Raw genomic sequence first — 54,957 nt, 5'->3', positions numbered from 1 at the left:
CGACCGGCCATGATAGACGGATCCGGGTGCTGCTCGTCGACGACCATCCGGTGGTCCGGGCGGGCCTGCGCGGCATGCTGGAGGCGGAGCCCGACCTGAGCGTGGTCGGCGAGGCGTCCTCCGGCGACGAGGCGGTCCGGCTCGTCGCCGAGCTGACCCCGGACATCGTCCTGATGGACCTGCGCATGCCCGGCATGGACGGCGTCGCCGCCACGTCGGCCATCGCGTCCGGCCCGGCGCCGTCCCGGGTGGTGGTGCTGACCACGTACGAGTCGGACGCCGACATCCTCCGCGCGGTCGCCGCCGGGGCGACCGGCTACCTGCTGAAGGACGCGTCCCGCGCGGAGCTGGCCGGTGCGGTCCGGGCCGCCGCCCGCGGTGAGACGGTGCTCGCCCCGACCGTGGCGACCAAGCTGGTCCGGCAGGTCCGCTCCCCCGCGCCGCCACGCCTGTCGACGCGCGAGGTCGAGGTGCTCCGGCTGGTCGGCCGGGGCCTGACGAACGCGGAGATCGGCCGGGCGCTGTTCATCTCCGAGGCCACCGTGAAGACCCACCTGTACCGCGTCTTCAGCAAGCTCGACGTGGCCGACCGCACGGCCGCCGTGACCACCGCGATGGCTCAGGGCCTGCTCCCCTGACCGACCCGCCGCCGGGTACGGGTCCGACCGGTCGGCCCGTCGTCCCGGCCCCTCCAGAACCGGCTGGATCGACAGCGTCCGGCCCTCCGGGTTGTAGGGCGAGGTGCGGTGCCTCCACGGGTCGGGGTCGGCGTGGATCAGGATCACGTACGTCATCCGGTCGGTCTTCTTCGTGCTTCGCGCCGGGACGGCGCCGCCACCCGCGGCGTCGGGGCCGGCCGGACGTTCTCGACATCCCCGCCGCTGACGATTTCGCCGCCGACGCCCGCCGGGTCACCGCCGCCGGTGGCGAGCCCGCTCGTGACGTCGTCGGCGCCGGCCAGGGTGCCGAGGTGCCGGCGCACGGCGGCGGTGATTCGGCGGTGGTCGCCGGTGGCGAGCAGGTCCAGCAGGGCGCCGCGCAGCACCGCCAGGGTCAGCGTGCGGTCGGCCCGGCCGGCCGCCGACCGGCGTACGGCGGGCGGCTGGGCGGCGGCCAGGACGTCCAGCCAGTCGTCGACGGTGGCGCGGGCGAACCCGGCCCACGGGCCGTCCGGGTCCACCAGCGACCGGGCGTACGCCTCCGCCCAGAGCACCAACAGCGGGCGGTGCTCGTCGTCGGCCAACCATCGCCAGACCCGGTCGGCGGCGGTCCCGAGTCCGGCCGGCGCGCCGCCGAGTTCGTCGCGCAGCGCGGCGAGCATGGCCAACTCCTCCTGCCGGCCCCGCTCCAGCAGCGCCCGGACCAGGCCGTCCTTGCTGCCGAACAGGAACAGCAGCACGCGCGGGCTGGAGCCGACGGCGGTGGCGAGCGGGCGCAGCGACAGGTCGCCCAGGCCGTGGGTCAGGACGTACCGGTAGGCGAGGTCGAGCAGCTCCCGCCGGCGCGGCGAGGGGGCTGGTCCGGTGGCGGTCATGAGGATATTGTCTCCACTGACACAGTCGTTTCAGTATGCCGGTCCGACCCTACCGGCACGACTGCCCCGACGGGAGGAACGATGACCACCCGCACCACCGCCACCCGCAACACCGCCATCCGGACCCTCGGCCGGCCCGGTGACCTCGGCTGGGTCGTCCAGGCACACGGCGAGGTGTATGCCGCCGAGTACGGCTGGGACACCACCTTCGAGGCGCTGGTCGCCCGGATCGTCGCCGACTACACGGACGACCGCGACCCGGCCCGCGAGGCGGCCTGGATCGCCGAGCTCGACGGCGTCCGGGCCGGCTGCGTCTTCGTCGTCGTCGATCCGGACGACAAGGAGACCGCCAGGCTGCGCATCCTGCTCGTCACGCCGGAGGCCCGCGGGCACGGGCTCGGCGGGCGGCTGGTCGACACCTGCCTCGACTTCGCCCGCGCCGCCGGTTACGCGCGGATGCGACTGTGGACCAACCATCCGCTGGTCGCGGCCCGTCGGATCTACCTCGACCGCGGGTTCACCCTGACCGCCGAGGAACCGCATCACAGCTTCGGCGTCGACCTGGTCGGCCAGACCTACGAACTCACGCTCTGACAAGGAAGGGCCGACCCCGGCGGTCCGGTCAACAGATCTGCGAGACCTTCCTCCGCGGCGCCGAGGGGCTCATCCGGACCCACGCCGCACGCCAGCCGTCCTGAGCCGCCTTGAGTCCGCGTCGGGCGCGCCGAACCATGGGCCCGACCCACCGGTACGGGCACCCGCGCCCGCCGGACGACTCCGACTCCGGTTCCGGCGCCGGCGCAGCAGCAGCACGCCCGCGAGCACGGCGAGGCTGGCCAGGGACAGGCCGACCGGGCGGAGGGTACGCGCCCACGGCCAGCCGGGACCGGTGAGCGTGAGGTCGCCGGCCGGGTACTCCAGCAGCTTCGCCCGCCACGCGGCCGACGGGACGTCGACGGTGGCCGCCATGTCCCGCAGCGGGCCGTCGAAGGCGAAGCCGGGCGTGGCGTGCGGGTACGTGGGGGCCAGTCCCTGGGTGGTCGGCGCGTCCGCCCGCTCGGCGGCCGCCCGGCCGGGCACCAGCAGCCGGGCCAGCGGGGGTGCCGTCGCCAGGGTGGCCCGGGGCACGAAGGTCAGGCCGTGCCGGGTCCGGATCGTCGCCGCCCCGGCCGACAGCGCGAGCGGGCGGGCGGCGTAGGTCGCCTCGGTGTAGGTGCCGAACACCGAGGCGAGTTCGGTCTCGCCGACCCCGTCGGTCAGCAGCACGCCCACGGTCGGCGCGTCCCACCGGTACGACACGTTCAGCGCGGCGATCGCGTCGCCGAGGCCGAACCGCCGCACCGAAATGGTCGACGGGACGTCGGGCGAGTAGTGCCGCCAGCCCACCGCCCGCGCGGCCGACCGGGCCGCGGCCGTACCGGCGAACCGCTCCACCACGCGCAGGGTGCCGTCGATGCCGGAGACCACGCCGGCGGTGCTGATCACTGGACCGTCGTCGACGTACCGGACGCCGCGCCGCCACCGCACGTCCGGGAACCGGTCTTCCAGCACGTCCAGCCGGTACCAGTGCGAGGTGGCCGCGTGCCCGTCGAGGACGCCGGCGGACGCGAGCACCTCGCCCCCGTAGCAGACGCTCACCATCAGCGCGCCGCCGGCGGCCTGCCGCCGGAGGAAGTCGAGCACCGCCGGTTCGTCGGTGCGCGGCAGGGCGGGCACGATCACCACGTCGGCGGCCCGGCCGCCGAGCCGGTCCGGCAGCGCGCCGAAGGTGACGTCGGGCACCAGGTCGAGCCCGCCCGTCAACGGTACGGGCGCCGCGGTGAGGACGTTGAACCGCCCCGTGTCGGCCAACACCTCGTACGGCGGTAACGCGTCGGCGACGTTCGCGCCGTCGGTCCCGACCACGACCACGGCGGTCGGCAGCGCCGGGTCGAACGGACGCGCCGCCGGACCGGGTGCGGCGCCGCGCGAGGACGGCACCGCCGGGTAGACGCTGCGCAGGTTGCCGGCGGCGACCACGGCGCCGACCAGTACCGGTGGCCCGAGCGCCGCGAGCAGCACCACGGCGGCCCGGACCACCGGCCGGGGCAGCGGGTGGACCGGATGGGTGTACTCCGCCCGGCGGCGCAGCATCGCCGCCACCATGGCGGCGACCATCCCGACGTGCCCGCCGACCGTGACCACGCCCGGCCCGACCAGCCCGAACCAGTACGGCACCAGCAGCACCAGGAACGGCAGGTACATCGCGGCGGACATCTCCCCGATGCCGGCCCACCCGTGCCGCCGCAGCCGCATCCACAGCGCCATGCCGACCACCATGTCGGTGGCCATGGTGAGCGCGTGGACATCGGTGCGCCGGCTCAGCTGCGGCAACACGACACTCCAGAGTGGACTCAGCGCCAGCATGCCGGCCGTCATCGCGAGCGACATCTCGGCCAGGTGCCGCAGGAACCGGATCGTGTCTCTCATCGCGGCCTCTCCCAGGACGGTCGTCGGCGGCCGGGTGCTCCGCGGGCGCCTGCGTCGATCCTGGTCGAGCCGGGGCGCGGGACGGGACGGTGGAACGACCGAACGCCGGTGTCAGTCGATCGACCGACATCCGGCCGACCCGGCGAAACTGCGGCCCGGCAAAACGGCCGCCCGACGAAACGCCGACCCGGCGAAACTGCGGCCCGACGAAACGGCGGCCCGGCCCGCGGCTCAGCCCTCGGCGAGGACGGCAGCGGCGGAGTCGCCCATCACCTGGCGCAGCCCGTCGCCGGCCCGTTCCATGGCCGCGACCATCCGCGCCACCTCCTGCGGTGGGAGCGAACCGGTGGTGGCCTCGGCGAGATCGGTCCAGATCTGTTCGATCTCGCCGATCAGCGCGCGGCCGTGCGCCGTGAGGACGATCAGCACCTGCCGCCGGTCGGCCGGCACCGGCTCACGGCGGAACAGTCCGGCCTTGTCCATCCGGGACAGGCTGCGGGTCACGGTGGGTTGTTCCACCCCGAGCCGGGCCGCCAACGCGGAGACGGTCATCCCGTCCCGCTCCTGGGCCAGCACCCAGAGCAGGACGTCCTGCCCCGGGTGCAGGCCCAGTTCGGCCAGCCGGTGCGCCTTCGCGGCCCGGTACAGCTTGGCCAGCTTGTTCAGCGCGCGGTTGATCCGGGTGACGTCGGCGGGTTCCACGCCTCATCCTAACCGGTATATAGTCGGCTACCAGATAGCCGGCTAACCTTTGGAGAGAGCATGGATCTTCGTCTTCGCGACCGGGTCGTCCTGGTCACCGGCGCCTCCGGCGACATCGGCGCCACCATCGCCACCACCTTCGCCCGCGAGGGCGCCCGGGTGGCGGTCGGCTGGCACAGCCGTCCCGAGCGGGCCGAACGGGTCCTCGGAGAGATCACCGGACTCGGCGCCAAGGGCTGCACGGTGCGCCTCGACCAGGGCGACCCGGGCTCGATCGAGCGCGCAGTCGGCACCGTCCGGGACGTCCTCGGCCCGGTCGACGTCCTGGTGGCGAACGCGGTCGTCTGGCCGTACGTCCAGGACTGGGACGCGGTCGTGCGCGGCCTCACCGCCAACGTCGCCGGCACCCTGGCCCTGGCCGACCGGGTCGCCGCCGACATGCGGACCACCGGCTGGGGCCGCATCGTCCTCGTCTCGTCGGACGTCGTCGACCAGCCGATCCCGTTCGCCGCCGGCTATCCCGCGGCCAAGGCCGCACTCGAGGCGGCCGCCCGGGTGCTCGCCGTGCGGGAGGCCCCGCACGGCGTCCTCACCACCGTCGTCCGGCCCGGGTTCACGCTGACCGAGCGGGCGTTGACCGCCCCCGGACTCGGCCAGGAGGCGGTCGACGCCGAGGCGGCGAAGACCCCGACCGGACGCATCTGCACCCCGCAGGACGTGGCGAACGCCGTCGTGTACCTGGGTTCGGACGCCAACGGACACATCAACGGGGAGGTGGTCTCGGTCTCCGGCGGGCGGCACCTCACCCGCTGAGCGACCGACCCGACCGGCCGGCGGCCCGGGTCGCCCCGCCGCGCAGGTCCTCCTCGATCCGCCCGGCGGCGGCGAGCAGCGGCGGCAGCAGTTCCTTGCGGATCACCTCGGACGAGCCGCGGCTGGCGTGCGCGGAGACGTTCACCGCGGCGACCACGGTGCCGTCCGCCCCGTGGATCGGCGCGGCCAGCGAGCGCAGGCCCTCCTCCAACTCCTGGTCGACGATCGCGTACCCCTGGCCGGCGATCCTGCGCAGGACCGCGCGCAGCTTCGCCGGCTCGGTGACGGTACGCCGGGTCAGCGGCCGCAGCACCGTGCTGGCCAGGTAGTCGTCCAGCCAGTCGGAGGGCTGGGCGGCGAGCAGCACCCGGCCCATCGAGGTGGCGTACGCGGGAAACCTGGTGCCGACGCTGATCCCCACCGTCATGATCCGTTTGGTCGGCACCCGGGCCACGTACACCACGTCCCCGCCGTCCAGCACGGAGACCGAGCTGGACTCGCGCACCTGGGCGACCAGCTCCTCGAGGTGCGGCTGCGCCACCTCGGGCAGGGTCAGACCGGACAGGTAGGCGTAGCCGAGGTCGAGGATCCGCGGCCGCAGCGCGAACAACCGCCCGTCGGTGCGCACGTAGCCCAGCTCGACCAGGGTGAGCAGGAACCGGCGGGCGGCGGCCCGGGTCAGCCCGGTCGCCCGGGCCACCTCACTCAGGGTGAGCTGCGGATGGTCGGCGTCGAAGGCCCGGATGACCGCGAGTCCACGTTCCAGCGACTGGACGAACTCCGGCGTCCGCGCCGCCTCCTGGGTCATCCCGTCTCCTGCCGCAGAATCTCCCGCGCGACCGCGAACGCCCGGTTGGCCGCCGGCACGCCAGCGTAGACGGCGACCTGGAGCAGCACCTCACCGACCTGCGCCGGGGTCAGTCCGTTGCGCAGCGCGGCCCGCACGTGCATGCCCAACTCCTCGTGATGGCCCAACGCGGCCAGCACGGCCAGGGTGACGCAGCTACGGGTCGGCCGGTCCAGGCCGGGCCGGGTCCAGATCTCACCCCAGGCGTACCGGGTGATGAGGTCCTGGAAGTCGGCGGTGAGGTCGTCGGTGTCGGCGACCGCCCGGTCCACGTGCGCGTCGCCGAGCACCTGCCGGCGTACCGTCATCCCGGCCTCGTGCCGGTCCCGCTCGTCCATCCCGCCCTCACTCCCGGTCGACGTGTTCCCGCACCAGCTCGGCCACCGCTTCCGGCTGCTCCACGTTGGCCAGGTGAGCCGCCTGGTCGACCACCACGAGCCGGGCGCCGGGGATCCCGGCGGTGATCCGCTCGGCGTGGTCCACCGGGATGGCCGGATCGTCGGCCCCGGCGACAACCAGCGTGGGCGCGGCGATCAGGGCCAGGTCGGCACGCAGGTCCAGCGCGGCGATCGCCTCGCAACAGCCGGCGTACCCGGCGGCCGGCGTCGCGGTCAGCATGTCCCGGTAGTGGCCGACCAGCTCCGGCCGGGCCGCGGCGAACCCGGGGGTGAACCAGCGGGCCAGCACCGCGTCGGCGACCGCGCCCGTGCCGCCCGCCCGGACCGTCGCCGCCCGGTCGCGCCACACCGTCGCCGGTCCCAGCAGCGCCGAGGTGCACAGCAACGCCAGCCGGTCGATCCGGTCCGGCGCGTGCGCGGCCAACCACATGCCGACCATGCCGCCGAGGGACAGTCCCGCGTAGTGCGCGCGCCGCACGCCGAGATCGTCGAGCAGCGCCAGCACCTCCCGACCGAGCCGTTCCACCGTGTACGGACCGGGCGGCACGGCCGACCGGCCGTGACCCAGGTGGTCGTACCGGATCACCCGGTGGCCCGCGGTGAGCGCGGCGAGCTGCGGTTGCCACATCTCGCCGGTGGTGCCGAGCGAGCTGCCGAGCAGCACGGCCGGCGCGCCGGCCGGCCCGTCGACCCGGGCGTGCAACCGGGACGTCACGGCCGCTCCCCGGCGGACCGGTACGCGGCCAGCGCCGCGTCGACGAAGCGGCCGGCCGAACCGAGCCAGCCGGCCGGGTCGAGCGCCTGGTCGAGATCCGCGTCGGACAGCTGTGCCCGGATCGTAGGGTCGGCGCGCAGGGCGTCCCGGAAGGACGGCTGCCGGGCGGCCCGGGCCACGGTCTCGTGCGCCGCGGTCCGGCCCAGGGTCGGGGCCAGCCGGGCGGCGACCGCCTCGGCGAGCACCAGTCCCCGGCCGGTGTCCAGGTTGGCCCGCATCCGGTCCGGTCGGACAGCCAGGCCGGACAGCATCCGGGCGGTTCGGGCGGCGGCGCCACCGGCCAGGTGCAGCAGGTCGAGCAGCGGTTCCCACTCGGCGTGCCAGGAACCGGCCGCCCGCTCGTGTTCCTGGACGGCGGCGGTGAACAGGGTGCCGACCAGCCCCGGTGCCCGCCGGGCGGCGGCGGTGACGAGGACCGAGTCGACCGGGTTGCGCTTGTGCGGCATGGCCGACGAGCCGCCCCGGCCCGGGCCGCCCTCGGCGACCTCGCCGACCTCGGTCCGGGCCAGCAGTCCGACGTCGACGGCGACCTTGCCGGCGCCGGCGAGCACTCCGCCGAGCGTGCCGGCCAGGTCGAGCACGGGTTGCCGGCGGGTGTGCCAGGGCAGCGCGGGCGTGGCCAGGTCGAGCCGCCGGGCGTACCGGTCGAGCACCGCGGGGCCGGCCGGGCCCAGCGCGGCGAGGGTGCCGACCGCGCCGCCGAGTTGGGCGGGCAGCGCCGCCCGCAGTCCGCGCAGCCGGGTGCCGGCGTCGACCAGCCCGGCCAGCCAGCCGGCGGCCGTGAGCCCGAAGGTGGTGGGTGCCGCCTGCTGGCCCAGCGTGCGACCGACCAGGAGGGTGTCCCGGTGCGCGGCGGCCAGCCCGGCCGCCGCGTCGGCCGCCGCGCCGAGGTGTCCGGCCAGCGGCCCGGTGGCCCGGACCGCGACCAGCATCAGGGCCGTGTCGAGGATGTCCTGGCTGGTGGCGCCGAGGTGCACCCAGGGCCGGGCGGACTCGGGCACCGCCTCGGTGAGCGCGCGGACCAGCGGGACGACGGGGTTGCCGCTCTCCTCGGCGGCGGCGCCGAGCGCGGCCGGGTCGTACCGGTCGGGATGGCACCGCTCGGCGATCGCCTCGGCCGCCGCCCGGGGCGCCAGGCCGCAGTCGGCGGCGGCACCGGCGAGCGCCGCCTCCGCGTCGAGCATCGCCCGCAGCAGCGCCCGATCGGTGAGTTCGGCGTCCACCGCCGCGTCGCCGGACAGGCCGGCGAGCAGCCGGTCAGACCGCGAAGAAGACGGTCTCATGGTCCCCCTGCAGGTGGATGTCGAAGAGCAGTCCGTCCGGGCCCGCCGTCGCGACCAGGGTGTGCCGGCGGTCCGGTTCGACGGTACGCAGCACCGGGTCGGCCGCGTTGGCCGCCGCCTCGTCCGGGAAATAGAGCCGGGTGACCACCCGGTGCAGCATGCCCCGGGCGAAGACCGACAGGTTCACGTGCGGCGCCTCGGTGCCGCCGTCCGGGTCGGGCAGCGGACCCGGCTTGACGGTCAGCAGCGCGTACCGGCCGGTCGCGTCGGTGGCGCTGCGACCGAAGCCGCGGAAGCCGGGCACCGCCGGTGGTCGGGCGCCGCGCGGATCGTCCGGGTGGTCGAAGCGGCCGTCCGGGTCGGCCTGCCAGCTCTCCACCAGGCCGTCGACCACCGGCGCGCCGACGCCGTCGAGAACCCGCCCGTGGACCCAGAACGCGCCGTCGGTGCCCTCCGGTACGACGTACGGCCCGTCCGGCCAGGGCAGGGCGAGGTGCAGGAACGGGCCGACGGTCTGCGCCGGGGTGACCCCGAGCCGGTCAGTCGTCATCGTCGGCACCGTCCTCGAACGGGGTGGCCTCCCGGCCGCGCAGCACGATGTCGAACCGGTAGCCCAGCGCCCACTCGGGTCGGGTGGCGGTGTGGTCGTACCGGGCCACCATGCGCTCCCGGGCCCGCGGGTCACGGACCGAGTTGAAGATCGGGTCCTGGGAGAAGAGCGGGTCGCCGGGGAAGTACATCTGGGTGACCAGCCGCTGGGTGAAGGCCCGGCCGAAGAGCGAGAAGTGGATGTGCGCGGGTCGCCAGGCGTTGTCGTGGTTGCGCCACGGGTAGGCGCCGGGCGCCACGGTGACGAACTCGTAGCGGCCGGCCCCGTCGGTGAGCACCCGCCCCACCCCGTCGAAGTTCGGGTCGAGCGGCGCCGGCCAGGTGTCCCCCGCGTGCCGGTACCGGCCGGCGGCGTTGGCCTGCCAGATCTCCACCAGCGTCGCCGGCACCGGCCGGCCGTCCCCGTCGAGCACCCGACCGTGTACGACGATCCGCTGGCCGAGCGGTTCGGCGTCGTGCTGTCGGGTCAGATCGTGGTCCAGCGGCCCGAGCCGACCCTCGCCCAGCAGCGGACCGGTGACCTCGGTGAGCCGGTGCGGCAGGTGCACCGGTGGCAGCCGCGGCGCGCGCAGCACCGTCGACCGGTACTCCGGACTGAGCAGCGGCGGGTGCGCGTCGACGTCGTCCCGCCGGTAGCGGGGCAGCAGCAGACGGTCGCTCATCGTTCCCTCTCCTCTCCCGCGGGGCGGACCGGATCGCCGCCGGTCTCGGTCGCCCGCAGGGCGCGCAGCACGGTCAGCTCGTGCCCGGTGGGCTCGTCCACCGTGGTCGGTTCCGCGGCGACGGCCAGCGGCCACCCGGTGGCCGCCCGGACCCGCTCGACGGTCACCCCGGGGTGCAGCCGGGTCAGGGTCAGCTCGCGGGTGTGCGGGTCGGGCTCCAGCACGCCGAGGTCGGTGATCACCACGCGGGGACCGCCGCCGCGCAGCCCGAACCGTTTCCGGTCGCCGGGGTCCCGGCCGTAACCGACGGAGGTGACGAAGTCGACCCGGTCGACGAAGGTCCGCGGGGTCTGCCGGACGATCACCACCACCTCGCCGCAGGAGGCCGCGATCTCCGGGGCGCCGCCCGCGCCGGGCAGCCGGACCACCGGATCGGCGTAGTCGCCGCCGATCACGGTGGTGTTGATGTTGCCGTACCGGTCGATCTGGGCGGCGCCGAGGAAACCGACGTCGATCCGGCCCGGCTGGAGCCAGTAGTTGAACACCTCGGGTACGGAGACCACCGCGTCGGCCGTGTCGGCGAGGATCCCGTCGCCGATGGACAGCGGCAGCCGGTCGGGCTTCGCGCCGAGGCAACCGGACTCGTAGATGAGCACCAGGTTCGGCGCGTGGGTGACCCGGGCCAGGTTCGCGGCCGTGCTGGGCAGGCCGATGCCGACGAAGCACGCGGTGCCGTCGCGCAGCTGGCGGGCCGCGGCGACGGTCATCATCTCGTCGGCGGTCCACTCACCGCCGGTCATGCCCGGGCTCCCGCGTCCCGCACGTGCCGGTCCAACCAGGTCAGGAAGGTGTCCCGGTCCCGGCTGACGGCGTCCCAGGCCCGGTAGAAGTCGTTGTCGCGGTGCGAGAAGCCCTGCGCGTACGACGGGTGCGCGCCCCCGGGCACCACCGCCACCGCGGTCACCGCCCAGCCGGGCAGCACCACCTGGCCGGGCACCGGCGGCAGTTCGTCGACCACCTCCTCCACGGTCACCAGCGACCGGTGCGCGGCCAGCACCGCCTCCTTCTGCACGCCGGTGATGCCCCACATCTGCACGTTGCCGGCCCGGTCGGCGCGCTGGGCGTGCACGACGGTGACGTCCGGGCGCAACGCGGGCAGGGCGGTGAGTTCCTCGCCGGTGAATGGGCAGGTGATGGTCCGGATGTCCGGCGAGTGCCGGGCCAGGTCCGTGCCGGTGTAGCCGCGCAGCACCGCGAACGGCAGGCCGGAGGCGCCGGCGACGTACCGGTTGGCCATCCCGGCGTGGCTGTGCTCCGCCAGCTCCAGCGGTCGCGGCCAGCCGTTCTGCACGGCGTCCCGGAACCGGTGCAGCGAGCCGACGCCCGGGTTGCCGCCCCAGGAGAAGACCAGCCGACGGGCGCAGCCGGCGCCGATGAGCTGGTCGTAGACGAGGTCGGGGGTCATCCGGACCAGGGTCAGGTCGCGCCGGCCCTGGCGGATGATCTCGTGGCCGGCGGCGAACGGGATCAGGTGGGTGAAGCCCTCCAGGGCCACCGTGTCCCCGTCGTGGACGAGTTCCGCCACGCCGTCGGCCAGCGCCACGAGCTTCGCCATCGGCCTCCCCGTCCGCTGCGGGCGCCGCCGCCCCGGCAAGTGTTCGCTATCCGGACCGACGTCCTCATCTCGAACGTAAGCCCCGGCCCGGCGATCCGTCAACGCGTCCGGCCCGGGACGGGAATGTCGCGACACCCGTTGACGCGGACCGAGTCGCGTGCCAACGTTCTAAATGAGAACGATCGTTCGGCTGGCGAACACCTTCCGGCACACCTCGCCACGGTCCGGCCAATTCGGCCCGACGCACCCCCTGGAAGGACCCGCGATGGCTCTGCTCGACACGACGACGTGGCACGGCACCGTCTTCAGCGACGGCTGGGTGGAGGCGTCCGGCGGCACCGCACCGGTCCGCTCCCCCGCCACCCGGGAGGAGATCGCCCGGGTGGGCGTGGCCGACGCCGCCGACGTGGCCCGGGCCTGCGCGTCGGCCGGACGCGCGCAACGGGCCTGGGCCGCCACCAGCTACCCGGAGCGGGCCGCCGTGCTGCGCCGGGCCGGCCAGCTGTGGGAACGGTACGCCGAGGAGGTCGGCGACTGGCTGGTCCGCGAGGCCGGTTCGATCCCGCCCAAGGCCGGGGTGGAGACGCAGACCGCGGCGCAGGAGTGCTACGAGGCCGCCGGGCTCGCCTCGCACCCGCTCGGCGAGATCATCCCGAGCGCCAAGCCGCGCCTCAGCCTGGCCCGCCGGCTGCCGGTGGGCGTGGTGGGGGTGATCGCGCCGTTCAACTTCCCGCTGGTCCTGGCCATCCGCTCGGTGGCGCCGGCGCTGGCGCTGGGCAACGCCGTGGTGCTCAAGCCGGACCCCCGGACGGCGGTCAGCGGAGGGCTGGCCATCGCCCGGGTGTTCGAGGAGGCCGGCCTGCCGCCGGGCCTGCTGCACGTACTGCCCGGTGGGGTGGACACCGGCGAGGCGCTGGTGGCTGACCCGCACGTCCGGGTGGTCAGCTTCACCGGTTCCACGGCGGCCGGCCGCAAGGTCGGCGAGGCGGCCGCCCGCCACCTCAAGCGGGCGCACCTGGAGTTGGGCGGCAACTCGGCGCTGATCGTGCTGGCCGACGCCGACCTGGATCTGGCCGCCTCGGCCGGCGCCTGGGGGTCGTTCCTGCACCAGGGCCAGATCTGCATGACCACCGGTCGGCACCTGGTGCACGAGAGCCGGGCCGACGAGTACGTGGCGCGGCTGGCCGAGAAGGCCGACCACCTGCCGGTCGGCGACCCGGCCAAGGAGCAGGTGGCGCTGGGACCGGTCATCGACGAGGGACAGCGCGACAAGATCCACTCCCTGGTGACGGCCAGTGTGGACGCGGGCGCCCGGCTGGCCGCCGGCGGCACGTACCAGGGGCTGTTCTACCGCCCGACGGTGCTGGCCGACGTCACCCCGGGCACCCCGGCGTACCGGCAGGAGATCTTCGGTCCGGTCGCCCCGGTGACCACCTTCACCGACCTGGACGAGGCGGTGGAACTCGCCCGGGACACCGAGTACGGGCTGTCGCTGGGCATCCTCGGTCGGGACGTGCTGGCGGCGCTGGCGCTGGCCGACCGCATTCCGAGCGGCAAGGTGCACATCAACGACCAGACCGTCGACGACGAGGCGGTGGCGCCGTTCGGCGGGGTCGGCGCCTCCGGCACCGGTTCCCGGTTCGGCGGTCCGACCGCCAACCTCGAGGCGTTCACCGAGACGCAGTGGCTGACCATGCAGGGCACCATCGCCCGCTACCCCTTCTGAACCGGCCGGCGCGCGGCCGTCCGGTCTGCCCGAGGAGGCTCTGATGCGTACCCAGGTCGGCATCGTCGGGGCGGGACCGGCCGGGCTGATGCTCGCGCACCTGCTGCACCGGCACGGCATCTCCTCGGTGGTGCTGGAACGGCAGAGCCGGGAGTACGTCGAGCACCGGCTCCGGGCCGGGGTGCTCGAACAGGGCTCGGTGGACCTGCTGCGGCGGGCCGGGCTGGCCGACCGGCTGGACCGCGAGGGACTGCGCCACGAGGGGATCGAGCTGCGCTTCGACGGACGGTCGCACCGGGTGCCGATGACCGAGCTGACCGGCCGGGCGATCACCGTCTACGGACAGCAGGAGGTGGTCAAGGACCTGATCGCCGCCCGGCTCGCGGTCGGCGGGCCGATCCTGTTCGAGGCGGAGGCGACGGGCCTGGCCGGGTTGGACTCCGACTCGCCGGTGGTCCGGTTCCGCCAGGGCGGGCGGGACGCCGAACTGCGCTGCGACTTCGTGGCCGGCTGCGACGGCTTCCACGGGGTGAGCCGCGCCGCCGTGCCGGAGGGCGTGCTGACCACGTACGAGCGGACGTACCCGTTCGCCTGGCTGGGTGTGCTGGCCGCCGCGCCGCCCGCGGTGGACGAGCTGATCTACGCCAACCACGAGCGCGGGTTCGCCCTCTACAGCATGCGGTCCCCGCAGATCTCCCGGCTCTACCTCCAGGTGGCCCCGGACGAGGACATCGCGAACTGGCCGGACGAGCGGATCTGGGCCGAGTTGCGGACCCGGCTGGAGACGGTGCCGGACTGGTCACTCACCGAGGGTCCGGTCCTGGAGAAGAGCATCACCCCGATGCGCAGCTTCGTGGTCGAGCCGATGCGCTGGGAACGGCTCTACCTCGCCGGCGACGCGGTGCACATCGTCCCGCCGACCGGCGCCAAGGGGATGAACCTGGCGCTGGCCGACGTGGCGCTGCTCGGTGACGCCCTCGCCGCCTGGTACGACTCGGGCCGCACCGACCTGCTGGACGCCTACTCGGACACCGCCCTGCGCCGGGTCTGGCGGGCCCAGCACTTCTCCTGGTGGATGACCTCGATGCTGCACCGGCTGGACGACCAGGACCCGTACGAGGCGAAGTTGCAGACCTCGACCCTGCACTACGTGGCGACCTCCCGGGCGTACGCGACCAGCCTGGCCGAGAACTACGTCGGGCTGCCCGAGGTGTGACGCCGGATTTCGACCTCGCGTCCGGCCCGTCCGCCTCGCCCGGCCGGCGCGCGGTTATCCGCCGGCCATCGCGCCGAGGATGATGAACGGCTCCTCGCCGGCCACCACCCGCTCGGGCAGCGGCGCCTCGGGCGGGGCGTTGGAGAGGTCCTCCTCGCAGGCGTAGAACCGGACGAACGCCCGGCGTCGACCGCTGCGCCGGTCCCGGATCGTGCCGAGCAGCATCGGGTAACGCGCCTCCAGGGCGTCCAGCACCTCGCCCTGCGTCACCCGCCCGGCCCTCTGCGGGCCGGGCAGGTCGAGGCGTACCTCGCCGGTGACGTGCGCCAGGTTTCGCAGGTGGGCCGGGAGGACCACCCGGATCACGGCAACACCTGGACTTCCACCGACAGCACGGCGGGCAGGTCGCGGACGATCGGCGCCCAACTGTCGCCGTTGTCGGCCGAGCGGTAGACCTGTCCGCCGGTGGTGCCGAAGTAGATCCCGCACTCGTCCAGCGTGTCGACGGCCATCGCGTCCCGCAGCACGTTGACGTAGCAGTGCGACTGCGGCAACCCCACGGTCAGCGGCTCCCACTCGCCGCCGCCGGTACGGCTGCGGTAGACCCGCAGCCTCCCCTCCGGCGGGAAGTGCTCGGAGTCGCTCTTGATCGGTACGACGTAGACCGTCTCCGGTTCGTGCGCGTGCACCGCGATCGGGAAGCCGAAGTCGGACGGCAGGTCTCCGCTGACCTCCCGCCAGCTCGCCCCGGCGTCGTCGGTGCGCATGACGTCCCAGTGCTTCTGCATGAAGAGGGTGTCGGGCCGGGTCGGATGCTGGGCGAGCCGGTGCACGCAGTGGCCCACCTCGGCGTCCTGGTCGGGGATCTCTCCGGACCGCAGGCCCTTGTTGATCGGCAGCCAGCTCGCGCCGGCGTCGTCGCTGCGGAACGCGCCCGCGGCCGAGATCGCGACGTAGATCCGGTCCCGGTGCACCGGATCCAGAATGATCGTGTGCAGGCACATCCCACCGGCGCCGGGTTGCCAGGTCGGGCCGGTCGGATGGGTACGCAGGGCGGTCAGCTCCTCCCACTTGCGGCCGCCGTCCCGGCTCACGTAGAGCGCCGCGTCCTCGGCGCCGGCGTAGACGGTGTCGGGGTCGTCGCGGGACGGTTCGAGGTGCCAGATCCGCTTGAACTCCCACGGGCGCGGGGTGCCGTCGTACCACAGGTGCTGGCCCACGTCGCCGGCGTAGGCGAAGTCGTTGTCGACCGGCGCCCAGCTGCGGCCCCCGTCGTCGGACCGCTGGATCAGCTGGCCGAACCAGCCGCCGGACTGGGACGCGTACAGCCGGTCCGGGTCCGCCGGGGAGCCGGCCACGTGGTAGATCTCCCAGCCGCCGAAATGCGGCCCGTCCACCGTCCAGTCGGCACGTTTGCCGTCCGAGGTCAGGATGAACGCGCCCTTGCGCGTACCCACCAGGACCCGTACACCGCTCATGTCTCCCGCCTTCCGCCTCGTCGGGCGACCGGTCCGACCCGTCCCGTCCGCGATCGCCCGGCCGGGCCAGGAGTCCGTTGTCGCCCTGGCACTCCGACCCGACCAGAAGTACACCCGGGGTACGACAGAACTGGCGGCCGCATGATCGGAATTTCGGCGGCGTGGCGGCCGCGGTGGAGCGGAACCAGTCTTACGCCCTTGCGGGCGACGGGGCCAGCGTGGCGCGCCCGGAGCGCTCACCGACGCCGGCCCGGTGACGTTCGGCGAGGCGTACCGCCGGGCCCATGGCCAGGCCGGCGGTCAGGAACAGGCCGCCGAGCAGCAACCAGCCGGGGGTGCCCCAGCCGATCAGCAGCGTGGTGAGCAGGACCGGGCCCAGCATCCGCGCGACCTGCGGCGCCATGCCGAAGAAGCCCTGGTACTGGCCCTGCCGTTCGGGTGGTGCCAGCGCGAAGCCCAGTTCCCAACTGCTGCCGGCCTGCAGCATCTCGCCGAAGACCTGCACCACGGCGGCGGCGAGGAGCACCGCCGCGGCGGCCCACGCGCCGCCGACCACCCCGGAGAGGGCGTAGCCGGCGCAGGCGACGAGCAGCACCCAGCCGGCGTGTCCGCTGGCCCGACCCGCGGTACGGGGGTCGGTCACCGATCGGGCCACCCGGACCTGCAACAGCATCACCAGGAGCATGTTGACGGCGAGCAGCACCGCGCTCATCGGTTTCGGCGCGTCGGTGCGCTGGGCGACCCACAGCGGCAGCGCCAGGCTGAGCAACGGCATGTTCAGATACATGATCGCGTTCAACATGGTGATCAGGGCGTACGGGTGGTCCCGCAGGACGGCCAGCCGCCGTACCGGCGCGGACCGCACCGTCGGCACCGGCGGCACCGGCGGCGCCTCCGGAAGCCCGCGCACCACCGCCGCGGCGACCAGGAAGCTCACCGCGTCCAGTCCGAAGACCATCAGGTACGCGGGCGCGGTGTCCGCCCAGAGCGCCAACCCGCCCAGCCCCGCACCGATCGCCAGGCCGGCATTTGCCGTCGACTGCAGGTGTGCGCGCACCACTGTCCGCTGCTCCGGCTCGACCAGCCCGGCCAGTAGTGCCTGCCGGCTGGCGGTCAACCCCGCCTGGCAGCACGCGTAACCGCAGGCCAGCAGCACGAAAACCGGGAAGGAGCGGATCACCAGAAAGGCGCTCAGCGCCACGGCGGTGGCCACGGCGAAGACCGTCGTCATCCGGCGCGACCCGTACCGGTCCGCCAACTGGCCGGCGGGCACCCCGGCCAGGATGCCGGCCGACCAACCCACGGTCAGGGCGATCCCGACCTGGGCCGGGGACAGTCCGACCACCCGGATGAAGAACAGGGCGGAGCAGGCGTAGAACGAGCCGTCGCCGATGGAGTTGACCAACTGGGCCAGGGCCAGCACCCGCGGCGGGCCGGCGGGCGGGATGATCCGGGGCAAGAACCGCTCCTTGTCCGTGCGTGATGGATGTTCGTCGGTCGACGCGTGGACGACCCGCGCGACCGCGCCGGAGTCGGTCAGTCGACGCGGGGGCTGCCGGTGCGACCGCGCTTGAGTTCGAAGAAGCCCGGCGTGCCGGCGACCAGCAGCACCCCGTCCCACAACCGGCCGGCGTCCTCGCCGCGCGGCACCGGGCTCACCACCGGACCGAAGAACGCGGTGACCGAGCCGTCCGGCCCGGGTACGTGGATCGCCGGGGTGCCGAGGTCCTCCCCCACCGGGTCCAGCCCCGCGTGATGGCTGCGCCGGAGCGCGTCGTCGTGGTCGGGCACCTCGGCCGCGTCGGCGAGACCGGTGTCCAGGCCCAGTTCGGCCAGCGCGCCGACGTACAGGTCACGCCCGATCGGCGCGCGGTCGTGGTGGATGCGGTTACCGAACGCGGTGTAGAGGTCCCGCAGCACCGGATCGCCGTACTTCTGCTCGGCGGCGGTGAGCACCCGAACCGGGCCGAGGGTGTCCGTCAGCCACTGCGCGTACCACGGCTCCAGGCCTTCCCGGCCCTGGTTGAGCAGCCACAGGCTCATCACGTGGAACCGCACCTGCACGTCCCGGACCCGTTCGACCTCCACCAGCCACCGGGAGGTGTTCCAGGCCCACGGGCACTTCGGGTCGAACCACATGTCGATGACGGTCATCGGAACCCCCCTCTTCGCGTATTGATTCAAGCTGCGAAGATTGGTCTGCGGAAGTGCCAATTCTGCTCAATTTGATTGGGCCAATGTAGGATCGCCGCCGATGGACGTACACGTCAGCCTGGCCGGTCCGGGCGATCGCGCGACCCGGATCCACCGGCAGTTGCTGGACGCGATCCTGGACGGCCGGCTGCGGCCCGGAGAACGGCTACCAGCAACCCGCGAACTGGCCCGCCGGCTCGACGTCGCCCGCAACACGGTCGCCGTCGCCTACGAACGGTTGACCGCCGAGGGCCTGCTGGTCGCCCGGGTCGGCGCGGGGACCTTCGTGACGGTCGACCCGGTGGCCCGCTTACGGCCTCCCTCGCCGCCGGCCGGCGGGGTACGTCCCCGGGCGCTCTGGGCGTCCGCGGGCCCGACCACCGACACCGGCCTGGAGCCGGTCCACGACTTCCGGCTCGGCACCCCGGACACCGGGCTGTTCCCCCTCGCGACCTGGCGCCGGCTGGTCACCGCCGAACTGCGCACCGCGCCCCTTCCGCACGGCTACGACGGCCCGGCGGGCCACCCGGACCTGCGGGCCGCCATCTCCCGGTACGTCGGGCTGGCCCGTTCGGTGCGGGTCCGGCCCGACGACGTCGTCGTCACCCAGGGCGCCCAACAGGCCCTGGATCTGATCGGCCGAGTCATGATCGAGCCGGGTGACCGGGTGGCGGTCGAGGAGCCCGGCTACCCACCGGCCCGGCGGCTGTTCCACAGCCTCGGCGCGCGCGTCGTGCCGGTCCCCGTCGACGACGAAGGGCTGGACGTCGACGCGCTCCCCGACGACGCGCGGCTGGTCTACGTCACCCCGTCGCACCAGTTCCCGCTGGGCACGCCGATGTCGATGGCCCGCCGCGCGGCGCTGCTGGACTGGGTCGCCGGCCGGGACGCGGTAGTCGTCGAGGACGACTACGACAGCGAGTTCCGCTTCTCGGCGCGACCACTCGACCCGTTGCAGACCCTGGACCGGACCGGCAAGGTCGTCTACGTCGGCACCTTCTCCAAGACACTGCTGCCCGTGCTGCGTCTCGGTTTCCTGGTCGCCCCCGCGTCGCTGCGATCCGCGTTGCTGGCCGCGAAGCAGCTCACCGACTGGCACGGCGACCTCGTCACCCAGGCGGCCCTGGCCCGCTTCATCGACTCGGGCGAACTGCCCCGGCACGTGCGCAAGGCGACCCGGGTCTACGCGCAGCGGCGGGACCTGATCGACAGGGCGCTGCGGACCGACCTCGCCGACCGGCTGGACCCGGTGCCGTCCACGGCCGGCCTGCACGTGTGCGCGCGACTACGACCGGGTGTGCCCGTCGACCTGGCCGGCGTGGTCGAGCGGGCGGCCGGCCTCGGTGTCGCCGTTGCCGAACTCGCCGACTACCACGCCGGCGGCCGCCGCTCGGCCGGCCTGGTGCTCGGTTACGGCGCCGTCCCCACCGAGCGGGTGGCCGAGGGCCTCCACCTGCTCGCCCGGTGCTTCGCCGACGGCCTGGCCTGACCGCCGGTCGCGGGTTCAGGCGGTCGTCCGTACCGCCGCGGTGACCTCGACCTCCAGGACCGCGCCGGGCAGGAAGAGCCGGCTGACCTCGACGGTGGTGCTGGTCGGCGGCACCGTGCCCGGGGCGGCGGGGAACAGCCGGCGGCGCACCGCGGCGTACGCGGGCAGGTCGTCCAGGTTCGTCATGTAGGTGCGGATCTGCACCACGTCGGCGAGGGTGGCGCCGTGCGCCGCGAGCACTCCGTCGATGATCTCGAAGATCCGCGCGGCCTGGGCGCCGGCGTCTCCCGGTGCCACCACGGCGCCGGTGTCGTCGACGGCGACCTGCCCGGCGAGGACGAGCAACGCCCCGCCGGGCAGGTCCAGGCGGGCGACGTGCGCGAAGCGGTCGCCGAACGGTGCGGCGACGGTCGACGGGTTGTCCAGGGTGACGTTCATCTGTTCTCCAGGGTGAGTCGGTTCTCCGGGCTGACCAGGGCCGCCACGTCCGCGGTCTGGTCCGGGACGGTGGTCGACAGCTGCAGGGCCGCGGCGAGCAGCGACGCGTCCGGCGCCTCGCGCAGGGCGAGACGGGCGTCCTTGGCGGCCAACGCGACGGCGAACGACGCCCCGGTCGCGGTCGCCCGGCGCACCGCCGCGCCCAACGGGCCGGCAGCGAGGACGTCGAGCGCCGTGGTCCGGTCGACGCCGACCGCGTCGGCGACGGCGAGGGTGTCGGCGAGCGCGCCGAGGGCGGTCACCAGCGCGGTGTTCGCCACGAGTTTCAGGGCCGCCGCGGCGCCGACCGGGCCGCAGCGGCGGACCGTGCCGAGCCGCCGCAGCACGGGCTCGGCGCGGTCCAGGGCGTCGGCCGCACCGCCGCAGAGGATGGTCAGCGTGCCCGCCGTGACCGCGCCGACGCTGCCCAGGACCGGGGCGTCGACGAACGGTACGGCCGGCAACCGCGCGGCGATCCGCCGTACCTCGTCGGGTCCGAGGGTGGACATCTGCGCGACGACCGTCTCCGGGCCGACGGCCGCGGCGGCGCCGTCGGCGCCGAACAGGGCGGCCTCGACGGCGGCGGCGTCGGTCAGCATGATGACCACCAGCTCCGCCCCCGCGACCGCCCCGGCCGGCGTTCCGGCGGCCACGGCCCCCGCCTCGACGAGCGCCTCGACCCGGGCCGGGGTCCGGTTCCACACCGTGACCCGGCAGCCGGCGGCCAGCAACCGGGCCGCGATCGCGCCGCCCATGTTTCCGGTGCCCAGCACCGCGACGTCTCTCATGGCGGCAACGCTAGATCGGGCGGAGGGATGCGACCAACGAATCTTCGGCATCGCTGCCATTCCGAAGTAGCATGGGTTGGATGGAGACCCAACTGCTGGAGGTGTTCCGCGCCGTCGCGCGGGACGGTTCGGTCACGGCCGCCGCCGGCCGGCTCGGCTTCACCCAGTCGGCTGTCTCCCGGCAGGTCGCGACGCTGGAGGCGGAGATCGGGTCCCGCCTGTTCGACCGGCTGCCGCGCGGCGTGGCGCTCACCGAGGAGGGCCGGACGCTGCTGCCGCACGCCGAGGCGGTACTCGACCGGCTCACCGCCGCCCGGCGCGACGTCGAGGACCTGCGCGGCCTGCGGCACGGCCGGGTACGGGTGGGCGCGTTCCCGACCGCCGTCGCGGCGCTCGTCCCCCGGGCCCTGGCGGCCTTCCGCCGCGCGCACCCGGAGATCGCCTCGTCCCTCGTGGAAGGGTTGACGCCCGCCCTGTTGGACCGGCTGCTCGCCGGGGACGCCGACGTCGCGGTGGTGAGCTGCGTGCCGGCGGACGAGATCGACCGTTCCCGGTTCGACCTGCGCCATCTGCTGGACGAGCGGTTGCTGGTGGCGGTCTCCCGGGAGCACCGGCTGGCCGGGCGGCGCACCGTCCGACTGGCCGAACTGGCCGACGACTCGTTCATCGCCGGCTCGGCCACCGCCGAGGAGACGCTGCTGCGGGCCAGCCTGCCCAGTGGCTTCCGGCCGAGGATCGACATCGTCGCCGCGGAGTGGACCGGGAAGCTCGGCTGCGTCGCGGCGGGACTCGGCGTCGCGCTCGTGCCGGCTCTGGCCGCCCGGGGCACACCCGCCGACATCACACTGCTCCGGTTGCGGGACGAGGACGAGCCGGTCCGCCGCGTCTACGCCGCCACCGTCTCGGGCCGGACCGGGCCGCCCGCGGTGGACCGGTTCCTGACCCACCTCACCCGCGAGGCGCGCCGGTTCGACCGAACCGCCTGACCGCGCGGCACGCGGCCCGCGCCGGTGCCGCGAACCGGCCGAGCCACGACCTCCCCGCGGCCGGCGTCAGGCCGGTGGCGGTGCGGTGGTGCTGGCCCGGACCACCAGGCGCGGGCTGGCGACCTGTGCCGACCTCGGGGACCGCCCGTCGATCATGTCCAGCAGCACCCGGGCGGTCCGTACCCCGAACGCCGGGATGTCCCAGGACAGCGCGGTCAGCGCGGGCCGTACCAGGAAACACAGCTGCGAGTCGTCGCCGGCCACGATGGACAGGTCGTCGGGGACCGCCACGCCCATCTCGTGCGCGACGTTGAGCGCCGCGGCGGCCATCACGTCGTTGTCGAAGGTGATCGCGGTGGGCCGGTCCCGGCGGGACAGCAGCTCCCGGGTGGCCCGCATGCCGGCTTCCCAGCTGTAGTCGGTCTCCATCACCCGGGGTTCACCCAGGCCGTGCCCGCGCATCGCCGCGCGGAAGGCGGCGATGCGCACGGTGGTGTGTTCGAGGGCGGGCAGGCCGGCGACCCGGGCGATCCGGCGGTGCCCGAGCGCGACCAGGTAGTCGACCGCGGACACCACGGCCGCCGCGTCGTCGGCCCAAACCGCGGGCAGCCGGGTGTCGGACCGGGGCCGACCGGCCAGTACGGCGGGGATCTGCAACTGTTCGAGCACCGGTATCCGGGCGTCGGCCGCCCACAGGTCGGTCACCACCACCCCGTCGATGCGCCGCTCGGCCCACCACAGCCGGACCGCCCCGATCGCGGCCAGGTGGTCCTCGACGACCTGCAGCAGCAGCCCCGTACGCCGCTCGGACAGCTCGCCCTCCAGGCCGGCGATGAACCGCATGAAGAACGGCTCGACGCCGAGGGTGTCGGCCGGCCGGGCGATGATCAGACCCACGGTGTGCGCCCGGGACCCGGACAACGACCGGGCCGCCGCGCTCGGTCGCCAGCCGATCTCGTTGGCGATCCGCAGAATGTGTTCGCGGGTCCGCGCGGAGACCCCCGGCCGGCCGTTCAGCGCGTACGAGACGGCGCCGATCGAGACTCCCGCCCGCGCCGCGATCTCCGCGATGGTCGGCCGCTTACCGGTCACTTCGTGGCACCCCTGGCGAATCCGTTGTAGATGAACCGTTGCAGGAACAGGAAGACCAGCAACGTCGGGAGGATGACGAGGACCGCACCGGCGCAGATGATCTCCCAGTGCGCCCCGTACGGGCCCTTGAACCGGAACAGCGACGTGGAGATCACCCCGAGGTCCTGGGCCGGCATGTAGAGGAACGGCACGTAGAAGTCGTTGTAGACAGCCACCCCCTTGATGATCACGACGGTCGCGATCGCCGGCTTGAGCAGCGGCAGGATCACCGAGCGGTAGATGCGCAGCGAGGACGCCCCGTCCAGCCGGGCCGCCTCGTCCAGGGAGACCGGGATCGCCCGGACGAACTGCAGGAAGATGATGATCGAGATGATGTCGGTGCCGAGGTAGAGCGCGATCGGCGCCCAGCGGGTGTTGAACATGCCCAGGTAGTTCACGATCTGGAAGGTGGCCACCTGGGTAGTGACGCCGGGCACCAGCGCCGCGACCAGGAAGCCCGCGATCACCAGGCGGCGCAGCCGGAACCGGAACCGGAACCGGTCGATGGCGTACGCGGTCATCGAGCCGATGACCACCGTGCCGGCGATCGAGACCACCAGGATGACGGTGGTGTTGGCGAACGCCGTGAGCATGTGCCCCTGGGTGAAGGCGAGCTGGTAGTTGCTCAGGTTGAACAGGTTGTCCGGCGGGTCGAGCGGGCCGCCGTTGGCCGACTCGCGCTCGGTCTTGAACGACGTCATGAAGACGACCACCAGCGGCAGCAGGGTCGCCACCGACATGACCACGAGGGTCACGTACTTGCCGGCGGTGAGCGCACCGCCGAGCAGACCGGTGCCGCGACCGGGCCGCGTCCCGGGCCCGGCCGGGGATGAGGTCCGCGTCGTCATACCAGATCAGCTCCTTCGTCGGGCACGATGCGCCGCTGCAGCCAGGTCACCAGCAGGGTGATGACCAGCAGCACCACCGCGGCGGCCGAGGCCAGGCCCACCTTGTTGAACTGGAACGCCAGCTTCACGGTCTGGATGACGAACGTGGTGCTGCCGCCCGCCCCCGAGGTCATGATGTACGGGATCTCGAACACCGACAGCGAGCCGGAGATGACCAGCGTGATGCTCAGGCTCATCACCGGCCGGATCCCGGGCAGGATGAGGTGCCGGAACTGCTGCCAGCGGTTGGCGCCGTCGAGCTGCGCCGCCTCGTAGATCTCGGCCGGGATGGACTGGATCGCGCCGAGGAACAGCACGAAGTTCAGGCCGGTGTAGCGCCAGATCGACACCGAGGCGAGCGACCAGTTGATGGTGTCCGGGTCGCCGAGCCACAGGTGCCGCCCACCCACGCCGAACAGGTGCAGCACGGAGTCGAGGGTCCCGCCGGGCTGGAAGAAGTACATGAAGACGAAGCCGATGGCCACCCCGTTGATCAGGTACGGGAAGAACAGGATGCCCTTGAACAGGTTGCGGAACCGGGTGTCGAAGCTCAGCACGACGGCGAAGTAGAGCGCCAGCGCCATCTGCACCACCCCGGAGGCGAGGTAGTAGAGGCTGACCAGGAACACGTGGAACAGCTCCGGCCGGGTGAACAGCTGAACGTAGTTGTCGCCGCCGACGAACTGCTGGTCCGGGGAGAACCCGTCCCACTTGGTCAGGCTGTAGAAGAACAGGTTCGCCACCGGCACGTACGTGAAGGTCAGCAGGAAGGCCAGCGGCACCGCGAGGAACAGCCACGGCGTCAGCCGGGCGATCGTGCCGCGGCGCGGCCCCGGCGCCGGCCGCCGCGCCGGTGGCACCGGCGCGACGGCCGCCTCGTCGGTACGCGCGAGCGCGGTCCCGGCGGCGGATCGGTCGGTCATGGTCGTCAGCCCGCCGACTTCAGCCCGGCCGCCCACTTCTTGTTGAGCTGCTCGAAGTACGCGTCCAGCCCGCCGCCGGCCGCCCCGCGCGCCAGGTCCACGATGTGCTGACGGTAGTCGGGCTTGTTGAGGCCGACCTCCGACTCGTTGTCAATCTTGGAGACCTGCGCGTTCTTCTCCTGGCTGAGCTGGATGAACTCGACCCCGCCGTCCTGGTACGCCTTGAGCAGCGGCGGCATCGCGCCGGACTTCAGGGTGGGCAGCAGTTCCTCGTCCTGCGCGTAGGTGCTCTTGTCGACGAACCAGTCCAGCCAGGCGCGGGCCGCCTCCTTGTGCTGCGAGTGGATGCTCACGCCCTGCAGGTAGTCCGCGCCGATCACCGAGCAGAAGTGCCCGTCCTTCTGCGTCGGGTACGGCAGGTAGCCGATGTTCGCCGGGTCGGCGCCGGCCTTCTTCGCGGTGTCCTGCATCTGGGAGATCGCCCAGGAGCCCAGCGCCAACGTCGCTGTCTTGCCGGTGGCGATCTGGGTCTTGGCGCCGTCCCAGGTCGCCGTCGTCGGGTCCCGCTCGGTCAGCTTGTCGTGCACCACGTCGTACAGCAGGGTGTCGATGCCGCGGAGTTCCTTGCCGGCGGCCCACGGCGCGGTGTCGGTGGCCAGGTTGTCGTTCGCCTTGGTGTCGCAGCTGGCCTGGCCGAGGTACGCCTGCCACTGGGTCAGCGGCCACCCCTCGTGGTAGATCGTGCCGAACGGCACGGCCGAGGTCTTCGCCTTGACGGCGCGCAGGGCGGCCCGGAACTCGTCGGTGGTGGTCGGCCACTTCGTGATCCCGGCCTGCTGCCACACCGCCTTGTTGTAGAGGATGCCGGAGGCGTTGCCGTTGATCGCGACGCCGTAGACCTTCCCGTCGACCGTGCCCTTGTCGGCGAAGCGGTACTTCTTGTCGAAGTCGGCGAAGTCGCCGAGCGGGGCGAAGAACTTCGGGTAGTCGGTCACCGGGATCGCCCCCGGGATCATCAGCACGTCACCGTAGTTGTCGCTGTTCATCCGGATCTTGACGTCGCCCTCGTAGTCGACGATCGGCTCGAACTTGACGTTCACCTTGGGGTACGTCTTCTTGAACTCGTCCGCGTACCGCTGCAGGGTGCCGTCGCCGGCGAGGTCGGTCTTGTGGGTCAGGACGGTGATGTCACCGCTTACCGAGTTCGGGTCCGTCGGTGCCTCGGCCGAGCCGCCGGTGCCGCCGCGACCCGAGCAACCCGCCATCGCCATCAGCATCGTCGCGGCCAGTACGGCCGCCGATCGCCTTCTCATGTCCGCTCCCAGGGGTCGACACTGCGTTGAGGAGATCGCCCGTGGGCACGATGCGTTAAGCGTTTAAGGGAAAGACGCCGACGAATCACCCGGGCTGCTGCGTGGGACGGTAAGCCCGAGCGCGCGACATGGTCAAGCATCGGGTTCACCGGCCGGAAATCTTGGCCACGAGCTTGACTTAAGCAGTTAAGTATCGGACCGTACCTGCGAATCCTGTGCATCGACTGCCGTCATTCGTGGGGTCGGCGGACGTCGATGTGCGGAGCCGAGCCGGAGCGACCTCCGGCGATCCGACCCTGCCTTCGAACAGAGGTGACCCCATGAAACGGCGACACGTCCTTCTCGCCGGTGCCGCGACCGCGCTGATCGGCGTACCGGCGGTGCTGGTCCTGCCGACCACCGCCAGCGCGGCGGCGGGCTGTTCCGTCACGTACACGAACACCAGCGCGTGGCAGTCCTCGCCGACGTCCGGCAGCTTCAACACCACCATCGCCATCACCAACCTCGGCGACCCGGTCAGCCACTGGACGTTGACGTTCACCATGCCGACCGGCCACACCCGCACCGGCGGCTGGAACGCCACCTACACCGGCACCACCACGGTCAGCGCCACCGACATCGGCTGGAACGGCGCCATCGGCACCAACCAGACCAACACCAGCGTCGGCCTGCAGGGCGACTGGACCCGCTCGACGGCCGGCCCGACGCCGCCCAGCCCGTTCCCGCAGCCCACCAACTTCGCCCTCAACGGGGTGGCCTGCACCGGCGGCACCGGCCCGAGCCCGACCCCCACGACCCCACGGCCGACCACCCCCGGGCCGACCCCCACCACCCCGACGCCGACGATTTCACCGAGCAACCCGCCGGGCGGGGCCGCGCCCGCGCTGCGCGTCTCCGGCAACAAGCTGCAGACCGCGGCCGGCAAGACCTACCGGCTGCTCGGCGTCAACCGGTCCAGCGCGGAGTTCGCCTGCGTGCAGGGCAAGGGCATGTGGGACAGCCCGACCCCCGACCAGGCCAGCGTGGACGCCATGAAGGCCTGGAACATCCACGCCGTACGGATCCCGCTGAACGAGGACTGCTGGCTCGGCACCGTCGGCACCCCCAGCGGCGCCACGTACCAGCAGGCCGTCAAGGACTACGTGAACCTGCTGGTGGCCAACGGCATCAACCCGATCGTGGAGATGCACTGGAACCACGGCTCGTACACCGGCACCTCGTCGGCCTGCACGGACGTCAACGCGACCTGCCAGAAGCCGATGCCCGACGCCCAGTACGCGCCGACCTTCTGGACCCAGCTGGCCACCATGTTCAAGGGCAACAACGCGGTCGTGTTCGACCTGTTCAACGAGCCCTACCCGGACGCGGCCAACAACTGGACCGACGCCGCCGCGGCCTGGAAGTGCCTGCGCGACGGCGGCACCTGCACCGGCATCGGCTACCAGGTGGCCGGCATGCAGAGCCTGGTCAACGCCGTCCGCGCCACCGGCGCCACGAACGTCATCATGGTCGCCGGGCTGACCTGGACCAACGACCTGACCCAGTGGCTGGCCTACAAGCCGAACGACCCGACCGGCAACCTGATGGCCTCCTGGCACACGTACAACTTCAACGCCTGCGTGACCACGTCCTGCTGGGACAGCCAGATCGGCGCGGTCGCCAAGCAGGTCCCGGTGACCGCCGGTGAGATCGGCCAGAACACCTGCGCCCACGACTACATCGACCAGGTGATGGACTGGGCCGACCGCAACGGCGTCGGCTACCTGGCCTGGACCTGGAATCCGTGGGGCTGCAGTCAGGGCAACGTCCTGATCACCGACTACACCGGCAACCCGACCGCCACCTTCGGCCAGGGTTTCAAGGCCCACCTGCTCACCCAGAACCCGTAGGACGGCCGGGGGTCGCGGCGACACCGCTGCGACCCCCGGCGGCCCCGCTGATCTGGTGATCGTTGACGTCTCAGCCAGTCACCTCGCGGCGTGTCTGACGTCAGAGACGTTAACGATCATGGCGTCGAGACGGCGTGACCCGGCCCGGGCCCGTTGCCGACCAGTCCGTGTCACCCGTCCATGCCAGACTTCCGCACCATGAACAGCGAAGAGTTCTGGGCGCTCGTCGAGTCCGCCCGTGCCGGCATCGACGACCGGCCCGACGACGGGGGCGAGGCGATCGCCGAGGCCCTGACGGAGCGCCTGGTCGCGACCTCCCCGACGGACATCCTCGACTTCGAGGAACGGTTCGACCGGTTGCAGGATGCGCTCTACCGGTGGGACGTGTGGGCGGCGGCCTATCTGATCAGCGGGGGCTGCTCGGACGACAGCTTCATGGACTTCCGGGCCGGGGTGATCGCCCTCGGGCGGGACTGGTACGAACGCGTCCTCGCCTCCCCCGATTCGCTGGCCGACCACCCGGCGGTCCGGCAGGCGGCCGTCGACGGTGCCGACGAGGCGATCTTCGCCGAGCTGGTGAACTACGCGGCCGGCGACGCCTACCAGCGGCTCACCGGCGGCGACGACGACGCCTTCGACGAGGCGCTCCGGGCCAGAGAGGGAGCCGTGGCCGACGCCGACTCGGGCGATGTCGACATGGGCGAGGACTTCGACTTCGACAACGACGACGAAATGCGACGGCGGCTGCCCCGGCTGGCCGACCTGTTCCTCGACCACGTGATCGACTGACGGCCGGCCTTCAGCGAAGAAGGCCGGCCAGCGAGGCCAGGTGCGCGAGGCCCGCCGGCGCCGGGTCGCCGCACAGCACGGCCCTGATCACCGTACGGGCAACGGGCCGACACCGGATTTCGGCCGGTGCCGTCCGGTCGGCCTCGACCAGCGCGCGACCGGCCCGCGTCGGGTCCCCGACCAGGAGGTACGCCCGCGCGGCGGTGACCAGGTGCGCGGCCCGGTGCTCGACGGGCAGGTGGTTCAGCGCGCGACCCGTGACGAGCCGCTCGTGCCGGCGGACCGCCGCCCGACCGTCGCCCAGTTCGACCGCCGCGGCCGTCCGGGCCGCCTCGACGGAGGCCGGCCCGAATCCGGTCCGGTGCCGGTCGGCCCGCTCGCCAACCCGTACCGCGATCCGGGCAGCCTGGTCGAACAGTTCCCGGACGCTGCTCGCGTCGCCGCAGGCGGCGGCGGACAGGGCCGCCTCGGCCAGCAGCGTCCCGAGCAGCGGAAGTTCCTCAGGCGGTCCCTCGTGGGGTGTCGGCGTCGCGATCCGATCCGCGGCGGCGATGGTGGCTGCCATCGCCAGTCGGCCGTTGTCAGCGGCGCGCAGCGCCTGGCCGAGGGGGATCGCGGCGACCGCCGCCAGCAGCCGGTCCTCGCCGGCCGCAGCCATCGCCCGATCGGCGGCCAGCCAGGCGAGATCGGCCTCACCCAGCTTCACCAGCACGGACGCCGTGATCCGGTACGCCTGCACGAACACACCGGCGCCGGCTGTCGATCCCGCGATGACCGGTGTCCGCCGGAGGTGGCCGAGCAGGTTCGGCAGCATCCGCACCAACTGCGGATAGTGCGCGTGCTGATAGGCCGACCAGGCGTGTCCGACGCTCCGTCCCGGTTCGCCGGCCGGTAGCGGATCGGGTGTTTCCCTCTCCCCGACATGGTGGCAGGCGAGCGCGGCCCGCAGCGCGGCCAGCCCGAGAGCGTCGGTAGACCGGGTCCCCGCCCCCTGATCACTCAGCAGCACCGAGGTGTCCACCCGCAGCACCTCGGCGATGCTCCGGATCATCGAGAACTTGTCCAGCCGCCGGACCCCGCGTTCGACCTTGTCGACCCAACTCTTGGACCTGCCGAGCCGGTCGGCGAGCATCTGCTGGCTCATCTGCCGCCTGGTCCGCCACTGCGCCACCCGCCGGCCGATGGGCAGTTCATCGTCCGCCACGCCGCCACCGCCGGTCGGGGACGGCTCGGGTGGTTTCCTCGACCGGTATCCGGTCCGCCTCGGCTAGCGCAAGAATCCGCTGCCGCGCCGCTTCCCGCTCGGCCGCCTCGATCCGCTCACCGTCGGATCGATCTGCGGCATCGTCCTGGTTGCGCATCCCCACCTCCGAAGGTAGGGGCACAACGGCAACCCAGTGGGAGACCGTCGTACCCGGCCGTGGCGAGCGATCACCCCCACGGAACCGGAACGATATGATCGGTTAGCAACGCCGCGATTACCAGGAGTTATTGGGCCAGGCTAACGCCCATCCGTCCGGCCAACAGCCGCAGATCGTCCGGGATGGCACGACGCTTGGCCCGGCTCACCATCGCCACCACGGCGTCCTGGGCGAGCGGGTTCAGCATGAACGGCGCGGGTGCGGCCTGTTCGGCCCGTACGAATGCGGCCACCGCCTCGGTGTCCCGCCGTCCGCTCTCGGCCAGTGCGCGACCGAGATCGAGCCAGTACGACTGCTGTCGTATCGATGCGGCGAGAACCTGCGGTCGGACCGTGCGCGACAGCTCGATGACCCGGGCCGACTCCCCCAGCTCCGCTGCGATGGACATCTCCCACAGCCGGACGTTGGTCGGCCCGAATCCGCAGCCGTTGAAGCCGGCGCCGTCCGGTGGATCGCCGAGAGTCGCGGCCTCGCGGGTCGCCTCCGCGAGGTGGTCCCGACCGGCATCCGGGCGACCGCTGACCGTCGAGGTCAATGCTGCCGACAGGTGCAACTGGCCGAGCATCTGCCGGATCCGCCCATCGGAGGCGCCGGCCTGAAGCTCGATCAGCGACCGGTCGGCCGCTCGGGCAGCGAGCGACGCGGATTCGATCGGCAGACTCTGTGCGTACGCGAACCGCGCCGCCCCGAGCCACGCCGGTTCCTCGGCGTCCTCGGCGGCAGTGACCGCCACGCGAGCCGCGTTGAGCGCCAGGTGCCGGTAGCCGAGTTGCCGCAGGCATGTGGATGCCTGATAGGCCACCTGCGCGAGGACAATGCCGCCGACCGCTGCGGCTTCCAGCAGGAGATCGGGCAACAGGCGAGCCATCGCCGGATAGTGGGACCGGGTACGAAGTTGGTCGCTCCGGGCGATGTCGGCCGCCAGTTGCTCACGGGAACGGGTGGACGCTCGTCGTTCACCGTCCTCGATCTCGATGAGAGCCGACCAGATCGCGGGTACACACTCCGCCGCGCGTTCCCGGGCCGGATCGCCCGGTTCCGCACCCTGTCCGAGCAGGTCGGCCACCGTGACCTGGAGAGCCGCGGCGATGGCGACCAGTGTGGAACGTCGGTCGATGGTCTTCCGGCCGGACTCGACCTGGGAGATGTAGGACTGCGTGACGCCGGCGAGGCCCGCCAGGACAGCCTGACTCAAGCCGCCGCGCCGCATCCGCCAGTACCGGATCCGGGCACCGATGGTGTCGGTCGCCTTGTCCATGGCTTCGCCTACCTTCCGATGCTGAACCGGATCGGTGGGTGGCTTGCGGTTCATTCGCCGCCTCGCCGTTTCGGACGGTACACCTACACCTGACTACCAGCATTCACCGCCGCACGCACGCTCTCGAGCCAACGTGGCGGCAAAAGTTGCGGGTCGCCGAGGGTTCGGAGATACCGTCGGCGAGCACGCACCTGCTCGGTTTCCTGCCACAACTGCGCTACCCGGGCCAATCCCGCACTCAGGCCCAGCGCCTTGGCTACGACCGGTGCCGCAGGATGCTGCATCTCGTCCGCGACGACCCGCAGCTCTGCCGGACTCGGAATATCTGTCGGCCACATCAACGGCGCAACCTTCGACGACGCGGTCCGCCGGTACTCGTCGGCCGCGAGCGTAATGGCCGCACGCTGCTCGGCTATCTCGGCCAGCAAGTCAGGTATCAACAGGACGTTCCGTCGCAGGCTCTCCACCAACGACGCCGGAAGTTCAGGAGCGATCCGACCGATGACCTCCATGGGAGAATCGGCATCCCAAGCGACCAGGGACCTGTCCCGTATCAGGTTCATCACCTGCTGGAACTCTTCGTTGTCGCGTCGGACTGCCGACATCGATAGCACCCACGCGCCGACAGCTTGACCCGTCGCGCCCAGCCGCCAGACGGCCAGTGCCGCCGACCCGGACTCGTCCTCCCCCGCAGCGAGAACAGCATGACCACGCGCACCGGGCACATAGTCGAAGGGGATCGAGAGCTCGTTGTCAGGTGTCTCGACGGAGATGGTCATGTGATGGTCCTCGGCACTCGACGGTGGGGGCCACCCTAACGTGCGCGACTGACATGTCCCTGACCGGAGGACTCGCTCCGAGGCCCGGCTCGGTGGGTCCATGTGTCGGGAAGGCGACGGAATAGTCGATCACTCTTGCACAGGGTGAGCCGAAGTCGGAACATTCGGTACTCGCTAGAGGTAGGAGGCAAGGTGGGCATCTTGGATGGGGTCCGTCGTCGGTTGCAGGCCAGTACGCTCGCTCATCAAAGGTTACAGTCAGCGTTCGACCCGGTGCCCACCGCTGTAGCGCCAACCACGGGCGGCTTCGTCGTGGTCGATGTCGAAACCACCGGACTGAGAACGTTCAAGGACCGCGTGGTCGAGATCGCCGTCATCACCACTGATCGATCTGGCCGGACCGTGGACGAGTGGGCAACGCTGGTAAATCCGGACGGGCCTGTCGGCGCGACAAGGGTCCACGGAATCACGGCCGCCGAGGTCAGACGCGCTCCGCGGTTCGGCGACCTCATTGGTGAACTGACCGGCCGGTTGGCCGGACGCGCACTGGTGGCGCACAACGCCCCCTTCGACATCGGGTTCTTGCAGAACGAGTACGAGCGCGCCGGTTGGACCATGCCCGTCTGTCCGTACCTGTGCACGCTGGACGCGAGCTGGACGTACCTTCCCCATCTGGATCGACGTCGGCTCTCCGACTGTTGCTCGGCCTCCAGCATTCGGCTCGACGACGCCCATTCCGCACTCGGTGACGCTCGGGCCACAGCAGCCCTGCTGGTGTCGTACCTCGATCCGGATCGCGGACTGCAACCGCAGCGCGACCACTTGGGCCTGCCCGCGACTGCGGCGCGAATCCCATGGCCTGCGATCCCTCGCCGCGCTGTTGAAATCGCTGTGCGGCATCCCGCCGAATCGGCTCCTGTACCGGCCCAAGCGGGTACGCTTTCCGCCCTCCTCGACGATCTACCCCTGTCGGCCACCCTCGAGGAGGGAGCTCCGATCGGAGCAACGGCCTATCTGGAGTTGCTCGCCGAAGCCTTCGAGGACGGCATACTGACCAGCGAAGAGGCAGCCGCCCTCGCCAGCCTCGCCAAAACGTACTCGTTGACGAGGGAGCAGGTCGAGGCAGCGCATCGGGGTTTTCTCCTGGCGCTCGCTCACAAGGCCATTGAGGATGGCACAGTCACCCGCGACGAGCGTCAAGAGCTACTTGGGGCCGCGCTAGTCCTCGGATACAACGACGGAATCGTCAGGGCTGTACTTGACGAGGCACGGGCTGCCCTGACCGAGCAACGCGGGAAGACCTGCAGGCCGTTGCCTGACTCATGGGTTCATGGCGAACCGCTCCATGTCGGGGACGGCGTTGCCTTCACCGGCTGCGACGAACTGGTCCGGGCCCGGTTGGAAGGGCAGGCTAAGGCGAGCGGACTACGTGTGACCGGGTCGGTGTCACGTAGAACCGTCGTGCTCGTCACCGACGGAAGTGTCCCGGACACGAGGAAGGCGCAGGCCGCCCGCCAGTTCGGGACCCGCACCGTCGAACCAGGCATCTTTGCGGAACTGGTCCAATACGTCCAACCGGCGACGACCGTGCCGGCAAGCCGTACTCGATCCCCAATCAGTCCGGCGCCCGTCCAGTCAGCGACCATCAACACGACCGTCTCCGACTCGCCCGTCTCCAACGCCGTCATCCGAGCCTGGGCTCGGGCTCAGGGGAAGCCTGTCGGCGTACGAGGCCGGATTCCCATTGATGTCGTGACGGCGTACCACGCCGCCCATGGCCTTGACGTCGCTGTCCCTCGATGCGAACAGTCTCGTGACAGTTAGAACGCCGAGGCTGCCCATGACCCCCTCGGACGAGGGTTAACCGACACCGCACCAGTAGGTGTCGGGTCAAATTCGGTCGCTGGCCAGGTGCGCGAGGCCGGCCGGTGGAACCGGGCCCCGTCCCGGGCGCGGTTCCACCGGCTGCGTCGATGTGTCCTTCAGGAGAGGGCGCAGCTGACGCCGTTGAGGGTGAAGGAGCCGGGCTTGCCGGTATTGCCGGTGTGGGTGGCCTGGAAGCCGATGTCGGTGGATCCGCCTGCTGCCAGCGTCCCGTTGTACGAGACGTTGCGTGCGGAGATCTGACCACTGGAGCCCGTAAAGGTGGCGTTCCAGCCGCCTGTCACGGTCTGTCCACTGGGCAGGGTGAACACCAGGGTCCAACCGTTGATCGTCGATGCGCTGCGATTGGTGATGTGGATACTGGCGGTGAATCCGTCGCTCCATGAGTTCATCGTGTAGCCCACCTCGCAGGCGCCCGACTGGCTCGGCGGAGGTGAGGTGGTGGGCGGCGGCGTCGTGGGCGGCTGCGTGGTCGGCGCCGGCGTGGTGGGCGCCGGGGTGGTGGGCACCGGGGTGGTGGGCGGCGGCGCCGTGGAGAAGGTGATGTTCGAGACGTAGGAGTTGATGTTCCAGCTCGCGTCCGGGTCGGTCTGGCTGGTGACCGGTTTGCCCTGGACGGTGAAGTTGCTGAAGTGCACGCCGTTGATATTGACGCTCGACGATCGCCCGTGCAGGTTGACGACCTTCTTCACGTCTGAGGAGACGTTCGTGAAGTAGGCGTCCCGGATCGTCGAGGTGTTCTTCACCGTGCGCCAGGACGGCGGGCGATCCTCCTGCAGGTCGATCAGGCTGTCGGTCTGTTCCACCCTGACGTCCTCCCATCGGGTGTTCGAGACGACGGCGGTGTCGACCGCGTCGATCACCATCGAGCGCCCCGCCTTCACCACGTCGATGTCGCGGAAGACGATCCCGTCCATCGAACTTCCTTCGGTCTTGGTGCCGATCTTCGCGCAGGCGGAGTTGCTGTAGCAGACGATGTGTTCGTGGATCACGTTCTTGGTGTTGATCGTGCCGCTGTTGGCGAACTCGTTCTTGGTCGCCATGTTGTCGTCACCGGTGTAGAGGAACGCGTTCGTCAGCAGGCTGTTGGTCGACTCGTCGAAGTCCACGCCGTCGGTGTTGTTGTACCCCGTCGTGGGCCGGCAGTTGATCAGCTTGTAGTTCTTGATGGTGACCTTGTCGCTGCGGTAGACGAGCGTGTTCCAGTAACTGGAGTCGCGTACGGTGACGCCGTCGACCAGGATGTCGGAACTCTCCTCAATCTTCAGCAGGGCCAGGTTGATGCCTTGTGCCCGCAGGTATTTCCCGTTCCCGTCGATGACACCGCGGCCCAGCAGCTTGGCGTTGCTCACCCGGAACATCCGGAGGGAGGCGTGCTGCATGCCCTCGATGTTCACCCCACCGCTGCCGGTGTTGAAGTCCCCCTTCTGGTTCGAGCCGTAGAGGACCGCACCGGTGGCCAGGTAGAGGGTCATATTGCTCTTCATCCACAACTCGCCGACCTGGTACCGGCCCGGAGGCACGTACAGGACGTTCCGGGTCGCCCCGGACGCGGCGTCGATGGCGCTCTGGATCTTTGCCGTGACCAGGGTCGCGCCGGTGTTGTCGACGCCGTAGTCGGCGAGGTTCTTGACGTTGGCGTCCCCCAACTGGGGCGCGTTCGTCTCAGGCGCGTCGATCAGGATGAACAGCAGTTCCTTGGCGTCGAATTGGACGATTAGGTAGTTCGGGCCGCTGTTGAAGGTGATGGTGTTGCCGCTGCGGGCAACGGCGAGTTTCCGGCTCTTGGGGCTGACGGTGTACGAGCTGAAGCTCTCGGCGACAGTGACCGAGAACTGGGCCGTGCCCGCTCCCGCCATCGAGCAGTGCGCATAATGCACCTGCATCTCAGGGGCGTACTTTGTCATCTTCTCGACGAACAGCGGCGTACCGTCCGTCGTGACGGTGTAGAGCGGACTCTTCGTGGCGCCGCGCAGGGCGGGATCCGCTACGCAGCCGCCGGCGGCCAGGCCGGGCGAGCCAGTCCCAGCCGCGGTGGTCGCACCGTAGACCGGCGCCCCTAGGACTCCCGCCCCGACACCACCGAGGGCGAGGAGAGCGGTCGCTGCCCAGATCGCGAGACGTTTGTTCTTCATAGGGACCTTTCCCGGTGATTGACGGCGTTTGTCGATACGGCCGGACAGACGACTGCGGCGCCGGCGGAACAGATCAGCCCGGCTTCAGCAGGATCGCGCCGGCGTTCGCGCCGGCCTGCCATGTGGCGATCCGGTTGACCCGGGTGAGGATGGCGAACGAACCGGCCTTTCTGTATCGCTCTGATCACCGCTCCGTTTTCCTTGCCAAGGGGAATTCGGAGCGGGGGCACGGCTTCGACGAAAAACTTTCACGCAGTACGCTACGCCGTGACGTCGATGTTCGTCAATGGAAAAGCGGACTGTGGGCCAGAAAGTATCGGGCCAGACCGCGAAAGTTTCCGAAGCCGACCCCGACGACCGGCGCAGAGCCCTGAGCCGGACGGTCGGCCGCCGGCTGGTCCGTACGGGATTCACGCTGGTCATGCCGCGCTGGGGCGACTGGACCAGTGACCTGGACGGCCCGGCCCTGACCCGCGCGACGCGGGCCGGGACCGGGCCGTGGGAGTCGCTCCGGGTCAGCCGAGCATGCCGACCCGGTAGTGCCCTGCGGGCTGCTTGAGGATGACGTTCATCCGGTTGAAGGCGTTGATGAGGCTGATCAGCATGACCAGGTTCGCGAGCTGGTCCTCGTCGAAGTGCTTGGCGGCGTTCTCCCAGACCTCGTCCGGGACGCCGCCCGCCGCGTCGGCGATCCGGGTCCCCTGCTCGGTCAGTTCCAGCGCCGCGCGCTCGGCGTCGGTGAAGACCGTCGCCTCCCGCCAGGCCGCGATCAGGTTGAGCCGCAGCGCCGTCTCCCCGGCGTGCGCGGCCTCCTTGGTGTGCATGTCGGTGCACGCGCCGCAGCCGTTGATCTGGCTGGCCCGGATCTCCACCAGATGCCGCGTCGCGGTGGGCAGCGTCGAGTTCGCGAGCATCGGACCGACCACGGCGATCTGCTTCACGATCTTGGCTGCTGCCGGGTTCTCGAAGATGTTCATACGGGCGTGCATGGCGGGCTCCTCTGCCGTTGCCTGTGGTTACACAGGTACGACAGAACAGCCCGCCGAGAACTGACAGGGTGTGACGCGGGTCTCGGGCTACGGCTGGCGCCGCGCCGGGCCGGCGCGACGGCCTGACCGCGGCAGCGAGGATCGGGCGGCGGCGGCCGTGCGGTCAGGCGGCGTCGCGCAGGCCGAACCGGTCGGCGAACGCGGAGAGTTGGTCGCGCTGCTCGGCCGGGTCGGCGCTGGTCGGCGGGTGTACTCCAGCGCGTCCGGGTCGCGGCCCGCCTCGGCGGCCGCCCGCCGGGCGAGGTCCAGTTGCGCGGCCCGCTCGTCCGGCAGCAGCGCGCCGCCGGGGAAGAAACCGTCGCCGCGCCGCCCGGCCCGCCGGGCTGCGGCCCGGCTCGACCCGCCGACGTGGATCGGCAACCCGGTTCCCCCGTACGGCTTGGGGAAGCTGCACAGCTTGTCGAAGTCGAAGAACTCGCCGTGGAAGTCCACCCCGTCCTCGTCGCCGGCCCAGAGCAGTCGCAGCACGTCGATCGCCTCGTCGGCGCGGCGGCCCCGGCTGCGGAAGTCGACGCCCATCGCGTCCGCCTCACCGGGCAGGCTGCCCAGGCCCACCGTCAACAACCGCAGCCGGCCCTTGGCCAGCAGGTCGATGGTGGCCAGCCGCTTGGCCAGGACCACCGGGTGGTGGTACGGCAGCAGCAGCACGCCGGTGCCGAGCAGCAGCCGGCTGGTGGCCGCGGCGACGAAGGCGAGCAGGTCGAGCGGGTCGGCGAACGGCAGCGACGGTGCGACCCGGTCCGGATCGACGCCGTAGAACGGCGTGCTGTAGTTGACCGCGAACTTCATCGCCGCACCTCCGACCCTGCCTGGTACGGGCAACGCTAGGCCGCCCGACCGGCGGGCGCCGCTGGCGGGATCACAGAAGATCCGCCGCCCGGGGTCTTGACCCTGCCGGCGGAACGGACGGTCGCCCGGCCACGACCGGCTACCGGTAGGGCCGGGCGATCACCTCGATCGCATACCCGGCGAAACTCGCTTGTCGGCGGAGACCGGACCGGGAATGCTGCCGGCGTGCGACGGATGCATGCGGATCAACTGTCGGTGCCGGTCGGGACGGTGCGCGAGCTGGTGGCCGAGCAGTTCCCGCGGTGGCGGGACCTGCCGGTGCGGAGCGTGCCGTCGCAGGGGACGGTCAACGCCATCTTCCGCATCGGCGACCGGCTGGCGGCCCGCTTCCCGCTGCAGCCCCAGGACATCGGGGCGGCGCGGCGCTGGCTGGCGGCGGAGGCGGAGGCCACCCGCGAGTTGCTGGGCCGGACCCGGTTCCGGACACCGGAACCGGTCGCGTTGGGCGAGCCGGGAGCGGGGTATCCGCTGCCGTGGTCGGTGCAGACCTGGCTGCCGGGCGTGGTGGCGACCGAGGACGACCCGGCCCGGTCGGTGGGATTCGCGCACGATCTGGCCGAGTTCATCCTCGCCGTGCGCGCGATCGACCCGCGCGGCCGGGTCTTCGCCGGCGGTGGCCGGGGTGGCGACCTCCGATGCCATGACGCGTGGCTGGAGACCTGTTTCGACAAGAGCGAACATCTGCTGGACGTACCCCGGCTGCGCCGACTGTGGCGGGTCATGCGGGAGTTGCCGCGGGGCGGGGCGGACGTGATGAACCACGGTGACCTGATTCCCGGCAACGTGCTGGTGGCCGGCGGTCGGCTGGCCGGGGTGCTGGACGCGGGCGGGTTGGGGCCGGCCGACCCGGCCCTGGACCTGGTGGCCGGCTGGCACCTGCTCGACGCGGGACCTCGACAGGCGTTCCGGACGGCTCTCGGGTGCGACGACCTGGAATGGGAACGGGGCCGGGCCTGGGCCTTCCAACAGGCGATGGGCGCCCACTGGTACTACGTGGACAGTAACCCGGCGATGAGCGGGATGGGTCGACGGACGCTGGACCGCATCCTGGCGGCCGAGTCTCCAGGAAATAGTTAACAGTCTTGACAGATACGCTAGTATCGACACACTTCACTGGAGAGCGCTCTCCAGGACCCCGCCGGTCCCCCCACCGGCCCCCGTCCCCACACCCGAGGAGACCCCCGTGAACAGAACAAGGGCCGTCCGCCGGGCGCTCGCCCTGGCCACGGTCGCCCTGACCGCCGTCACCGCCGCGCTCACCGGCCCGGACCAGACCGGGCCCGCCCGGGCGGCGATCGGCGGTATCACCTGGCAGGACGAGTTCAACGCGCCGGCCGGCACGCCCGTCGACCAGAGCAAGTGGCGGTTCGACATCGGCGGCGGCGGTTGGGGCAACAACGAGTTGCAGTACTACACCAACAGCACCAGCAACGCCGTGCAGGACGGCCAGGGCAACCTCGTCATCACCGCGCGCCGGGAGAACCCGAACAACTACCAGTGCCACTACGGCCGCTGCGAGTACACCTCCGCGCGGCTGTTGACCTCCGCGACGTTCAACCAGGCGTACGGGCGGTTCGAGGCGCGGATCAAGATTCCGCGTGGGCAGGGCATCTGGCCGGCCTTCTGGATGCTCGGCAACGACATCGGCAGCGTCGGCTGGCCCAACTCGGGCGAGATCGACATCATGGAGAACATCGGCCGGGAGCCCACCACCGTCCACGGCACCATCCACGGTCCGGGCTACTCCGGCGCCGGCGGCATCGGCGGCGGCCGCACGATCGGCGCACCGCTCGCCGACGACTTCCACGTCTACCGGGTGGACTGGGAGCCCAACTCGATCGTCTGGTTCCTCGACGGCGTCGAGTACTTCCGGGTCGACCCGAGCCGGCTCGGCGGCAACCGCTGGGTCTACGACCACCCGTTCTTCATGCTGCTCAACGTGGCCGTCGGCGGTAACTGGCCGGGTAACCCGGACGGCTCCACCGCCTTCCCGCAGCAGATGCTCGTCGACTACGTACGGGTGTCCGGCTACACCTCGGGCGGCGGCGACCCGGGCGGCACGACCCGGCTGCGCGGGGCGCAGAGCGGCCGGTGCATCGACATCCCCAGCGCCAACCCGGTCGACGGCGCGAAGCTGCAGATCTGGGACTGCAACACCACCGCGGCGCAGCAGTGGACGTTCGCCGGTGACGGCACGGTCCGGGCGATGGGCAAGTGCATGGATCCCGCCTGGGCCGGCACCGCCAACGGCACCGAGGTCAACCTCGTCACCTGCAACGGCAATCCGGTGCAGCGCTTCACCCTCAACGGGGCCGGCGACCTGGTGAACCTCAGCGCCAACCGGTGCGTCGACGTCCGCGACGCGGTCGCCGGCAACGGCGGCAAGCTCCAGCTGTGGGACTGCACCGGTGGCGCGAACCAGAAGTGGTCCCGCTACTGACCGGCACCACCGGACGGCGACCGGGCCGGTGCTCCCACCACGGCGGGGGCGCCGGCCCGTTTATCACAGGCAATTGATGAATTGCAATAACATGTCGCGATCATGACAAGCTATTCACATAAACACTCGTCGATGCAATAGTGGGACCTTCACCTGCCGGGCCGACCCTGGGGAATGCCATGCCTTTTCGTAAGCTGGCGAGCATCGCGGCGACCGGAATACTCGGTGCCACGCTGGGCCTCGCGGTTCCGACGGCCGCCCAGGCCAGTCACACCTGCAGGTCGCCGGGAGTCACCAACAACGGTGACGGCTACGGCATCATGAAAGGCGGCTACAACCTGAAGGTCGCCCCCTATTCCGACTGCGGGAACGTCGCATTCCTCGGCAAGGGCACCAAGCTCTACTTCTGGTGCCTGTCCTTCAACGAGTACGGCACCCCCTGGATGTACGGGCGCGTCGCGGGCACGAGCACCTACGGCTGGATGTCCATCGAGAACTTCTCCTCGATGACGGGCAACCGGGGCATCTGCCCGTAGCCTCGGTCGCGGCCCCTGCCGTGCAGCGTCAACGCCCGCGCCAGGCAGGCCACCCGCTCAGTTGCCGCCATGCTGCACCAGGGCCCAGCAGGCCGCGGCGAACGCGCCCGCGCAGGTGAGCGTCCGCAGCGCGTGCCACCGGGTCCACCGGCCGAAGAACGCGGCCCGCACGGCGCGTGGATCGGCGATCCGGTGCACCGGCCCGGCGGCGGCGAGGCGGTTGTTCAGCGGGATGTTGACCGCGAACGTGATGAGCAGCGTGAGGGCGTAGAGCACCAGGGCCACCAGCGTCGGCACGAACACGGACCGCCGGTCGGCGTTCTGGTAGACGGCCAGACCGCTGGCGATCAGGGCGCCCAGGAAGATCAGCCCGAACAGCCCGTTCTGGATCGCGACGTTGAACCGCTGCATGGCGTCCACGGCGACCCGGTCGTCGGCGCCGCGCAGACCGGGCAGCACCGAGCCGGCGTACCCGTAGAACAGACCGGCCATGAGTCCCAGCGTGAGGGCAGCGATCAACAAGGTCGTCGTCCGCAGGTCCGGCATGCCGGTCCCCCTTCTTCGATTGGCTTCGCGGTGTCCCCCAGTCAAGCCGGTCCGGGCTGGACGGACCATGGTTGAAAGGCTCGAACCCATGTTCAATCGTCTAGCCACCGGCCCGAGTGATCTGTACTTTGGGGCCATGGACACGCTGACCGGCCTGCTGGACGGCCCGCGCGCCCGAGGGGCCTTCCTGCTGCGGTCGATCCTGAACCCGCCGTGGTGTCTGCGGATACAGGACGAGGCACCGCTGTCCCTGGTCACGCTGGTGCGGGGCAGCGCCTGGATCACCCCCGGCGACGACGAACCGACCCTGCTGCATCCGGGCGACGTCGCCATCCTGCGGGGGCCGGACCCGTACACGGTGGCCGACCACCCGAAGACCCTGGTGCAGGTCGTCATCCATCCTGGACAGCGGTGCACCTCCGTCGACGGCACCGACCAGAGCGAGCTGATGGACCTGGGCGTCCGCACCTGGGGCGACAGCCTGGACGGCGAGACCGTCATGCTCAGCGGCACGTACCAGATGCACAGCGAGATCAGCCGCCGCCTGCTGGACGCCCTGCCGACGCTGCTGATCCGGCCCGCCGCGGCCGGCGACCGTACCCTGGTCGACCTGCTCGGGCACGAGATGACCAGCACCGGTCCGGCCCAGGAACTGGTCCTCGACCGCATCCTGGACCTGCTGCTCGTGTCGGTGCTGCGGGCCTGGCTCGCCTCGCCGGACGCGGGCGCGCCGGGTTGGCACCAGGCACAGAGCGACTCGATCGTCGGGCCGGCGCTGCGCATGCTGCACGACGATCCCGCGCGGGCCTGGACGGTGGCCGACCTGGCCGTCGGCGCCGGCGTGTCCCGGGCGTCCCTCGCCCGCCGGTTCAACGAGCTGGTCGGCGAGCCGCCGATGTCGTACCTGACCGGGTGGCGGCTGACCCTGGCCGCGGACATGCTGCGCACCGCGAACGTCACCATCGGCACGGTGGCCCGGCGGGTCGGCTACGGCAGCTCGTTCGCGCTCAGCGCGGCGTTCAAACGCGAACGCGGGATGAGCCCGCAGGAGTACCGCAACCAGGCGGTCTCGGCCCGCTCGCCGGACGACCGGCCGACCTGGCAGCCGCGCGGCACCGGCTCCCGGCACCCGGCCGGGATCCGGTCCCGGGTGGTCTGGCTCGCGGAGGCGGAGTGAACCTTTGTCAACCTGAACCGCGCGGCGCGCACGCGCCGCCTCCGACCTCCGCTGACGACGGCCCGCAAGGGGAGGTTGAAAACGGTTCAGTGAACGACGAGGCGACGCGGGAACTGCGGGACGCCGAACGGCGCCTGCAGCGGGCGCAACTGGCGTCGGACGTGGCCGCGTTGGATCGGCTGATCGACGACCGGCTGGTATTCACCGGGCCGGACGGCAGGCACTACACCAAGCACGACGACCTGCTCGTACACCGCTCGGGCCGGCAGTCGATGACCCGCGTCGACGAGGAGGACCTGACGGCGCTCGTGGTCGGTGACACCGGCGTGACGTGGTTCCTCGGCACGCTGGAGGGCGCCATCGCGGGCGAGCCGTTCCGGGCCCGGGTGCGCTACACCCGCACCTGGGTCCGTACGGACGGCGGCTGGCGCCTCATCGCGGCCCACGTGAGCCCGGCCGACGGCGACGACGCCGGCCTGAGCGGGTGAGGCCGGCACCGCCGTGAGCGTCGACCGGCCTACCGGTCCGGCGTACCGGGCGGCCGCTCGTCGGTGAAGTACCGGGCGTGGTCGCGGGCCCATCGCGCGTACGTCAGCGCGGGCCGGCCCAGCAGCCGCCGGACCGTGTCGGTGACCGGCTCGGGCCGCTCGACCATCGCGGCATGGCCGGCGACGATCCCGGCGGCCACCTCCGGCGGCATCGACGGGAAGAGTTCGGCGGCCGCCCGCCCAGGCCAACGTGTTCGCGGCGAACCCGCTGGAGCGCAGGAACGCGTACTCGGCGGCCGACCCGGCGATCAGACCCTCCAGGTGGGCGTGCGACCCGAGAATGGTCCCGTCCGACTCGGCCACACCGCCCGGGCCGGCCACACCGCCCGGGCCGGCCACACCGCCCGGGCCGGCCACACCGCCCGGGTCGGCCACACCGCCCGGGTCGTCCGGCACGCCGTGGGCGGACAGGTAGACGACGCGTCGGACGCGCTCGGCCATCGTCGCCACCAACGGTCGGGCCGCCGGGTCGGCGACGACCGACGGGAAGACGAGGAACGCCGCGTCCACGCCGTCCAGCGCGCCGCCCAGGGTGTCCGGCCGGGCGAGATCACCGCCGACGACCTCGACCCGCGGCCCCAGCACCGCCGACGCCCGCGCCGGGTCCCGGGACAACACCCGGACCCGTACGTCCCCCGCCCCGGCGAGTTGGGCGACGACCTGCCCACCGACCCGCCCGGTACCCCCGGTCACCAGTACCGTCCGCGTCCCGTCCATGCCCGTCCCCCGTCGGCTCGCCGGTCTCGTCCGTCGACGGTAGGAGTTGAACCGGACTTCAGGGCAAGGGTCGGACGGATGCCGCCTGCGTCACAGATGCCCGGTGTCGTTGAAGCTCACCAGGGTCGGCGGTCGGTCGGAATCCCACTGCACGACGGTGATCGCGCAGTTGTCCTGGTTGAGACCGATCCACCGCCACACCGGGGCGTCGAGCACGTGCCGGACGAACCAGCCGATCACGAAGTTGTGCGTGATCAGCAGTTCGTGCCGATCGTCGTCGCCGGTGACGCCGAAGTGCTCGACGGCGGTCCGCAGCCCGGCCGTGCTCACGTCGCGCTCGTCGTCCGGCACACCGTCGAGCCAGGCATGCCACCGTTGCGGATACCGGTCACGCTCGGCGACGGACGGCACCGGCGTCCGGTCCGCGACCAGGTCGCACTCGTGTCGGGGCACCCGCGGGAGATGCCGGCCGACGATGTCGGCGGTCTGGACCGCGCGAGCCAGCGGGCTGTGGTGGATCGCCGAGAAGGGCACCGCGTGGATGCGCCGGCCCAGCCGGTCCGCCTGGTCGCGGCCCAGCGGCGAGAGACCACCGTCCGGAGCGTGGCCGGCGGCCGGATCCTGCTCGCCGTGCCGGACGAGATAGAGCCGCGTACGCGCCACCGGTGCTCCTCCCCTTGCCTCGTCGATGATGGGCACGATCGTTCTGCGGGCTCACGCCCTACGTCTGAGCCTGCTCCTGGGCGTCGAGGTCGCGCAGCGCGAAGCGGAGGTGCTCCCACTCCTCACCGATAATCACGTGGAGGCAGTGCAGGACCGACACCTGGTGTTCGGCTGCCCACGGGTGCCGCCGAGGCTCGGCGAGCCGCTCCGGCGTGACGTCGGCGAGGAAGTCCCGCACCATGGCCTGCCGCCCGGCCCGCAGTGCGAGCACCTCGGCCAGGCTCGGCGTCGTCGTCGCGAAGACCGCCATGTCGAAACCGTCCGTCTCGTACTCGACGTGCGGCTGGCCGTGCGGGTGGAACGGCCGCGGCAACCCCAGGATCGCCTTGCCGAGCCACGCGTCGGCGGCGAACGCGAGGTGGCGCAGCGTCTGCGCGAACGACCACTCGCCGTCGACCGAGACGTCGACGGCGCCGGCGGGCATGGACCGGACCCGGTCGACCGCCTCGGCCCAGGCCCGTTCGAGCGCCGCCCATGCCGCCCGCAGGCCGTCCGGGTCGGTGGCGCGCCGCAACTCGCGGCCGACGAACCGCCGGTTGAGTTCGGTCTCGACGAACGGTGCGACGTCGACCCCGTTGACCAGCAGCGCGCCGTCGCCCAGCCAGGGCGCGTCGATGTCGAGCCCACGCACGTCGACGCCGCGCATCACCGCCCCGGCCAGCGTCGACCTGTCGAACCGCGCACCCCGCAGGTCCCTGTCGGCGAACGCCGTGTCCTGGTCCTGAGCCATCCCCGCCTCCCGTCAGCACGTCGCGGCGAGGGTAACCCAGGGGTACGACCCGCTTGGCGGTGCCGACTCGAGCGAACCTAGTCGTTCGGGTTCTCCCGCAGTGGTCGTACGGCCGCGGGAACCGGTGCCTGGCTCGTGTCCACGTACCGGGTGGTGAAGCTGCCGGTGTAGCCGAAGATCGGGCCGAGGCGGCGGTTGGTGACCCGGACGTCGATGCGGAAGCGGGCCGCCGCCTCGTCGTACCACTCGTGCAGGGTCGCCCTGCCGGTGAGCGCGTCCGGCACCCGGCAGCGGACGAAACCTTCGGTCAGGCGCTGCTGGCCGCTGCGGATGCGCAACCCACCGGTCGTGTCGACGCTCACCTGGAGGTCCACCGCGAGGTGCTGGTGGGTGCCGAGGAAGTCGACGATCCGGCCACGCGCCGGGCTGTAGACCATCGTGGCGTCGAACCGGCGGCGGATCCGGCTCAGTTCGAAAGTACGCACGAACGTCACCGTCTCCCGGCCGAAGCGGTCCCGGTAGCCGTAGTTCTCGATGGTGAACGGCACGTCGGTGCCGCGTTCCGGGAACAGGATGTGTCGGCCAGCCCCCAGCCGGAGGAACGGTACGAGGTGGCGGCCGCCGTGCCAGATGCGGTCCATCACCCCGGTCCCCACGCAGGCGGTTCCGGCCGTCGCCGAGACGGCGAAGCGTCGTTGCATTTCGGGGTGCAGCCGCTCGAAATCCGCACCGAGCGCCTGGCGGAAGATCCCGTGCATACCGGTCCTTTCCCGGTTACCGCGGCGCGGGGCCGCGACCGAAGGTGGCGAGCGAGAGGTCATGGCGAGTCGGTCGCGGCGGGCAACCGACTCCGGCGGCCGGCCTCCGTCGACGGGCGTCGGCGACAACGCCGGGCGGCCGGCGTCCAGGGCGAGGGCGGCAGGCCGAGCGCGGCGACCAGTGGCACCGGGCCGAACCACCACGCCGCGACGACGAGCCCCGTCCGGGCCACGGTCTCGGCGATCCAGCACCAGCGGCTCGCCGCCGGGCTGATGCCGTCCTCCAGCCACAGTCGCAGCCGGTCGAACGACCACGCGGTCGCCCAGCCGAACGCCGGGCGGAAGGCGCGATCGGTGAGCCGGCCCACCGGGCCCCAGCGCGGCCGATAGTCGTACGCGGTCAGGAAGCGGACGCCGGCGGGGGTCGGCACGTACCGCCAGTAGCCGCCGCCCCGGGCGATGAGCGACCGCCGGTCGTCGCAGCCGAACCGCAGCACCGACAGCGCGCTGCCGTCCGGGCGTTTCCGCGCCCCTCGGGTGAGTCCGAAGCCGTCGATGTGCAGCCCCGGTAGCAGCGTCGTCCGGTAGTGGAACCGCTCCGCCGTCAGGTGCTCGATCCGGGTGAAGCGCAGGTCCCAGCGGGTGTGGCGGTCCGGGTCCTTGGTGTGCCGCCACACCGCGTCCAGGTCGGCCCGGATCAGCGTTTCGACGTAGATCCGGCGCCCCATGACCCCTCCCGCACCGCGGTACGAAGTTGAGCGATCGCTCAGGACGGCACGCTACTCCGATTTGAGCGGTCGCTCAAGACTGCGTACCGTGGTGTCGTGGCCGACACGCGACAGCGACTGATCGACGGGGCGATCGAGACGATTCGCGTCCACGGCATCGCCGGCACCTCGGCCCGGACGATCGCGGCCACCGCCGGCGTGAGCCAGGCCCTGGTCTTCTACCATTTCGGCAGCGTGACCGACCTGCTCCGGGCAGCCAGCGTCGAGGCCACCCGGGCCCGGGTCGCCGCGTTCACCGAGCGCCTCGACCAGGTAGCCGACCTGCGCGAACTCCTCGCCGCGGGCCGCGACCTGCACGCCGAGGAGCGCGCCCACGGCAATGTGCGGGTGCTGGCACAGATGCTCGCCGGCGCTCAGAACGACCCCCAACTGGCCGAGGCCACCGCGACCGCACTCGAGTTGTGGGTGGCACCGATCGAGCAGACCATCGACCGGCTGCTGGCCACCTCCCCGGCCGCCGGCCTGCTCGACCCCGCAGCGTTGGCCCGGGCGGTGAGCGCCGCGTTCATCGGCCTGGAACTGTACGAGGGGGTGGCCCCCGAGGCGGCCCGTGCCGCACTGGACGCTCTGGACCGGGTGGCCCTGCTCGTGGAGACGATGAACGATCTCGGCCCGGTGGCCCGGCGCGCCCTGCGCGCGAAGCTACGCCGGGCCGCGTAGGTCATTCCGTCGGGCCGACCGCGGTGGCGGCGGCTGCCCTTCGGTCAGCGTCGCCGGCTCTGGACCGCAACCCGGGATGTCCGCGCCGAGCGGGCCGGGCGTCCGCGACGCCCGGCCCGCTCGGTCCACGGGATGGTTCAGCTGGCCGTACAGGACAACGACGGGACGCTGTTGGTGCCGGTCGACGACCCCAGGAAGCCGAAGGTCGTGCTGCCGCCGGCGCTGATCGCACCGTTGTAACTGACGTTACGGGCGGTCACCGCCGAGCCGCTGGCGGTCACCGTCGCACCCCACGCCTGGGTCACCTGCTGCCCGTTGGCGTACGTCCAGGTCACCGTCCAACCGCTGATCGCCGAACCACCGGCGGTCACCTTCACCTCGGCCTGGAAGCCGCCCTGCCAACTCCCCACCACCGTGTACGACGCCGAGCAGGACCGGCCGGCCGGCGGCGGAGTCGTCACCGGCGGCGTGGTCACCGGCGGGGTGGTCGGCGGAGTCGTCACGGGCGGCGTGGTCGGTGGGGTGGTCCCGACCGCGCTCATGATGGCGTCGATGATGCCCTGCTGGGTCACCGTGACGGCACTCCGGTTGAACAGCCCGAACCCGTACTGCCCGTTGTAGCCGTTGTCCCAGTAGGCGGTGGCCGCTCCGTACTTCTTGGCGGTGGCCACCAGGGTGCGGGCGTAGTCCGCGCGGTACCTGTTGTTCGTCGAGTCGAACGACGTCTTGTCGATCGAACCGTACTCACCCACGAACACCGGGTACCCGCGCGAGACGAAGGAGGTGTTCACCTTCTTCAACTGCGCGTCCATGTAGTCCTGCTGCCCCCAGGTCGACTTCCTGGCGGAGTTGGTGGCGTTCGGCCCCCACTGCGTGATGGTGGTGTTCTCCTCCCCGGTGAAGTCCCAGGGGTCGTAGTAGTGGACGGAGATCATGAGCCGCTGTTCGTTGGCGGGGATGGAGGAGGACCGGTACTGGTCCGTCGGCAGCACGAAGCCGTAGTTGCCGGTGGTGTAGTCGATGTTGGTGTTCCAGCCGGGGACGAGCAGCCACCGGGAGGCGTTGTTCCCGCCGGTCCTGCGCACCGTGTCGACGAAGGCCTGGTTGTAGGCGTTGATGTTCGAGTAGCACGGCTGGGTCGGGTTGCCGTACTGCCCGTCGAACTCCTCGTTCATGGACTCGAAGATCAGGTGCTCGCTGTAGCTCTGGAACTTGGTCGCGACCTGCTGCCAGACCTTCTGGTACTTGTCCTTGATCGTCGTCTGGTTGGACGAGTCGCAGATCAGCCAGGAGCCGTTGACGGTCTTGTAGCCGTCCCCGTGCATGTTGATCAGCACGTACAGGCCGCGGTTGTAGGCGTAGTTGACGACCTCCTGGATGCGGTTCAACCAGGAGGAATTGACTGTGTAGTTCGGGCCGGACCCGATGTAGCCCAGGTAGGAGATCGGGATCCGGATCGTCTTGAATCCCGACGCCTTCACCCGGTCGATGAAGGCCTGCGTCACCACCGGGTTGCCCCAGGCCGTCTCGCCGGGGGTTCCGTTGTTGCTGGCCTCAAGCGAGTTGCCCAGATTCCAGCCGGCGCCCATGTCGGCGACGAGTTGCGAGGCGTTCAGCTGGACCATGCTGTCGGCCGACGCGGAGTTCGCCACCAGGGCGGCGGATCCGGCGAACGCCAACACGCCGGCGAGAAACGCGAGCTGGATTTTTCTCAATCTTGATCTCATAGGTGTCTCCTGTCTTCACGTCTTACGGTTCGAGCCGCAATCGGTGGCACGTCGCCGGATCCGCGAGGAACCGGCCGCCGTACACGTCGGCACAGCGGGCGTGATCGTCTGCTGACCGGTCGACCCGGGGCCGGTCGCGTGACCGCCGGATCGCGACAAACGCGGTCGGCACTCAACGTGACCACCGGGCGTGGTGCCGGCCGGCGGTCGAGGCGTCAGCGATGGCCCGGAGATCGCTGCATCGCTGTGCCCTCTGCCCTGGGCGACGCGCCCACCGAGCACGTACGGGCGCGCGAGGAGGCGGTCGACGGGCCGGCCTCCCGTCACAACGGGTTGTCGAAGCGCTTCGACAATCCGACCCACTGCCTCGCGGGGTAGGTCCTGGAGCGGCTAAAGCATAGATGCAAGTAGATAGGACGGCAAGGGTCGCCGACCCGGCACTCCGCACCCCGGCTGAACCGCGTTCGACTTCGCCTCGTCATGAGCAGCGCGGCACAGCCTGAGCGGCCACCAGCAGCCGCCCGGATCGGGTTGCCGCCCGCCAGTTGCAGGCGGGCGTTTCCGGCCCAGGAACCCGCGACCTGGAAGCGAGCCGGGCAGCGTGGGCGAGGAAGGTTCACCTCACCGGGGCTGAGCGTCAGAATTCATCTGCGGGCCAGTGTCTCGACCTCGTCGAAGTATTCGGACACGACCGGTGCGTCCTTGAAGTTGTATCGGAGTACCCCGCTCAGCTCGCGCGAGCAGAGCAGAAGCGAGGGAAGCGACTGGCGGTCGCCGCCAAGTGCGTCCCGGCCGTGCGCGACGGCCTGGTCCACGTCACCGTTTCGGGCGGCCACCACACCGAGCGTCACCTTCGCCTCGGCCACCCGCATCGGCTTGCCGTACGTCCCGTCGAAGCGGGTCGACGTGCTGATGACCTCTGTCGAATACATCCGCGCCAACCGGTCCTCGCCGAGCGCGCGGTAGCAGTCCATGGCGTAACAGTCGAACTTGGCCGGATCGACGATGAAATGGTGGTCAAGGTCGTCGGGTGGGGGCAGGACGTCGAGCAGCGATCGACCCCGGTCGAGCGCGACCTCCACCTTCCGCCGGTCGCCCATCCGCGCCCAGGCTTTCGCCTCCTGCGCCGCGAGTTGAACCGCGACGCTGCGACTGCCGGCAACTTCGCAGCCCGCCCGGGCCGCCGTGACCACACCCTCGTAGTTGCCCTGGGTCAGGGCGAACCAGGCACGCATTTCCTGCGCCCAGCCCATGATGTCGGCGTTGCCGGCCTCCTCGCCGAGCGCCAGCGCGGCTCGCCGGGTCACTTCGGCGTCCCGGCGACGGCCCATGTCGTACTCGACGCAGCCGAGCAGCAGCGCGACGAGGCCAGCCAGCGACAGCACTTCCCGGTGCTGCGCCAGGGTCATCCGGCCGTCAAGGAGCCGGGTGATGCGGTGCAGCCAGGCCCGTCCTTCCATCTGGAGTTGGGCAGCCGGGGCGTACGGGTACTCGCAGCACAGACGATCGGCGGTGATCCGCAGGGCGTCGAGCGTCGCCGCGGACACGTCCGACGCGCGAAGCCGGGACATGATCTCCAGGGTGTCCATCCCACTGCCGGCGATCAACTCGGCGTCCGCGTCCCGGCGGGCCGGCCGCGGAAAGAAGGCGTCGGTGACGGTGCCGAACGTCCGCGCGATGAGCTTCTTGTAGAAGTCGTCGGGTTCGACCTCGCCAGCCTCCCACCGTTTCCAGCTCCACAGCAGGCTGGCGTCGCCCGCCAACGGCTCGGTCGAGTGGGACCTCATCAATCGGACGGCCTCGGTCTGCGACCATCCTCGGGCCGTCCGTTCAGCGCGCAGACGCCGCGCCCACGTCGGTCGTTCGTCCTCTGCCGACAGCTGACCCGCCATGCGGTAATTATGCGCCCGCAGGTGGGGACAGGGAGGGGACAAGTGCTTGTTCCCTCCCTGCCACCTGCCGTTTCTCCGGTGTTGCCCAGACATTGGACGTAAGCGTCTTGTCGGTGAAGACAAGGTCCGCGTCAACCTTCCGAACCCGGTCGCTCAGTAGTGGCACCGCTGCACTGGGCCAATTCACGAAAGATTCTTATGATGCCGTCCAGCACGAACCCCGCCAGCGCGCCGAGGATCAGCCCGAGCCAGCCGCCGCGTCTCAACTGCGCCGGCTACTGCCAACACTGCGGCCAGCACAACTGCCGGTCCACCGCCTGCATCACGGCCTGGTCCAGGGCCGTGTGGATGCCGTGTGACTGCTGCGGCGGTCACGGCTACGACCTCATCTCGACCCTGCCCTGCGCGTGCTACATGGGTGTCGTGCAGGTCGACACAACCGAGACGACGGCGGCATGACTGCTCCCAGCGGGCGGATCTCCTGCTGGAGTACATCGACGCTTACGCCTCCCGGCCGCACCGACATCACCGAAGCCACCCGACGGACCGGGACCCTGACCGTCGGCCCAAGCCGAATCGGCGACTCGTCGCCGCAGCCCTGCACCTGACCCACTTCGAGTACAAATATCTACCGGAAATCGCTGAGGTCACCTCAATGAACACGCACCGCCGTCCTTGGCGTAACCTGACGTCACCGCCGCTGCCTCGGCAACGCCCCCCATCAAAGCCATTCGCACGGCGCCCCGTAGCCAATGACCTCCGCTCAATACCAAATCTGGAGGCGGAGAGCGGAAGGCAAATGACGAACATCGCCCGACACTCGAAATCGCGCTCACCAGACGGCTACTCGGAAACGTTCAGTCCGATCAGTTCTGGTCGCTTCTCGGGGGCTCCCCAGTCCAAGATCTCACGTAGCTTCATGGACAGGTTCGTGATGTCAACTCCCGAATCACGCAGGTCCACTTCCACGACAGCCGAGATTTCAAGAATCTCCGCGTCTTCAGCTGTGAACTCCAGGTCCAGCATCGCGCCGTTAAGCCGCACGCGCCGCAGACAGTCGTAAACCGTGAACCCCTGCTCGTTCGAGACGTTGTAGGAGTCCATTCCAGACTGCACTTCCTGCTCGTCTGGCTCATAGGTGGATCGCTGGATCGAGAATGCCCTCTGAACGCCAGCGTCGTCGATCCCGCTGACGCCTACCTCAAGCGCCTCCTCGTCCTCGTAGTCCTCAAAGAACCCGACCTCTGTGGCGGTCAGCCTCATCCCTAACCCTTCGCCTTCCATGTTCCGGCACCCTTGGCCCCGTCCCATGTATACGTAACCGACACTCCCAATTCCCTGACCATGCGGTTCATCGCCCCCTTGCACCTTGAGCAGGGCGGAAGCTGGCCTCGCATTGTCACTGCGTCACCGCGCACGCGCCCACGCAACAGAGCCGCACGAGTCCCAAGCGCGTCAACTCCCATTGACTCCCGAGGCCGTGACGATCGCGTGGGCGGTCAAGGCCAGAACCCGACTCCCGGCGATCGACGCCGCTCCGCTACGCGGCACGCCACCGAATCCCGCTTCCGCCACCATCCCAGACACTTTCCATCGATATATCGACATTGGTTGTAAGCATTTGACGGCAACCGTGACGGCAACACAGGCAGACCGCAGCGTCAGTCGACACACATCGCCAACCAGTCGCTACCGAGCGCCACCACCGCTTTGCTGGCGAATTCACGCCCGTCGCCAGGAAAGCAGCACGATCACTCGACCCAACGGGACCACATGAAGCTCGCGTGCTCGCCATCATCCGAGCGCGTTCAGGATTGATCCATCCAGACCAGGAATTCTTGTGGTTCCTTTACTCTGAGAAGGTCGCCGATCGCCGACCTTGACACGGAATCCAACCAAGAATCGAGAGGCGTTACACCGCCAGGGAACCACCACTCCGAATGGTTCCCCGCCATTTTGAGCTCGCTATCCAGTAAATACCTATATTCAAACTGCACCTGGACATAGGACTCATGCTCTCCGTTTGTGTCAACGACTTCTAGTTGTCGCACCATACTCAGAACAAAGGTAGGTTCTGGAAGCCAGTTTACCTCCCCGTACTGAAAGAGATATCCGTCCGAGTCCTGGCCACCCGGGACATCGAACTCTGTCGCGGCGAACCTCCGGGCGAACTCTGTCAGTGCCGGGACAGGCGGGCCAGCAGGGACTTCATCGCCGACAAGGTCGCGAGCGATGTCGACCGCCTCGCCCACCTGACGTTTGCTCGACACTCGAACCTCCGTGTGCGATGCCAACAAGTTGGGGGGTCCGCCCCTCCGCATATCGTGCGACAGGGGCGGACACAGCAGTTGCTACGGCCAGAATCCGCCTTGGAGTTGCCTTCTAACGTGGTTGATCACGTCCAGCGCCTCACTCCTGTTCCTGGCCCCTCCCATGAGGTCGTTAACGTAATTGTAGTACTCATTGGTATAGATCCGGGAGTGCACCGATGCACCCGTAGGATTGGGCGACGAGCTACTACGCGGCAGCCAAACACCATTCTCGGCGTCGTTCACCCCAATACCGAACCGGTCGAGCTGCGCCCTCGCAGGAGCGGCCTTTGGTGAGTTGCCGGCAACGATATGGTGCGGGGAGTGCGGCGTGCTTGGCTCCAGATCACCAGCAGCATTTAGAGCATTCCTCAACTTCTCCGCAGATCCCGTATCACAGTTGTGTACGAGGACCGGCGTTGTGCCGGCTACCACATAGTACGTGTGGAGATCGTCGACGGTGAGATTGTGGACGGTGGCGACGGCGTCATAGGCGACGATGTCGATGACCCGGGCTCGTGCGCCGTCGGGCGTGACCAGCGTGTCGCCAGGTCGGAGGTCGCGGGCGTCGGTCCAGCTGTGGAGGTTGACAACCCAGAACGGGTGCTGGTCGGTGGCCGTGATGGTGGCGCCATCGGCAGGAGTACGGTCGCCGGCCCCCTCCCCCGCCACCACAGTGATCTCGACGAGATCCTTGCTGCCGGTACCGGTGATCTCCCGGGTCACGGTCCGAGCGCCGGACTCGCCGGTTTCCGGATCGGTCGCGACCACGGTGTCCCCGACTCGGACATTCTCGATGACCTTGGTCGATCCGTCTGACATCAGGACCTTTGTGCCGGGAACGAAACTGTTGCAGGAACCCGCGGCCGCCTCACCGGCGCTTGATTTCTTGCCGACCAGGGCTTCGGCGATGGGAGTGTCAAGAAAACGGTGTAACTCGATATTGGTGAAGGTCAGTTACGGCCTGCGGACAGGCGTCCGTCGAAGGCGAGGTCGAAGGCGTTGAGGGCGGGTTTCCAGCGGGTGATCCAGCGGCGGC

At 71.0% G+C, this 54,957-nt stretch carries 55 protein-coding genes and 2 pseudogenes; 16 read left to right on the top strand and 41 right to left on the bottom strand.

Features of this window, described 5'->3' with window-relative positions; all coding sequences use genetic code 11:
* Positions 1-74 precede the first annotated feature (74 nt).
* On the top strand, positions 75-638 hold the full coding sequence (locus ACFOX0_RS07955; protein WP_377543546.1) for a response regulator: 564 nt from the start codon (positions 75-77) through the stop codon (positions 636-638).
* Positions 639-790: 152 nt separating this feature from the next.
* On the opposite strand, the gene ACFOX0_RS07950 is transcribed toward ACFOX0_RS07955, so the two are convergent.
* Positions 791-1,534: a TetR/AcrR family transcriptional regulator gene (locus ACFOX0_RS07950; protein WP_377543187.1), complete on the bottom strand. Its 744-nt coding sequence runs from the start codon at positions 1,532-1,534 to the stop codon at positions 791-793.
* Between the two features lie 81 nt (positions 1,535-1,615).
* Here ACFOX0_RS07950 and ACFOX0_RS07945 point away from each other — a divergent pair, with 81 nt between their 5' ends.
* On the top strand, positions 1,616-2,128 hold the full coding sequence (locus ACFOX0_RS07945) for a GNAT family N-acetyltransferase (protein WP_377543186.1): 513 nt from the start codon (positions 1,616-1,618) through the stop codon (positions 2,126-2,128).
* Between the two features lie 69 nt (positions 2,129-2,197).
* Here ACFOX0_RS07945 and ACFOX0_RS07940 read toward each other — a convergent pair whose 3' ends face one another.
* A complete protein-coding gene (locus ACFOX0_RS07940; RefSeq protein ID WP_377543185.1) occupies positions 2,198-4,003 on the bottom strand; it encodes a DJ-1/PfpI family protein in 1,806 nt (601 codons plus the stop codon).
* A gap of 231 nt (positions 4,004-4,234) precedes the next feature.
* Complete coding sequence (locus tag ACFOX0_RS07935) at positions 4,235-4,705, bottom strand: MarR family winged helix-turn-helix transcriptional regulator (RefSeq protein WP_377543184.1); 471 nt, start codon at positions 4,703-4,705, stop codon at positions 4,235-4,237.
* Positions 4,706-4,765: 60 nt separating this feature from the next.
* Here ACFOX0_RS07935 and ACFOX0_RS07930 point away from each other — a divergent pair, with 60 nt between their 5' ends.
* A complete protein-coding gene (locus tag ACFOX0_RS07930) occupies positions 4,766-5,518 on the top strand; it encodes an SDR family NAD(P)-dependent oxidoreductase (RefSeq protein ID WP_377543183.1) in 753 nt (250 codons plus the stop codon).
* Here ACFOX0_RS07930 and ACFOX0_RS07925 read toward each other — a convergent pair.
* The 8 genes from ACFOX0_RS07925 to ACFOX0_RS07890 are packed head-to-tail and all read right to left on the bottom strand — an operon-like array spanning position 5,508 to position 11,707.
* Positions 5,508-6,326, bottom strand: coding sequence for an IclR family transcriptional regulator (locus ACFOX0_RS07925; protein ID WP_377543182.1), 819 nt, complete (start codon positions 6,324-6,326; stop codon positions 5,508-5,510). The genes ACFOX0_RS07930 and ACFOX0_RS07925 overlap by 11 nt on opposite strands.
* Positions 6,323-6,703: a 4-carboxymuconolactone decarboxylase gene (gene pcaC / locus ACFOX0_RS07920; RefSeq protein WP_377543181.1), complete on the bottom strand. Its 381-nt coding sequence runs from the start codon at positions 6,701-6,703 to the stop codon at positions 6,323-6,325. The genes ACFOX0_RS07925 and pcaC overlap by 4 nt, the downstream gene beginning before the upstream one ends.
* 7 nt (positions 6,704-6,710) lie before the next feature.
* Positions 6,711-7,478 carry a 3-oxoadipate enol-lactonase gene (pcaD, locus tag ACFOX0_RS07915; RefSeq protein ID WP_377543180.1) on the bottom strand — a complete coding sequence of 256 codons (768 nt, stop codon included), beginning with the start codon at positions 7,476-7,478 and terminating at the stop codon, positions 6,711-6,713.
* The gene (gene pcaB, locus ACFOX0_RS07910; RefSeq protein WP_377543178.1) at positions 7,475-8,821 is read right to left on the bottom strand and encodes a 3-carboxy-cis,cis-muconate cycloisomerase; all 1,347 of its coding nucleotides are present in this window, start codon (positions 8,819-8,821) and stop codon (positions 7,475-7,477) included. The genes pcaD and pcaB overlap by 4 nt, the downstream gene beginning before the upstream one ends.
* Positions 8,796-9,371 carry a protocatechuate 3,4-dioxygenase subunit alpha gene (gene pcaG / locus ACFOX0_RS07905; RefSeq protein ID WP_377543177.1) on the bottom strand — a complete coding sequence of 192 codons (576 nt, stop codon included), beginning with the start codon at positions 9,369-9,371 and terminating at the stop codon, positions 8,796-8,798. Before pcaG ends, pcaB begins: the two co-directional genes overlap by 26 nt.
* The gene (pcaH, locus tag ACFOX0_RS07900) at positions 9,361-10,092 is read right to left on the bottom strand and encodes a protocatechuate 3,4-dioxygenase subunit beta (RefSeq protein WP_377543175.1); all 732 of its coding nucleotides are present in this window, start codon (positions 10,090-10,092) and stop codon (positions 9,361-9,363) included. The genes pcaG and pcaH overlap by 11 nt, the downstream gene beginning before the upstream one ends.
* Positions 10,089-10,892, bottom strand: coding sequence for a CoA-transferase subunit beta (locus tag ACFOX0_RS07895; protein WP_377543174.1), 804 nt, complete (start codon positions 10,890-10,892; stop codon positions 10,089-10,091). The genes pcaH and ACFOX0_RS07895 overlap by 4 nt, the downstream gene beginning before the upstream one ends.
* A complete protein-coding gene (locus ACFOX0_RS07890) occupies positions 10,889-11,707 on the bottom strand; it encodes a CoA transferase subunit A (protein WP_377543173.1) in 819 nt (272 codons plus the stop codon). Before ACFOX0_RS07890 ends, ACFOX0_RS07895 begins: the two co-directional genes overlap by 4 nt.
* A 265-nt stretch (positions 11,708-11,972) precedes the next feature.
* On the opposite strand from ACFOX0_RS07890, the gene ACFOX0_RS07885 reads away from it, so the two are divergent.
* On the top strand, positions 11,973-13,433 hold the full coding sequence (locus ACFOX0_RS07885) for a benzaldehyde dehydrogenase (RefSeq protein ID WP_377543171.1): 1,461 nt from the start codon (positions 11,973-11,975) through the stop codon (positions 13,431-13,433).
* Positions 13,434-13,476: 43 nt separating this feature from the next.
* Entirely contained in the window at positions 13,477-14,649 is a 1,173-nt protein-coding gene (gene pobA / locus ACFOX0_RS07880; protein ID WP_377543170.1) for a 4-hydroxybenzoate 3-monooxygenase, read from the top strand.
* 54 nt (positions 14,650-14,703) lie between these two features.
* On the opposite strand, the gene ACFOX0_RS07875 is transcribed toward pobA, so the two are convergent.
* The 4 genes from ACFOX0_RS07875 to ACFOX0_RS07860 form a co-directional block, all read right to left on the bottom strand.
* Complete coding sequence (locus ACFOX0_RS07875; protein WP_377543169.1) at positions 14,704-15,015, bottom strand: MoaD/ThiS family protein; 312 nt, start codon at positions 15,013-15,015, stop codon at positions 14,704-14,706.
* Entirely contained in the window at positions 15,012-16,127 is a 1,116-nt protein-coding gene (locus tag ACFOX0_RS07870; protein WP_377543168.1) for a WD40/YVTN/BNR-like repeat-containing protein, read from the bottom strand. Before ACFOX0_RS07870 ends, ACFOX0_RS07875 begins: the two co-directional genes overlap by 4 nt.
* Positions 16,128-16,317: 190 nt before the next feature.
* Complete coding sequence (locus ACFOX0_RS07865) at positions 16,318-17,586, bottom strand: MFS transporter (RefSeq protein ID WP_377543167.1); 1,269 nt, start codon at positions 17,584-17,586, stop codon at positions 16,318-16,320.
* A gap of 77 nt (positions 17,587-17,663) precedes the next feature.
* Positions 17,664-18,281 carry a mycothiol-dependent nitroreductase Rv2466c family protein gene (locus ACFOX0_RS07860; RefSeq protein WP_377543165.1) on the bottom strand — a complete coding sequence of 206 codons (618 nt, stop codon included), beginning with the start codon at positions 18,279-18,281 and terminating at the stop codon, positions 17,664-17,666.
* Positions 18,282-18,381: 100 nt separating this feature from the next.
* Here ACFOX0_RS07860 and pdxR point away from each other — a divergent pair, with 100 nt between their 5' ends.
* Positions 18,382-19,809 (top strand): MocR-like pyridoxine biosynthesis transcription factor PdxR, encoded by a 1,428-nt coding sequence (gene pdxR / locus ACFOX0_RS07855; protein WP_377543164.1) that lies wholly within the window; start codon positions 18,382-18,384, stop codon positions 19,807-19,809.
* Positions 19,810-19,824: 15 nt separating this feature from the next.
* On the opposite strand, the gene ACFOX0_RS07850 is transcribed toward pdxR, so the two are convergent.
* A complete protein-coding gene (locus ACFOX0_RS07850) occupies positions 19,825-20,247 on the bottom strand; it encodes a Rid family hydrolase (RefSeq protein ID WP_377543163.1) in 423 nt (140 codons plus the stop codon).
* Positions 20,244-21,125: an NAD(P)-dependent oxidoreductase gene (locus tag ACFOX0_RS07845; RefSeq protein WP_377543544.1), complete on the bottom strand. Its 882-nt coding sequence runs from the start codon at positions 21,123-21,125 to the stop codon at positions 20,244-20,246. The genes ACFOX0_RS07850 and ACFOX0_RS07845 overlap by 4 nt, the downstream gene beginning before the upstream one ends.
* 29 nt (positions 21,126-21,154) lie before the next feature.
* On the opposite strand from ACFOX0_RS07845, the gene ACFOX0_RS07840 reads away from it, so the two are divergent.
* Entirely contained in the window at positions 21,155-22,060 is a 906-nt protein-coding gene (locus ACFOX0_RS07840) for a LysR family transcriptional regulator (RefSeq protein WP_377543161.1), read from the top strand.
* A gap of 66 nt (positions 22,061-22,126) precedes the next feature.
* On the opposite strand, the gene ACFOX0_RS07835 is transcribed toward ACFOX0_RS07840, so the two are convergent.
* From ACFOX0_RS07835 to ACFOX0_RS07820, 4 genes are read right to left on the bottom strand one after another with little or no spacing between them, the layout of a single operon-like run.
* Entirely contained in the window at positions 22,127-23,152 is a 1,026-nt protein-coding gene (locus ACFOX0_RS07835) for a LacI family DNA-binding transcriptional regulator (protein ID WP_377543160.1), read from the bottom strand.
* A complete protein-coding gene (locus tag ACFOX0_RS07830) occupies positions 23,149-24,039 on the bottom strand; it encodes a carbohydrate ABC transporter permease (RefSeq protein ID WP_377543159.1) in 891 nt (296 codons plus the stop codon). Before ACFOX0_RS07830 ends, ACFOX0_RS07835 begins: the two co-directional genes overlap by 4 nt.
* Complete coding sequence (locus ACFOX0_RS07825; protein ID WP_377543157.1) at positions 24,036-25,001, bottom strand: carbohydrate ABC transporter permease; 966 nt, start codon at positions 24,999-25,001, stop codon at positions 24,036-24,038. The genes ACFOX0_RS07830 and ACFOX0_RS07825 overlap by 4 nt, the downstream gene beginning before the upstream one ends.
* Positions 25,002-25,006: 5 nt before the next feature.
* Positions 25,007-26,314, bottom strand: coding sequence for an ABC transporter substrate-binding protein (locus tag ACFOX0_RS07820; protein ID WP_377543156.1), 1,308 nt, complete (start codon positions 26,312-26,314; stop codon positions 25,007-25,009).
* Positions 26,315-26,634: 320 nt separating this feature from the next.
* Here ACFOX0_RS07820 and ACFOX0_RS07815 point away from each other — a divergent pair, with 320 nt between their 5' ends.
* Positions 26,635-28,203, top strand: a complete 1,569-nt coding sequence (locus ACFOX0_RS07815) for a cellulase family glycosylhydrolase (protein ID WP_377543155.1) — start codon at positions 26,635-26,637, stop codon at positions 28,201-28,203.
* A gap of 198 nt (positions 28,204-28,401) precedes the next feature.
* Positions 28,402-28,992 (top strand): DUF4240 domain-containing protein, encoded by a 591-nt coding sequence (locus ACFOX0_RS07810; RefSeq protein ID WP_377543154.1) that lies wholly within the window; start codon positions 28,402-28,404, stop codon positions 28,990-28,992.
* A gap of 10 nt (positions 28,993-29,002) precedes the next feature.
* Here ACFOX0_RS07810 and ACFOX0_RS07805 read toward each other — a convergent pair whose 3' ends face one another.
* The 4 genes from ACFOX0_RS07805 to ACFOX0_RS07790 form a co-directional block, all read right to left on the bottom strand.
* A complete protein-coding gene (locus ACFOX0_RS07805; protein ID WP_449288848.1) occupies positions 29,003-30,136 on the bottom strand; it encodes a helix-turn-helix domain-containing protein in 1,134 nt (377 codons plus the stop codon).
* Positions 30,137-30,182: 46 nt separating this feature from the next.
* Positions 30,183-30,353, bottom strand: a complete 171-nt coding sequence (locus tag ACFOX0_RS07800; RefSeq protein WP_377543152.1) for a hypothetical protein — start codon at positions 30,351-30,353, stop codon at positions 30,183-30,185.
* 127 nt (positions 30,354-30,480) lie between these two features.
* Entirely contained in the window at positions 30,481-31,671 is a 1,191-nt protein-coding gene (locus tag ACFOX0_RS07795) for a helix-turn-helix domain-containing protein (protein ID WP_377543151.1), read from the bottom strand.
* Positions 31,672-31,754: 83 nt separating this feature from the next.
* A complete protein-coding gene (locus ACFOX0_RS07790; RefSeq protein ID WP_377543150.1) occupies positions 31,755-32,450 on the bottom strand; it encodes a DUF6218 family protein in 696 nt (231 codons plus the stop codon).
* A gap of 192 nt (positions 32,451-32,642) precedes the next feature.
* On the opposite strand from ACFOX0_RS07790, the gene ACFOX0_RS07785 reads away from it, so the two are divergent.
* A complete protein-coding gene (locus ACFOX0_RS07785; protein ID WP_377543148.1) occupies positions 32,643-34,274 on the top strand; it encodes an exonuclease domain-containing protein in 1,632 nt (543 codons plus the stop codon).
* Positions 34,275-34,432: 158 nt separating this feature from the next.
* Here the strand turns inward: ACFOX0_RS07785 and ACFOX0_RS07780 are convergent, their stop codons facing one another.
* From ACFOX0_RS07780 to ACFOX0_RS07770, 3 genes are all read right to left on the bottom strand, one after another.
* Positions 34,433-36,469, bottom strand: a complete 2,037-nt coding sequence (locus tag ACFOX0_RS07780; RefSeq protein WP_377543147.1) for a cellulose binding domain-containing protein — start codon at positions 36,467-36,469, stop codon at positions 34,433-34,435.
* Positions 36,470-36,984: 515 nt separating this feature from the next.
* Complete coding sequence (locus ACFOX0_RS07775) at positions 36,985-37,458, bottom strand: carboxymuconolactone decarboxylase family protein (RefSeq protein ID WP_377543146.1); 474 nt, start codon at positions 37,456-37,458, stop codon at positions 36,985-36,987.
* Between the two features lie 87 nt (positions 37,459-37,545).
* Positions 37,546-38,307, bottom strand: coding sequence for a TIGR03619 family F420-dependent LLM class oxidoreductase (locus ACFOX0_RS07770; protein ID WP_377543145.1), 762 nt, complete (start codon positions 38,305-38,307; stop codon positions 37,546-37,548).
* Between the two features lie 234 nt (positions 38,308-38,541).
* On the opposite strand from ACFOX0_RS07770, the gene ACFOX0_RS07765 reads away from it, so the two are divergent.
* The 3 genes from ACFOX0_RS07765 to ACFOX0_RS07755 all read left to right on the top strand — a co-directional run bounded on the left by ACFOX0_RS07765 (position 38,542) and on the right by ACFOX0_RS07755 (position 41,343).
* The gene (locus ACFOX0_RS07765; RefSeq protein WP_377543542.1) at positions 38,542-39,444 is read left to right on the top strand and encodes an aminoglycoside phosphotransferase family protein; all 903 of its coding nucleotides are present in this window, start codon (positions 38,542-38,544) and stop codon (positions 39,442-39,444) included.
* 106 nt (positions 39,445-39,550) lie between these two features.
* Positions 39,551-40,807, top strand: a complete 1,257-nt coding sequence (locus ACFOX0_RS07760; protein WP_377543143.1) for a family 16 glycosylhydrolase — start codon at positions 39,551-39,553, stop codon at positions 40,805-40,807.
* Positions 40,808-40,986: 179 nt separating this feature from the next.
* The gene (locus tag ACFOX0_RS07755; protein WP_377543142.1) at positions 40,987-41,343 is read left to right on the top strand and encodes a hypothetical protein; all 357 of its coding nucleotides are present in this window, start codon (positions 40,987-40,989) and stop codon (positions 41,341-41,343) included.
* Positions 41,344-41,400: 57 nt separating this feature from the next.
* Here ACFOX0_RS07755 and ACFOX0_RS07750 read toward each other — a convergent pair whose 3' ends face one another.
* Entirely contained in the window at positions 41,401-41,835 is a 435-nt protein-coding gene (locus ACFOX0_RS07750) for an anthrone oxygenase family protein (RefSeq protein WP_377543141.1), read from the bottom strand.
* Between the two features lie 190 nt (positions 41,836-42,025).
* Between ACFOX0_RS07750 and ACFOX0_RS07745 the strand changes: the two are divergent.
* Positions 42,026-42,955 (top strand): annotated as a pseudogene (locus tag ACFOX0_RS07745) (AraC family transcriptional regulator); the annotation flags it as partial.
* 200 nt (positions 42,956-43,155) lie between these two features.
* Entirely contained in the window at positions 43,156-43,554 is a 399-nt protein-coding gene (locus ACFOX0_RS07740) for a nuclear transport factor 2 family protein (RefSeq protein ID WP_377543139.1), read from the top strand.
* A 29-nt stretch (positions 43,555-43,583) separates the two neighbouring features.
* On the opposite strand, the gene ACFOX0_RS07735 is transcribed toward ACFOX0_RS07740, so the two are convergent.
* From ACFOX0_RS07735 to ACFOX0_RS07710, 6 genes and pseudogenes are all read right to left on the bottom strand, one after another.
* On the bottom strand, positions 43,584-43,766 hold the full coding sequence (locus ACFOX0_RS07735; protein ID WP_377543138.1) for a hypothetical protein: 183 nt from the start codon (positions 43,764-43,766) through the stop codon (positions 43,584-43,586).
* 241 nt (positions 43,767-44,007) lie between these two features.
* Positions 44,008-44,331 (bottom strand): annotated as a pseudogene (locus tag ACFOX0_RS07730) (SDR family oxidoreductase); the annotation flags it as partial.
* A gap of 90 nt (positions 44,332-44,421) precedes the next feature.
* On the bottom strand, positions 44,422-44,994 hold the full coding sequence (locus ACFOX0_RS07725; protein ID WP_377543137.1) for a histidine phosphatase family protein: 573 nt from the start codon (positions 44,992-44,994) through the stop codon (positions 44,422-44,424).
* Between the two features lie 58 nt (positions 44,995-45,052).
* Positions 45,053-45,784, bottom strand: coding sequence for a DinB family protein (locus ACFOX0_RS07720; RefSeq protein ID WP_377543136.1), 732 nt, complete (start codon positions 45,782-45,784; stop codon positions 45,053-45,055).
* A 77-nt stretch (positions 45,785-45,861) separates the two neighbouring features.
* Complete coding sequence (locus tag ACFOX0_RS07715) at positions 45,862-46,542, bottom strand: DUF4166 domain-containing protein (RefSeq protein ID WP_377543135.1); 681 nt, start codon at positions 46,540-46,542, stop codon at positions 45,862-45,864.
* Positions 46,543-46,601: 59 nt separating this feature from the next.
* Complete coding sequence (locus ACFOX0_RS07710; RefSeq protein WP_377543134.1) at positions 46,602-47,270, bottom strand: hypothetical protein; 669 nt, start codon at positions 47,268-47,270, stop codon at positions 46,602-46,604.
* Positions 47,271-47,366: 96 nt separating this feature from the next.
* On the opposite strand from ACFOX0_RS07710, the gene ACFOX0_RS07705 reads away from it, so the two are divergent.
* Complete coding sequence (locus ACFOX0_RS07705) at positions 47,367-47,990, top strand: TetR/AcrR family transcriptional regulator (protein ID WP_377543133.1); 624 nt, start codon at positions 47,367-47,369, stop codon at positions 47,988-47,990.
* Between the two features lie 137 nt (positions 47,991-48,127).
* Here the strand turns inward: ACFOX0_RS07705 and ACFOX0_RS07700 are convergent, their stop codons facing one another.
* The 6 genes from ACFOX0_RS07700 to ACFOX0_RS07675 form a co-directional block, all read right to left on the bottom strand.
* Positions 48,128-49,717, bottom strand: a complete 1,590-nt coding sequence (locus ACFOX0_RS07700; RefSeq protein WP_377543131.1) for a cellulase family glycosylhydrolase — start codon at positions 49,715-49,717, stop codon at positions 48,128-48,130.
* A 644-nt stretch (positions 49,718-50,361) separates the two neighbouring features.
* Positions 50,362-51,504 (bottom strand): XRE family transcriptional regulator, encoded by a 1,143-nt coding sequence (locus ACFOX0_RS07695; protein WP_377543129.1) that lies wholly within the window; start codon positions 51,502-51,504, stop codon positions 50,362-50,364.
* A 948-nt stretch (positions 51,505-52,452) separates the two neighbouring features.
* Positions 52,453-52,872: an Imm10 family immunity protein gene (locus ACFOX0_RS07690; RefSeq protein WP_377543128.1), complete on the bottom strand. Its 420-nt coding sequence runs from the start codon at positions 52,870-52,872 to the stop codon at positions 52,453-52,455.
* A gap of 2 nt (positions 52,873-52,874) precedes the next feature.
* Positions 52,875-53,006, bottom strand: a complete 132-nt coding sequence (locus tag ACFOX0_RS07685; RefSeq protein ID WP_377543539.1) for a hypothetical protein — start codon at positions 53,004-53,006, stop codon at positions 52,875-52,877.
* A gap of 411 nt (positions 53,007-53,417) precedes the next feature.
* On the bottom strand, positions 53,418-53,879 hold the full coding sequence (locus ACFOX0_RS07680) for a hypothetical protein (protein ID WP_377543126.1): 462 nt from the start codon (positions 53,877-53,879) through the stop codon (positions 53,418-53,420).
* Between the two features lie 81 nt (positions 53,880-53,960).
* Positions 53,961-54,740, bottom strand: a complete 780-nt coding sequence (locus ACFOX0_RS07675; protein WP_377543124.1) for a polymorphic toxin-type HINT domain-containing protein — start codon at positions 54,738-54,740, stop codon at positions 53,961-53,963.
* Positions 54,741-54,957 lie beyond the last annotated feature (217 nt).

This window comes from Micromonospora zhanjiangensis, assembly GCF_042650605.1.
Lineage (GTDB): Bacteria > Actinomycetota > Actinomycetes > Mycobacteriales > Micromonosporaceae > Micromonospora_J > Micromonospora_J zhanjiangensis.
This window is presented reverse-complemented; position numbering and strand designations above follow the sequence as displayed.

Bases quoted from the DNA above. Each gene is read 5' to 3' on its own strand.
- pcaC (WP_377543181.1), bottom strand. From the start codon at position 6,703: ATGGACGAGCGGGACCGGCACGAGGCCGGGATGACGGTACGCCGGCAG.
- ACFOX0_RS07770 (WP_377543145.1), bottom strand. From the start codon at position 38,307: ATGAAGTTCGCGGTCAACTACAGCACGCCGTTCTACGGCGTCGATCCG.
- ACFOX0_RS07890 (WP_377543173.1), bottom strand. From the start codon at position 11,707: ATGGCGAAGCTCGTGGCGCTGGCCGACGGCGTGGCGGAACTCGTCCAC.
- ACFOX0_RS07805 (WP_449288848.1), bottom strand. From the start codon at position 30,136: ATGAGCCAGCAGATGCTCGCCGACCGGCTCGGCAGGTCCAAGAGTTGG.
- ACFOX0_RS07830 (WP_377543159.1), bottom strand. From the start codon at position 24,039: ATGACGACGCGGACCTCATCCCCGGCCGGGCCCGGGACGCGGCCCGGT.
- ACFOX0_RS07870 (WP_377543168.1), bottom strand. From the start codon at position 16,127: ATGAGCGGTGTACGGGTCCTGGTGGGTACGCGCAAGGGCGCGTTCATC.
- ACFOX0_RS07795 (WP_377543151.1), bottom strand. From the start codon at position 31,671: ATGGACAAGGCGACCGACACCATCGGTGCCCGGATCCGGTACTGGCGG.
- ACFOX0_RS07815 (WP_377543155.1), top strand. From the start codon at position 26,635: ATGAAACGGCGACACGTCCTTCTCGCCGGTGCCGCGACCGCGCTGATC.
- ACFOX0_RS07955 (WP_377543546.1), top strand. From the start codon at position 75: ATGCTGGAGGCGGAGCCCGACCTGAGCGTGGTCGGCGAGGCGTCCTCC.
- ACFOX0_RS07810 (WP_377543154.1), top strand. From the start codon at position 28,402: ATGAACAGCGAAGAGTTCTGGGCGCTCGTCGAGTCCGCCCGTGCCGGC.
- pdxR (WP_377543164.1), top strand. From the start codon at position 18,382: ATGGACGTACACGTCAGCCTGGCCGGTCCGGGCGATCGCGCGACCCGG.
- ACFOX0_RS07850 (WP_377543163.1), bottom strand. From the start codon at position 20,247: ATGAACGTCACCCTGGACAACCCGTCGACCGTCGCCGCACCGTTCGGC.
- ACFOX0_RS07715 (WP_377543135.1), bottom strand. From the start codon at position 46,542: ATGCACGGGATCTTCCGCCAGGCGCTCGGTGCGGATTTCGAGCGGCTG.
- ACFOX0_RS07700 (WP_377543131.1), bottom strand. From the start codon at position 49,717: ATGAGATCAAGATTGAGAAAAATCCAGCTCGCGTTTCTCGCCGGCGTG.
- ACFOX0_RS07895 (WP_377543174.1), bottom strand. From the start codon at position 10,892: ATGACCGGCGGTGAGTGGACCGCCGACGAGATGATGACCGTCGCCGCG.
- ACFOX0_RS07775 (WP_377543146.1), bottom strand. From the start codon at position 37,458: ATGCACGCCCGTATGAACATCTTCGAGAACCCGGCAGCAGCCAAGATC.
- ACFOX0_RS07780 (WP_377543147.1), bottom strand. From the start codon at position 36,469: ATGAAGAACAAACGTCTCGCGATCTGGGCAGCGACCGCTCTCCTCGCC.
- ACFOX0_RS07720 (WP_377543136.1), bottom strand. From the start codon at position 45,784: ATGGCTCAGGACCAGGACACGGCGTTCGCCGACAGGGACCTGCGGGGT.
- ACFOX0_RS07950 (WP_377543187.1), bottom strand. From the start codon at position 1,534: ATGACCGCCACCGGACCAGCCCCCTCGCCGCGCCGGCGGGAGCTGCTC.
- ACFOX0_RS07690 (WP_377543128.1), bottom strand. From the start codon at position 52,872: ATGAGGCTGACCGCCACAGAGGTCGGGTTCTTTGAGGACTACGAGGAC.
- ACFOX0_RS07925 (WP_377543182.1), bottom strand. From the start codon at position 6,326: ATGACCCAGGAGGCGGCGCGGACGCCGGAGTTCGTCCAGTCGCTGGAA.
- pcaH (WP_377543175.1), bottom strand. From the start codon at position 10,092: ATGAGCGACCGTCTGCTGCTGCCCCGCTACCGGCGGGACGACGTCGAC.
- ACFOX0_RS07695 (WP_377543129.1), bottom strand. From the start codon at position 51,504: ATGAGGTCCCACTCGACCGAGCCGTTGGCGGGCGACGCCAGCCTGCTG.
- ACFOX0_RS07755 (WP_377543142.1), top strand. From the start codon at position 40,987: ATGCCTTTTCGTAAGCTGGCGAGCATCGCGGCGACCGGAATACTCGGT.
- ACFOX0_RS07735 (WP_377543138.1), bottom strand. From the start codon at position 43,766: ATGCCGCCGGAGGTGGCCGCCGGGATCGTCGCCGGCCATGCCGCGATG.
- ACFOX0_RS07845 (WP_377543544.1), bottom strand. From the start codon at position 21,125: ATGCCGAAGATTCGTTGGTCGCATCCCTCCGCCCGATCTAGCGTTGCC.
- ACFOX0_RS07825 (WP_377543157.1), bottom strand. From the start codon at position 25,001: ATGACCGACCGATCCGCCGCCGGGACCGCGCTCGCGCGTACCGACGAG.
- ACFOX0_RS07765 (WP_377543542.1), top strand. From the start codon at position 38,542: ATGCATGCGGATCAACTGTCGGTGCCGGTCGGGACGGTGCGCGAGCTG.
- ACFOX0_RS07685 (WP_377543539.1), bottom strand. From the start codon at position 53,006: ATGCGAGGCCAGCTTCCGCCCTGCTCAAGGTGCAAGGGGGCGATGAAC.
- pobA (WP_377543170.1), top strand. From the start codon at position 13,477: ATGCGTACCCAGGTCGGCATCGTCGGGGCGGGACCGGCCGGGCTGATG.
- ACFOX0_RS07800 (WP_377543152.1), bottom strand. From the start codon at position 30,353: ATGCGCAACCAGGACGATGCCGCAGATCGATCCGACGGTGAGCGGATC.
- ACFOX0_RS07940 (WP_377543185.1), bottom strand. From the start codon at position 4,003: ATGAGAGACACGATCCGGTTCCTGCGGCACCTGGCCGAGATGTCGCTC.
- pcaG (WP_377543177.1), bottom strand. From the start codon at position 9,371: ATGACGACTGACCGGCTCGGGGTCACCCCGGCGCAGACCGTCGGCCCG.
- ACFOX0_RS07885 (WP_377543171.1), top strand. From the start codon at position 11,973: ATGGCTCTGCTCGACACGACGACGTGGCACGGCACCGTCTTCAGCGAC.
- ACFOX0_RS07840 (WP_377543161.1), top strand. From the start codon at position 21,155: ATGGAGACCCAACTGCTGGAGGTGTTCCGCGCCGTCGCGCGGGACGGT.
- ACFOX0_RS07675 (WP_377543124.1), bottom strand. From the start codon at position 54,740: ATGTCAGACGGATCGACCAAGGTCATCGAGAATGTCCGAGTCGGGGAC.
- ACFOX0_RS07860 (WP_377543165.1), bottom strand. From the start codon at position 18,281: ATGACCGTCATCGACATGTGGTTCGACCCGAAGTGCCCGTGGGCCTGG.
- ACFOX0_RS07820 (WP_377543156.1), bottom strand. From the start codon at position 26,314: ATGAGAAGGCGATCGGCGGCCGTACTGGCCGCGACGATGCTGATGGCG.
- ACFOX0_RS07930 (WP_377543183.1), top strand. From the start codon at position 4,766: ATGGATCTTCGTCTTCGCGACCGGGTCGTCCTGGTCACCGGCGCCTCC.
- ACFOX0_RS07710 (WP_377543134.1), bottom strand. From the start codon at position 47,270: ATGGGGCGCCGGATCTACGTCGAAACGCTGATCCGGGCCGACCTGGAC.
- ACFOX0_RS07790 (WP_377543150.1), bottom strand. From the start codon at position 32,450: ATGACCATCTCCGTCGAGACACCTGACAACGAGCTCTCGATCCCCTTC.
- ACFOX0_RS07750 (WP_377543141.1), bottom strand. From the start codon at position 41,835: ATGGCCGGTCTGTTCTACGGGTACGCCGGCTCGGTGCTGCCCGGTCTG.
- pcaB (WP_377543178.1), bottom strand. From the start codon at position 8,821: ATGAGACCGTCTTCTTCGCGGTCTGACCGGCTGCTCGCCGGCCTGTCC.
- ACFOX0_RS07945 (WP_377543186.1), top strand. From the start codon at position 1,616: ATGACCACCCGCACCACCGCCACCCGCAACACCGCCATCCGGACCCTC.